Source organism: Modestobacter sp. SYSU DS0290 (assembly GCF_054050955.1).
The window spans coordinates 1-42,989 of record NZ_JBJHAI010000028.1 but is presented as its reverse complement, the minus strand read 5'-3'; the positions used below and the strand labels follow the sequence as shown (position 1 = coordinate 42,989).

Genomic DNA, 42,989 nt, shown 5'->3' with positions numbered 1-42,989 from the left:
CCTGCCGAGGGGGGTCCGGGGGTTTGGTCCTGGACCCGCTAGTTTCGCGGCCACCCCCCCGGGGGGCGCGCCGCGGGGGGGGGCCCGGCGGAGCGGCCGGGGCGTCCTGACCAGGGGCCGGACGGTGCGCGCTGCCCGCCGCCGCGGCAGGCGGTAGCCTCGGAGGAGCACCGACCATGCGGCAGACGCCGTGTGTCCGACGGCGACGTCCGGCGCCCGGGTGTCGATCCGATCGTCGACGGCGGCTCCGGTTCCTCGTCGAGGGCGGGGCGTCAGGCGCCGAGGCGCCGGTCGCCCGCCGGACCCGTCGAGCCGCGTCCCGGCCCGGAGTGGCCACTGGAGGCGTCCGCCCGGGACGTCCGTCGCCCGACCGCGGGACGGTGCGCAGCACCCTGCCGCGGGCCACCTGGTCCGCGGCATCCAGAGGAGGAGTCTGTGGGCCGATCAGGCCAGCGCTCGACGGGTCCGCGACGTGCGGCCCCGCGGAACCAGCGACGCGTCCCCGGGGACGTGGTCACGCTGCTGTCCCGCACCGTCCGCGCGGTGGAGGCCGCCGTCCAGGGCGGTCGTGTCACCTCCGCGGTGCGCACCAAGTTCCAGGTGGTCGCCCTGCTGGTGCGCGAGGAGCACGCCCGGGTGCGGGCGGACGAGAGCCTCAGCTCCGCCGCCCGGTCCGAGCAGCTCAAGCGCCTGGACGGCATCGGCACGATCCTGGCCAAGACCGCCGTGCGCGACCCCGGGCTGCTCGCCCTGCTCGCCGACGACGCCGTCGTCACCGACGCCGCCCGGTCGCTGCAGCAGGAGATGCTGCGGTCGGTGGGCATCGAGCCCGAGCCGGAACCCGAGCCGGAGCCCGAGCCGGTGCCCACGCCCGCGGCTCCCGAGCACCGGGTGGTGCCCCAGTCGGTGATCTCCCGGCAGTTGGCGAACCCGTTCCTGGCCCCCGACTTCTCGGCAGCGCCCCCGCCCGTCGCCCGGCCGCGCCGGCTGGCCGGCTGGGAGCTGCTCGGCCCGCTGCTCAACTCCTTCGAGCGCGCCGGCGGCGGGGACGCCGCCTGCATGCCGCTGCCGGCGCCGTCCACCCGGCCGTTGCCGGGCGGTGCCGAGCTGATGCCGCACCAGGCGCAGCTGGTCGCCGCCGCGGCTGCCGGCCACCGCACCTTCCTGCTGGCCGACGAGCCCGGGCTGGGCAAGACCGCCCAGGCGCTGCTCGCCGCGGACGCGGCCGACGCCTACCCGCTGCTGGTGGTCGTGCCGAACGTGGTCAAGACCAACTGGGCCCGCGAGGCCGCCCGCTGGACGCCGCACCGCCGGGCCACGGTCATCCACGGCAACGGCGAGACCGTCGACGGCTTCGCCGACGTCGTCGTCGTCAACTACGAGGTGCTCGACCGGCACGTGGGCTGGCTGGGCGACTTCGGGTTCCGCGGCATGGTGGTCGACGAGGCGCACTTCATCAAGAACAAGACCTCCCAGCGCTCCCAGCACGTGCTGGAGCTCTCCGAGCGGCTGCGGACCCGCACCGTGCGCCCGCTGCTGATGGCGCTGACCGGCACCCCGCTGATCAACGACATCGAGGACTTCCGGGCGATCTGGCAGTTCCTCGGCTGGATCGACGAGTCGAAGCCGCTGGGGGAGCTGATGAACGCGCTGGAGGAGGTCGGCCTGACGCCGGCCGACCCGGGCTTCTACCCGGCCGCCCGCCGGTGCGTGATCGACATGGGCATCGTGCGCCGCCGCAAGGTGGAGGTGGCCGCCGACATCCCGGCCCGCCGGATCGCCGACCTCCCCGTGGAGCTGGACGGCGCGGCCGGCCGGTCGATCCGGGCGGCCGAACGCGACCTCGCCCGCCGGATGCTGTCCCGGTACGAGACGGCGCTGGCGAACCGGCGGTCCGGTGCGGCGGTCGAGGGCATCGACGCCGACCTGGTCCGCACCGTCGCCCGGTGGGAGCTCAAGGACGCGACGACCTCCAGCAGCGGCGACAACGTGTTCGGCATGCTGCGCCGCATCGGCCGGGCCAAGGCCGACCTCGCCGCCGACTACGCCGCGCAGCTCGCGCGCAGCGCCGGCAAGGTGGTCTTCTTCGCCAAGCACGTCGACGTGATGGACGCCGCCGAGCAGGTGTTCACCAAGCAGGGGGTCCGGTTCGCCAGCATCCGCGGGGACCAGACGCCCGGGGTGCGGCAGCGGAACGTCGACGCCTTCGTCAACGACCCGGGCGTCGCGGTCGCCGTCTGCTCGCTGACCGCGGCCGGGGTGGGGCTGAACCTCCAGGTCGCGTCCAACGTGGTGCTGGCGGAGCTGTCCTGGACCGACGCCGAGCAGACCCAGGCGATCGACCGCAGCCACCGCATCGGGCAGACCGAGCCGGTCACCGCCTGGCGCATCATCGCCGCGCAGACCATCGACGCGCGGATCGCGGAGCTGATCGACAGCAAGGCGGGGCTGGCCGCCCGCGCGCTCGACGGGTCGGACGAGGAGGTCTCGTCCTCGGCCGACGTGCAGCTGGAGGCGCTCGTCGCGCTGCTGACCGAGGAGCTGGCGGCGCAGCCGGTGCCCGTGCCGCCGCTGACGGTGCCCGCCGCGGAGCAGCCCGCCGGGGAGGAGCCCGCCGGGGACTGACCCGGCGGGCGCGGCTCACCAGCGGAGCGGCTCCACCGACCGGGAGTGCGCCGTGCGGCAGGCCCGGCAGTTGCCCCAGGTGACCAGCTGGAAGGGCGTCGTGGGGCGGTCGCACTCCGGGCAGGGAACGACGTCGCCGGCCTGGGCGCGCGCCTCGTCGCGCTCGCGGGTGCGCTGTGCGTGGACGGCTGCGTCGCCGCGGCAGGTGCACCCGAGGTGGGCGTCGGCGCAGCGTGACCGGGCAGTGGCGATGGGGTGCCTCCTGGGTGGACGGGACGGGCTCGGTCGATCCGTCCACGGGCGCCGGGCCCGGGAACGGACGAGGCCCCGGCGTGCAACGCCGGGGCCTCGTCTCGTCACTCAGATCGGGCGGACGTTCTCCGCCTGCGGGCCCTTCTGGCCCTGCGTGACGTCGAACTCGACGCGCTGCGCCTCGTCCAGCGACTTGTAGCCGCTACCGCTGATCGCCGAGTAGTGGCAGAACACGTCGGGGCCGCCACCGTCCTGCTCGATGAAGCCGAAGCCCTTCTCGCTGTTGAACCACTTCACGGTGCCCTGGGTCATGTCGTCCTCGTCCCGGGTGGGGTTGTCCGGTGCGACAGTCGTCGGACCGGGACCGCCGTACCGACCGGCAGGACCGAGAGGGAACGTCAGGCAGAGACGACTGCGGACGTCCGGGAACGAAGCAGAGGCACAACGGCGATCACCACGGACTGTACGGCCTTTCCCGCCATCCGTGCGGGGTGGTCCTCGAAGCGCGTCAGTTCGCGTGCAGCACCGGCACGCTGAGCCGGCACCAGCCGCCTCCGCCCGGGGCGGCGGACGGCGTCATCGACCGGCTCGTGCCGAGGCCGATGGTCGGCAGCCCGGCCAGCACCCACTCCGCCGGGCGGTGCCGGGGACCGGGGCTCCGGGGAGTGGCGAGTTCGCGGCGCCCGGGAGGACGGGCACACTGCGGGGGTGATGGACCCCGGCCAGACCACGACCGAGCCCGGCACCGATCCGGGGCAGCCCGCGGTGCGCGACGACGGCCCGGCGGAGCAGGGTGCGGCACTGCTGGTCCCCGGCGAGACCTGCTGGCGGATCGAGCGGGCCACCCGCTTCGCGGTGTTCGTCGACGCGGCCGGCTACTTCGCCACCCTCAAGCGCGCGGTGCTGCGCGCCGAGCGGCGGGTGCTGTTCATCGGCTGGGACTTCGACCCGCGGATCCGGCTGGACCCGCTCGCCGGCGGCCGGCCCGAGGACGACCGGCTCGGCGCCGTCCTGGAACGGGCGGTGAAGGCCAACTCGCAGCTGGAGATCAAGGTCCTGCAGTGGGATCTCGGCATGCTGCGCGCGCTCGGCCGGGGCCTCCAGCCGCTCGTGCTGCTCGACCGGCGGGCGCCCGACCGGCTCACCCTCGCCGTCGACACCCACCACCCGGTCGGCGGGGCGCACCACCAGAAGATCGTGGTCGTCGACGACTGCCTCGCCTTCGCCGGCGGCATCGACGTCACCGCCGACCGCTGGGACACCTCCGACCACGCCGACGTCAACCCGCACCGCCGTCGTCCGGCGCCCGGCCGGGCCGGGGGCCGGCCGACCGGGCCGTGGCACGACGCGACCAGCATGATGACCGGGCCCGCCGCACGGGCGGTCGCCGAGCTCGCCCGCGAGCGGTGGGAGAGCGGGACCGGGGAGCGGCTGGAACCGCTCACCGAGGAGCGGGACCACTGGCCCGCGGACGTCGAGCCGTTGCTCACCGACGTCGACGTCGCCATCGCCCGCACCCGGCCCGAGCACGACGGCGCCGAGCTGGTCCACGAGATCGAGCTGCTGTGGCTGGCCACGATCGCGGGGGCGCGCCGGTCGGTCTACGTGGAGAGCCAGTACTTCGCCAACCCCCGGATCGCCGGTGCCATCGCCGAACGGCTGCGCGAGCCGGACGGCCCGGAGGTGGTGGTGGTCAACCCCGAGGTCGCCGACGGCTGGCTCTCGGAGAAGGCCATGGGCACCGCCCGCGCCCGGGCCCTGGAGATGCTGCGCGAGGCCGACGTGCACGACCGGTTCCGGCTCTACACGCCGGTGACCGAGCAGCGCGAGGACATCTACGTGCACGCCAAGGTGACCGTCGTCGACGACCGGCTGCTGCGGCTGGGCTCCAGCAACCTCAACAACCGGTCGATGGGCCTGGACACCGAGTGCGACCTGGCGGTCGAGGCGGTCGAGGGGCAGCCGGGGGCCGAGCGGATCGCCGCCACCATCACCGCCTTCCGGGACCGGCTGCTCGCCGAGCACCTGGGGTGCACGCCCGAGGAGGTCGCGGACGCGATCGCCGGCACCGGCTCGCTCGTGCAGGGCATCGAGCGGCTGCGCCGGCCGGTCGGCCGCTCGCTGGTGGTCTTCGAGCCGCCCGAGCTCGGTCCGGTCGACCGGTCGCTCGCCGAGTCCGAGGTCCTGGACCAGGAGAAGACACCGGACCGGTGGCGCCGGGTCGAGCGGTTCTTCGCCCGCCGCCGGAGCCCGCGCGTGCGCGCCTGACCCGGCGGCCCCTCAGACCACGCGCTCCGCGGCGGGCTCCGTCGGGAAGGACAGCAGCAGGGCGTCGAGCGGCAGCCGCTGCCGCGGTGCCTGCTCGCGCGCGGCGAGCGCCTCGGGCAGCTCGGCGGCGTGGTCGCGGCGGCCGACGGTCAGCACGACCAGCGGCGTCACGGTCTCCGGCAACTGCAGCAGCGCGGCGACCCGGTCGCGGTCGAAGCCGCCGAGCTGGTGGAGCGCGAGGCCCTCGTGCTGGGCCTGGACCGACAGGTGGGCGACGGCCTGGCCGGTGTCGTAGGCGGCCCAGGGGCGCGGGGCGCCGTCCGGCCCGGCGGTCTCGGCCGCGACGACGACGAACGCGGACGCCGTGTGCGCCCAGAGCTGGTTGCCCCGCGCCAGCGCGTCCCGCACGGCGGTGAAGCCGGCCGTGCCGCGGCGGGCGACGGCGAAGCGCCACGGCTGGCTGTTGTTCGCGCTCGGCGCCCACCGGGCGGCCTCGAGCAGCGCGGTCAGCTGGTCGTCGGTGAGCTCGTGTGCCGCGTCCAGCCCACGGGGGCTCCAGCGCTCCGCGAGCAGCGGGTGCAGGGGAACGGTGGTCACGGCGGTCTTGCTGACGGTCATGACAGCGTCAGCGCCGGGTGCGCGACCGGTCATTTCGTGCGACCGGTCACGCCCGCCGGGCCGCGGAGCGGGGCACCGGTGCGACGTAGCATCGCAACGCTCGCTCATCGGGACGTCGTCGGTCACGTGCCCCTGCCCCTCGGAGGACGTGTGACTGACCCGCTGCCGCCCGGGACACCGCTGCCGGCGGACTCCGACCCGGCGTTCGAGCGGTTCGCCCGCCTCGTCCGCTGGCAGCTGGACGTGCCCGTGGCGCTGGTGACGTTCGTGTCGGTGGAGGAGCAGGTCTTCCCCGGCGCCCTCGGGTTGCCCGAGCCGTGGCAGTCCGCCCGCCGCACGCCGCTGAGCCACTCGTTCTGCCAGCACGTGGTCCGGTCCGGCGAGCCGCTGGTAATCACCGATGCCCGCACGCACCCCCTGGTCGCCGACAACCTGGCGATCCCGGACCTGTCGGTGGTCGCCTACGCCGGCGTGCCGCTCACCGAGGCCGACGGCACCGTGGTCGGGTCGCTGTGCGCCATCGACAGCGAGCCGCGCACCTGGTCGGAGCGGGACCTCGCCGTGCTGACCGACCTCGCCGGAGCGTGCAGCTCGGAGCTGCAGCTGCGTGGCGCGCGGCAGCGCTCGTCGGAGGCGGCCGCGTTGGCCCGGAGCGCCTCCGGTCAGGCCCGGCAGCTGCTCGCCCAGCAGGAGATCGACCGTTCCCGGTGGACGCTGGCGCTCGAGGCCGGGCAGGTCGGCACGTTCGACCTGGACCTGGCCACCGGCGAGCTCGCCGTCGACGACCGGCTGCTGGAGCTGTCGGGCATGACGCGGGCCGGCTTCAGCGGCCGCCCCGACGAGGTCTACGCCCATGTCCACCCCGACGACGTCGACCACGTCGTCGCCCGGGTGCAGCGCGCAATCGAGATCAGGGGCACCTACGAGGCCGAGTACCGGATCGCCGTCCCCGGCGGCGCGCACCGGTGGGTCGCGGCGCGCGGGCAGGTGGTCGTCGGCGGCGACGACGGCGGCGCACGCCTGATCGGGGTCGTGCACGACACCACCGCGCAGCGCGGCACCCTGGAGCTGGCGGTGCAGACGCTGGAGTCGATGGCCGTGGGGTACCTGGCGATGGACGCCGACTGGCGGATCACCTACCTGAACGCCGAGGCCGAGCGGATCGCCGGCCGACGGCGCGCGGACCTGGTCGGGCGGGACTTCTGGGCGGCCTTCCCGGCCACCGTCGGGAGCGAGTTCGAGGACAGCTACCGGCGGGCTGCGGCCACCGGTCAGGCGACCGCCTTCGACGCGTACTACCCGGCGCCGCTCGACATCTGGGTCGAGGTGCGCGCCAACCCCGAGCACGGTGGGCTGGCGCTGTACTTCACCGACATCAGCGAGCGGGTGCGGGAGAAGCAGCGGAGCGAGCTGCTGGCCGAGGTCTCCCGGGAGCTGAACGGCGTGCTGGAGCCGGAGCAGGCCGTCGCCCGCCTGGCCCAGCTGGTCGTGCCGGCGCTCGCCGACTGGTGCCTGGTCACCCTCGTCGACGACGACCAGCAGACCGGCAGCCGTCGTGGCATGCGCGACGTCGCCTGGTGGCACGCCGACCCCGCGCTCCGCCCGCTCGTCGAGGGCTATGCGCGTGAGCGGATCCCCGCGCTGCGGGACACCTCGTTCCTGAGCCGGGCGCTGACCACCGGCCGGTCCGTCTCCGCCGCCAGCGGGGCGGTGGGCCGCATCGGCTCGGTGCTGGTCCCGGGACCGGCGCGCGAGTACCTGCGTGAGCTGGCCCCGGAGTCCTTCCTGATCCTGCCGCTGCGCGGGCGCGACCGGACCGTGGGGCTGCTGAGCCTGTTCAACGGCGGCGCGCGGGGGGCGCTCACCGCCGAGGACCTCCAGGCCGCGTCGGACGTCGCCGGCCGAGCCGGTCTCGCGCTGGACAACGCCCGGCTGTACCGGCAGCAGCGGCAGCTGTCCGAGGGGCTGCAGCGGTCGCTGCTGACCGCACCCGCCCAGCCGGACAACGCGCAGATCGTGGTGCGGTACACCCCCGCGGCCGAGGCCGCGCAGGTGGGCGGGGACTGGTACGACGCGTTCGGCCAGCCCGGTGGATCGACCATCGTGACCATCGGCGACGTGCTCGGGCACAACACCGAGGCCGCCGCCGCGATGGGCCAGCTCCGCTCGATGCTGCGGGCGATCGCCGTGACCACCGACGCCGGGCCGGCGGAGGTCCTCACCCGCGTCGACGCGGCGATGACGCTCCTGCGGACCCGCACCAACGCGACCGCCGTGGTCCTCCGCCTGGAGCAGACCGACGAGCAGGCCCGCCGCGGGGTCACCACCGTCCGCTGGTCGAACGCCGGCCACCCGCCGCCGGCCGTGATCGCGCCCGACGGCGGCGTGCGGTTTCTCACCGCGGACCGCGCCGACCTGCTGCTCGGGGTGGACGACGCCACCCGCCGGCGGGAGCACGAGCTGGAGCTCGACGCCGGCGCGGTCCTGGTGCTGTACACGGACGGGCTGATCGAACGGCGCGACGCCGACCTGGACACCGGCCTGGCGCGGCTGGAGAGCGCTCTGGCCGCCCTCGCCGGCGAGGACCTGGAGCTGCTCTGCGACCAGCTGCTGGACCGCATGCTGCCCGCGTCCGTCGACGACGACGTCGCGCTGATCGCCCTCCGGCTGGACCCGCAGGACCGTCCCCGCTGACACGGCGCCCGACGGGGCGTACTCGCTGGGGACGTGGTGCAGCAGTCCCGCGGCGGAGGGACCGACGGCGTCGGTGGTCGTCTGCCGCGAGCCCACCGTGACCCGGCTGCTGGCCGGGAACCACGCGGGCCTGCCGCTGGAACCGGCGGCGTGACCCGCACCGGGTGCGCGTGGGGCTGGTCAACGGCCCGCTCGCCGGGGTGTACTCCCCGGGCGGGCTCGGGCCCGCGTGCGTCGGGCGCCGGCGCACCCGGGCTACGGGCACGACAGAGGAGTCCAGCGCATGCAGCCACCCGTGCAGGTGACCGCGATCGACGCGGCCGAGCAGCACCGGTACGAGGGACGTGTCGACGGACAGCTCGCGGCGATCGCGGAGTACATCCGGACCCCGGAGCTGGTCGTCTTCACGCACACGGAGGTCCTTCCCGGGCACGAGGGCCGCGGCGTCGCGTCCGCGCTCGTGCGCCACGCGCTGGACGACGTCCGGCGGCAGGAGCTGAAGGTGCTGCCGCTGTGCCCGTTCGTCGCCGGCTGGATGCAGCGGCACAGCGACTACGCCGACCTGGAGTACCGGTCCCGCACGACCATCACCGCCGCGACCGCCTGAGCCCACCCGGTCGGCCGCCGGGGCCCCCTGCAGCCGGCTCCGGAGCGGGCCCCCGCCGGGTGACGCCGGGCCGGCGGGCGGGTCAGCGGGAGTAGGCGAAGGTGCGGAACCCGATGCTGTGCCGGGGGGGGCCGCCCCGGGTGGTCACCGGGTGCTCCTCGAGGCGCTCGGTGGCGACGCGCGCCCCGCGGGCGATGAACTGCCGCAGCAGCGTGGGCCCCGGGTCGCGGAAGGCCGGCTCCGCCCGGACGGCAGGTGACTCGCTCCAGGCCACGGCACACACCGGACGGTCGTCCCCTCGGTCACCGTTCGGCAGACGGTGACCGGGGGGAGGCGCCGGGTCTGCCGGGCGCGGGCCGGCAGTGCACCGTCCTCGGCCCGGAGCTCCACGTCGTCGAAACCCCCGCCGGGCGGGCACATCGGTGTTCCGTTCCGCACCGGTCACCCTGGAGCGGGGCGTCTGGTGTGGCAGGGTCGAGCGTGCCCGGCCCGTCCGAGAGGTGGCGCCGGACGGTCGGGTGCCCCGGGCCGGCACCGGGCGAGGGGAGCCATGAACGGGGGAGCCATGCGGGACGTCGACGCAGGACGGGCTGCGCCGGCGCCGTCACCAGCCGCACCCGAACCGGTGGCCGGCGTGCCGGTGCCCGCCGTCCCCGTCCCCGTCCCCGGTGGGACGGTCCCCCCGGAGTCGCCGCAGGCCCCGTCCGCGCTCGGCGCGATGGCGATCCTGCGGATCGGCGGCTTCCTCGTCCTCTACCTCAACGCGGCCGCGGTCTTCCTGGGCGTGATGGCGCAGGCGATCGCCCGCAGCTGGCTGGCGTTCGAGCTGACCGGCTCGAACGCCGCGCTCGGCGGGGTCCTGCTGGCCTTCGGGGTGGCGCTGCTGGTGGCCACCCCGTGGGGCGGCGTGGCCGCCGACCGGCTGCCCAAACGGCTGGTGCTGCAGGCCTCGGTGCTGCTGCTGGCGGTGTCGAGCGCCTGGATCGGGGTGGCCGTCGTCCTCGACGTCATCGCCTACTGGATGCTGCTCGGCGCCGGGGTGCTCCAGGCCGTGGGCTTCGCGCTGTTCAACCCGGCCCGGATGGCCTTCCTGAGCGAGCTGGTGCCCCGCGGGTCGGTGCCGCAGGCGGTCTCGCTGCTCCTGGTGAACGCCGAGGTGAACCGGGTGGTCGGGCCGGCGCTGGCCGGGGTGGTCATCGGCGCGGTCACCTGGGGCGTCGAGGCGGTCTTCCTGTTCAGCGCGGCCCTGGCGGCCGTCGGGGTGCTCCTGACCGCCGCCCTGCCCGCCGGGCGGCGGCAGGGCGAGGCCTCCGGCCGCTCGCCGCTCGGTGAGCTGGCCGACGGGGTGCGCTACGTCCGGCGGCACCCCGAGCTGAGCGCCCTGGTGTGGTGCGGCATCGGCGTCGCGATGATGGGGCTGCCCTACCTGGCCTTCATGCCGACCATCTCCAGTGACCTGTTCGGCCTCGGCTCGGTCGGGTACGGGGTCCTGGCGGCGACGTCTGCGGTCGGCGGGGTCGCGGCGGGACTCCTGCTGGGGCGGCGCACCTCGTGGGTCCGGGAGACCCGGGTCCTGGTGGGCTCCGGCGCGGTCTTCGGCATCGCCCTCTGCGCGCTCGCGATCGCGCCCAACGCCTACGCCGCGGTGGTCGTGCTCCTCGCCGTCGGCGCGTCGATGCTCGCCTTCCAGACCACCAACCAGTCGCAGCTCATCGCCCTCTCCGACATGGAGTACCACGGGCGGGTGCAGGGGCTGATCATGCTCAGCTTCAGCGCCTTCGGCATCGCCGCCCTCCCGCTGGGCCTGCTCGCCGATGTGATCGGGCTGCGGTGGACGCTCACCGGGATGGGCGCCGGTGTGCTCGCCTTCGTGGCCCTGTACGCCGTCGTCAGCCGGCGCCGGATGGCCGGCGCGCAGCGGCTGCGCGACCTGGGCTGAGCTCCCGGCCGCGGCGCACGGCGGTCCGGCCGGGCGACTGGGTCAGCGCCAGTCGACGCCGGGCAGGGTGGCGCTCCAGGACTCGGCGATCCGGCCGTCGGCGACGCGGTGCACCACCAGCCAGGTGACCACCGAGGTCTGCCCGGTCTCCAGGTTGAGGCCGGTGGTGGTGGCCCGGGTCCAGATCCTGTCCTCGGCCGTCACCTGGTCGTCGACGGTGGTCGCCGGGTCGTGCAGCAGCTGCCAGGAGTCGCGGACCTCCCGCTTGAACTGGGCGCGGGTCAGCGACCGGGTGCCGGCGGAGGAGTGCCGGACGTAGGGCTCGGCGATGAGCTCGTCGATCACCGTCAGGTCGCGCCGGTTCCACAGGCCGTCCCAGTAGCGCTGGACGATCGAGGTCGGTGCCTGCTGCTCCACGAGGCGGGATCCTAGGGCCGCACCGCGGTGGGAGGCGCAGTCGCGCACGAGGAGGGTCCCCGCCCGGGGGCAGCCGGCGGCCGGTCCGTGCTCGAGTGGCTCCCCGCACGGTCCGCTCACGGTGGCGTGTGGGCGGTGCGCCGGCGGGGGCCCTGCTGCAGCTGCACGTGATCCCCGCGGCGTCGGGGGGTAGGCCCCTGGGAACGTCACCAACTGGAGGGAACGACATGGGCCTCATCTCCGGACTCATCAAGGCCAACCTGCTCAAGCGACTGCTGAGCCGCTTCACCGGCGGTCGGCGCACCTGATCGCCGACCGGCGACAGCGCTCCGGGGCCACCACACCGTGTTCGAGGGGGACCTCGTGGTCCCGGTCGAGCCCGGCACGTCACCGACGGGATGACGCACCTGCTGGGGGCGTACGGGGAGAGCCAGACACGGACGTCGGCGGCGAGTGACGTACCGGGCCCGACCGGACTGATGCAGGGCGATGGCTCGCTACGGCATCGACTTCCGGAGGAACGCCGCGCCAGCAGGATGACAGCGCGTACTGAGAAGCTCCCGCCGTGCAGCTGACCTCTTCCGACGGCGCCAGCGTCGAGCTGCGCCCGACCCGGTACCAGTTCTCCGCTCCGCCCAGCGAGCCGGGCGACTGGGACGCGAACTGGCTGGAGGTCCACGGGCGGGTCCGAACGGCGACAGGGGAGTCCTGGAGGTTCGACGACCCCTGCCTCACCACGTGGGAGGCGCGGCAGCTGGGGGACTGGCTCCGGGCGGCCGCAGACGGGCGCGTTCCGGAGCTCGATGCTCCCACCGAGGACTCGGAGGAGCTGCTCACCTTCACGGAGCCCAACCTCGGGTTCAGCGTCGGCGCCCGACAGGGTGATTTCCTCGTCGTGCGTGTCCACCTGTCCCTCGAATCGGTGGCGGATCGCCCCGGGGCGGGGGAGGAGGCGCCCTACGACTTCTACGCCTCCGGCGTGCCGCTCCGGGTCGGGCGCGAGCAGTTGCTCGCCGCCGCACTGGCCTGGGACGAGGACAACGGGCCGTTCCCCGAGCGGTAGACGCTCGGCACCAGCCAGCGTCGGCCGGACCACCCATGAACGACGACAGGGCGCCCACGAGGTGGACGCCCTGTACGTTCGGCACTGGCGTGAGCCAGTGATCTTGTGTCCGAGGGGGCGTTTTGACCCCATTAGGACGGTTCTAAGTGTCCAAGCGGTGCCCGAGCACCATACGTGAGCGAGGTTGGTCAGCGGACCGGGGCCACCCGGTCTGGTGGGCGCCGAAGAAGGCGGCGCGAGCTGGTGCCCTCGCGTGCCAGCACGGTCCCCGTGTCGGACAGCCGCCAGGTCGATGCCACGACCTGGCCGTCGCGTAGCCACTCGTCACGGACGATGGGCCGGCGGAGCTGGCGGAGGAGCCACTCCGCCGCCCAGGTGGCGTGCTGCTCCGGGGTGGCGTCCACCCCGATGACGGTGAGGCACTCGGGGTCGTTGCCGTCGTGGTCGTCCAGGGGGTGCTCGTCTCCCCAGACGCCCTGCAGGACATACCCGCCGGACCGTCCCGCCCAGGGCCCACCGGTCCAGAAGCCCACCTGCAGTGGGCGAGCCGGCTTGGTCAAGCCGGGTACGTCGATGTCCGCATAGAGCGGCAGGCCGATGTAGAGGCTCGACGTGAGACGCGGGGTCACGTCCTCCTGATCCCAGCCGCTGGCCTCCCGCCGCAGGTGTGCGAGGAACGCCGCCTCGGCGTCGTCACGACCCGGCACGCCGCCGAACCACTCCGTCGTCGCATCGTCAGCAGCCACGGCGGAAGGCTAACGGCGGTCACGGCGCGAGCTGTTGCAGGACGCGAACGACGAGGACGGTCGCCTGGGCGGCTGCGTAGGCGTCCACCCGCTCGATGTCTCCGTGCGTCACCTTCTGCGCCAGGTCCCATGCCACGGGGACGAACGCCCGAAGCTCCCGGTGCGTCCGTCCGGCCGCATGGGCGGCCAGGAACAGGTCCAGCCACGCCTTCGCGTCGGCGGCCTTGGGTGCCTCCGCGCCAGTAGGCAGCAGGGCCGGGTCAGCGAGCAACTTCGCGGCGGCTATGAGGACCTCACGGCATCGGCGCCCGACGTCCTGTAGGTCGTCTCGGCTCTGCGCCCGCGCCAGCTCGGCCACGATGCCTGCGACGCGCTGGTCGAGCTCCGCCCAGGTGGGCGACCCCCCGGCACCCGGGTCCGACACCTGTGCACCGGCTTCTAGTGCCTCCAGAGCCTCACGAGCCGGGCGGGACAGCTCGGCCACCCGCTGACGTCGGCTCTGGTACGTCGACAGTTCCTGTGCCTGCCAGTAGCCCCGCCAGGCCCACAGGTCCTCGAACGGGAACGGAGTGGGCACAGCCCGGGTGCGCAGAGCCCCGTCCAGCAGGCGACGGCGGCGCTTGTACCGGGCGTTAACGTCGTCGATCCGCGACCCGCCCGTTGCGATGTCGACCAGCAGAGCGGCCTGAGCGTCCAGCAGTTCCAGCAGGCCAGCAGCTGTCGATGTGTCGGCATCCGCCTCAGGTTCGTGTCCTGGCGGGAGGAAGTCCCAGCTGCTCACCCCGGCATGGTGCCCCACCGATGGATGCAGCCCCCTGCCAGTCATGCGGTAGGCCGGACGGTCGAGGTACATGACCACACCGACCTTCAGCCCCTTCAGCTACGCCCGTGCAGTCCGGGACTCCGACCTGCCGCCGATCGCCCGCCATGTGGCGCTGACGCTGAACTCCTATGCCAACCGCAGCGGCGAGGCATGGCCCTCCCAGGAGACGCTCCAGCGAGGTACAGGGTGGTCCCGGCGGACGATCAACAACGCTCTGAACGACCTGGAGCTCGCCGGCTGGCTGACCCGACTGGTCAAGGGTCATCGGGGACGAGCCACGCTCTACCGACTGCACGTTCCCGGGGACTTCGGCGGGTCGCCCCACCCAGCACCGCCGTCCTTGACTGCTCTCCCGGCGGGGTGGCCGACGCCCTCGGAGGACCAGGACACCGACGCCACGGACCGAGAGCACGACCACCCGCTTGGCGAGACGGATCAGTGCATCTCAGGACCAAGGGACGTGCACATGGCGACAGGCACATCCGCCTCGACGTGCACGCCAACACCCCAAGGTGAACAACATCAAGAGACACCCTCAGGGAGCGTCCTGGCGCCTCCGGCGGGCATCCCCGAGGACGTCTGGTCAGCGGCCACGCCGCTCCTGACCATGATGCTCGACCAGCTGCCACCGCATCACGCCGACAGGTTGGTCGAGGGATGGCCGTTGCTGACCAAGGCACGGGACTTCTGCTGGCAGCTGACGGCACTGACAGGAACGAACCCACGAGCCCGCAGACCGGTGCATCTGTGGAGCCCTGACACGCTCGTCGAGGCGCTCACATTCGTGCCGCTCGAAGGCGTAGAGCATCCTGAGCGAGCGCTCTACCGGCGGATCGTGAACCTGGCGGAGGGGCGCGATGCCGTGCCCCCGCTCGAGGATCCCCGCCGCAGGGCCGCCGAGGTATGGGCGCCACCTCCGGGGCCCGTCGGCGACGCCATCGCTGCGCTGGCCGAGCGGCTCGCGATGCCGACGCTCGGCCACATCGCGTGAGTGGATCCGTGCGCACAGGTCCGATCCCCGGACGGTCGCAGGACATGACACCGACCCACGAACCAGACGCCGCTGCCGTGCCCGCCGATCACCAGCGCTGGACGGACCCCACGGCGCTCGCATTCCTGCGAGGCGCGTCGCAGCCCGACGACGTGGACGCAGAACTCCTCAGGCTCGCCCAGGCCGTCCGAGCGCTTCGCGAAGTCATGGGCCCGACCTTCAGCATCCAGGAGGTCAGCCACTTCGTCCGCTGGCTCGTCCGTGAGACCACGGCCTTGACGCTGGCACAACGGCACAGGGCCGCTGACCACGTCCGGCAGGGCATGGGCTTGGCCGACGCCCTCACGGTCGCCGTCCTGGTGTGCCCGGAGTCCGACCAGTGAGCCGGACCGAGTCGAGCACCGCCGCTTCGCGACGCCAGGGCCGGCTGCCCTGGACCCGACCCTTGTCCGCTGACGCGGACGCATCGGGGGCGAGCCCCCGACACCCCCGGCGGCTCCCCGCTGCGCGTGGAGGTAGTCGGCCCCTCCTCGAACTACACGAGACGGAGGGGCCGACTACCTCCACGCGGGTTGTTCTTCGGCCCTCACTGGCGCTCGGGACGGCACTGTCCGCAGTGGAGCCGCCTCGCCCACCGGCGACGGCCCACCCCCACGGCTGCCCTCCTGCTTCGCAACGGAGCCCAGCCGCCGGGGACCCCTGGCCGACCCCGGCGACCGACCAGGGGCACGCCCCTGGACCCCGGCGCCTCGCTTCCCGACCGGTCCCCCCAACCGCCAGGAGCGGGCGGCTGGGCACCCCTACCGGTCGGCTCCCGCGACGCCAGAGGAACGCCTGCGGCGTCCGGGAGGTGGCCCCGTGACCGACGTCGCCCCCGACCTGGACGCCTTGGTCGAGACGGCCCGCATCGCCCATGCTCAGCGGCGCAGCATGGACGCGGCAGCTGCTGAGGTCATCCGCCTCCTCGCCGAAGCGGACGGCGCCCTGCCGCTCGACGGGCTCCTGGCCGCAGGTGCTCCCCGGGACGTCGTCGCCCACCTCGTAGCCGAAGACCTGTCGGACAAGCGGCGGAAGCAGCGGGCACGACTCGGCTTCGTCGGGGGAGCACCCGTCGTGTGGCTCACGTCGACCGGCTGGCAGGCGACCGGCAGGGCGAGCGGCAGAGAGGTCGTCCCTTCCGCTGACAGCGTCGCGCACGCCACGGCGCCGGCTGCCATCGGACGCTGGATCCAGCAACGGACAGCGACGCTGGCGGCCCACGGCATCTCGGTGCGTGCCACCCAGGGCGCTGCCTGCAGGCGGTGGTCGACGGAGGTGACTGCTCGGGCATGGGCAGCCTTGCGGACGACCGCCGACGGAGACGGCGCCATCGGGAGCCTGACCGGGGGGCTCATCCCGGACGGCTTGGTCATGCAGTCTTTCCCGCTGGGCCAGGCCGGTGCTGCGCTCCACGCTCGCCTGTGCGGCAGTGCCCCCGTCGACGATGACGATCTCGCTGAGACGACGTACACGCTGGAGGTGGAGTCGTCCTCGAAGGGCAGCCACCCCCTTCGTTCCAAGGTGGACCGCAACCAGGCCGCCTGTGAGAGCCTTCATGCCGCTCGGGCCGTCCTGTGGGTCGTCCGCAGCCGGGCAGTCGCTGACCGGCTGCGCGACCTGGGTGTCGACGACCCGCGACGCCCTTCCCAGCTCCTCGTGCCTGCGCGGGACGTCGGACTGGAAGGAGAGGACCTCGGCCCGGTCCGCAGACCGTGGTGGCTGACCCAGGTGCCCCCGGACGAAAGCAGGCCGTGAGACGGCGGGACTACTGCACTCCCAGCCGCTCCGCCTGCTGAGGCGCAGTCTCGGGGGACCAGCTGGCCCCCTCGTCGTCGACGATGGTCAGGTCGACGTCCGCGCGTCCGAGGACCTCGGCGATGGCGAGCCGGACCTCCGGTTCGACCCGGTCAGGAGTTGGAGCCTCAGTCGAGAACGGACCTCCCGGACCCTCGATGACCGCGATCCAGCGTCCGGGTTCGATGGGGAACACCTCGACGTCGATTCTCGGCACAGGCGACATCCTCCGCCCTACGCGCTGGCGGCGAGTCCGTCGGCTGGCGACGCGTCCTGTCGACGGTTCTGCGCGGCAGCTGGGTGCGGCTCACCCCAGAGCTGTGAGAAGGCCGCGGCGACCTCCGGCAGCCCCACCTTGATGTAGGAGGCCGTCGCCCCACGCACCAGGCGATGACCAGCGAACGAAGCCGCCGTCGCATAGCCGGCGACCTGCTCGATGTTCGAGATGGCGTAGTGCCGCATCCAGTGACTCGACACCCCGAGTTCCTCCGCCCAGGGGACCTGCCGCCGCACCCGGGTCCAGACGCCGTCCATCTGTCGACGGGTGAGGCCGTACAGCGGGGAGGTCTCGGCCTGGAGCGCGACCGTCATCGCCCGGCTGACCGGTTGCTCGCGGCGGGCGCTGTTCTTCTCATCCAGCCACACGGTCTGACGAGCCGGACGGACGTCGCGACGCGCCAGGTTAAGCAGGCCCTCCCTCCGACAACCGGTCTCCACGAGGAAGCGGAGGATGACCGTGTCCTCGTCGCGCTCGCAGGAGTCGAAGAGCTCACGGATCTGCTCATGGGACAGGGCGTGTCGGCTCACGTCCGGGCGCTTCGGCTTCTCCACCTCCAGCGCGGGGTTGGACAGCGCTTCCCCTTGCTCCATGGCCCAACGGAACAGCGCTCGGGCGGCAGCGATGAGGTGCTCTTGCGCGTACAGGCCGTTCTGGTGGTTGACCCGGCGCTTGGCGGCTTGGCGGTCTCGTGCGACCTGGCTGGCCAACCGGATGTGCCCCGCGTTGATCTCGCTCAGCTCGTAGTGGCCCCACTGCTCGCCCAGGATCTGCCAGTACGGGTGGTAGAGGTCCTGAGTGGCCTTGGTCCCCGCCATCGCGTAGCAGAACGGGAGGAAGTCCCCGAGCTTCATGCCGACACCACCGTGACCCGCAGACGGACGCCGGGGGGCAGGGGCAGCGGCACGGTCAGCTGCCCTGCGTCATCGGTGGTCGCCTCGAACACCTGACCTCGCATAGGAGGCAGGGAGAGCGGCTCGAACGACGCCACGGGAGTGGGCGGCTCAGATGCCGCCGGAACAGGGGCGGAGAACCTCATGCGGTTTCCTTCGGCTCGTGTCTGCGTGTCTTTGAGACCGCTTGAACACGAACCGACTCTTCTGAGTGTCCGAGGGGGGACTTGAACCCCCACGCCCCGCAAAGGGCACTAGCACCTCAAGCTAGCGCGTCTGCCATTCCGCCACCCGGACAGGTGGGCCACCCTCTCGGGCGCCGTGGGCAAGCATAACCGAGCCCGGCGGCGACTCGGGACAGGCCCCGGTGGCACCATCGTCGGCATGTCCGAGACTCCGCCGCAGCCGCTCGCCACCGCCCAGGCCGAGGTCGCGGACCTGCTGTCCGACCTCATCCGGATCGACACCACCAACACCGGCTCCACCGCAACCAGCGCGGGGGAGCGGGCCGCCGCCGAGTGGGTGGCCGGCAAGCTCGACGAGGTCGGCATCGACAGCGTCATCCACGAGTCCGAGCCCGGCCGCGCCAGCCTGGTCGCCCGGATCGAGGGCACCAACCGCGACCGTCCCGCCCTGCTGGTGCACGGCCACCTCGACGTCGTCCCCGCCGACCCGGCCGAGTGGAGCGTCCACCCGTTCAGCGGCGAGCAGCGCGACGGCTACGTGTGGGGCCGGGGTGCGGTCGACATGAAGGACATGGACGCGATGACCCTCGCGCTGGTGCGCGACTGGGCCCGCACCGGCGTCCAGCCCGACCGCGACATCGTGCTGGCCTTCGTCGCCGACGAGGAGGCCGGCGGCCGGCACGGCGCCCACTACATGGTCGACTCCCACGCCGACCTGTTCGAGGGCTGCACCGAGGCCATCAGCGAGGTCGGCGGCTTCAGCATCACCGTCCGCGACGACCTCCGCCTCTACCTGGTCCAGACCGCCGAGAAGGGGCTGGCCTGGATGAAGCTCACCGCGCAGGGCCGCCCCGGCCACGGCTCGTTCGTGCACGACGACAACGCCGTCACCCGGCTGGCCCAGGCGGTCTCCCGGATCGGCTCCAGCCGGCTGCCCACCGTGGTGACCCCGCCGATGAAGCAGTTCCTCGCCGAGGTCGGCGACGCCTACGGCGTGGAGATCGATCCCGACAACCCCGACGAGGCGCTGGCCCGGCTGGGCAGCATCAGCCGGATGATCGGCGCGGCGCTGCGCAACACCGCCAACCCCACGATGCTCGACGCCGGCTACAAGACCAACGTCATCCCCGGGACCGCGAGCGCCACCATCGACGGCCGGTTCCTCTACGGCCAGGAGGCGGAGTTCGAGGAGCAGCTCGACGAGCTGATCGGCGAGGGCGTCACCCGGGAGTGGATCACCTACGACCAGGCGGTCGAGACCACCTTCGACGGGCCGAGTGTCGACCTGATGATCCAGGCCCTGCAGGCCGAGGACCCGGGCGCCCGCGCCGTCCCGTTCACCATGAGCGGCGGCACCGACGCCAAGAGCTTCGAGACCCTCGGCATGCGCTGCTTCGGCTTCTCCCCGCTCAAGCTCCCCGCCGACCTCGACTTCGCCGCCCTGTTCCACGGCATCGACGAGCGCATCTCCATCGACTCGATGCAGTTCGGCATCCGGGTGCTCGACCGGTTCCTGCGCGGGGCCTGACCCACGCAGGCATGATGCCGGGATGACCGCGATCACCCCGGGCAGCGTCGCCCTGATCACCGGCGGCACCGGCGGGCTCGGCCGCGCCCTGGCCGCACTGCTGCGCAGGCAGGGGGTGACCGTCGTCCTCGGCGACCTCGACGGCCTGCGAGCCCGGCAGACCGCCGCCGACCTGGGCGCGGCGTTCCTGCCGCTGGACGTCACCGACCGGGCGGCCAACGCCGCGGTGGTCGCCCAGGTGGAGGCCGACCACGGCCGGCTGGACGCCGTCTTCCTCAACGCCGGCATCGCCGGATCGGGGCAGCAGCCGCTGGACGTCGACGACCTGCTCCGGGTGGTCGACGTCGACCTGCTCGGCGTCGTCTACGGCACCGAGGCGGCGTTGCCGGCGCTCCGCCGCGCCGGCGGCGGGTCGATCGTGGTGACCGCCTCGCTCGCCGGGCTCGCGCCGCAGGCGACCGATCCCGGGTACAGCATCGCCAAGGCCGGCGCGGTCGCGTTCGTCCGCTCCCTGGCCCCCCGGCTGGTGGACGACGGGATCACGCTCTCCGCCGTCTGCCCCGGTTTCGCCGACACCGCGATCATCGCCCCCCTCCGGGAGGCCTTCGCGGACGTCGACTTCCCGGTGCTCAGCGCCGGGGAGGTGGCCGACGCGCTGCTCGGCGCCTGGACCGCCGGCCGGTCCGGAGCTGCCTACGTCGTCCAGCCCGGTGTCGGCGCCGTCCCGTTCCGCTTCCCGGGCGTGCCCAGCGCGAAGACCGCCGACGGGCAGACCGCCGCCCTGCCCCCGCGCCTGTTGCCGCCGCGCAGGTCCTGAGACCGGTCAGGCGTCCACGCGCACGGCGAGCACCGCGACGTCGTCGTCCAGCCGGCCGGACATCTCGGCCACCAGGGCGTCGCAGAGCTGCTCGAGCGGCTGGTCGGCGAGGCGGCCGAGCTCCTCGACGAGCCAGGCGGTGCCGGCGTCCAGCGGCGCGTCCCGGCGCTCGACCAGCCCGTCGGTGTACAGGACGACGGTGTCCCCGGCCGACAGCACGGCCCGGTGATCGGTGCGGGGAACGTCGATGGTCATTCCGAGCAGCAGTTCGGCCGGCCGGTCGAGCAGCTCGACCTGCCCGCCGGCGGTCACCCGCACCGGCGGGGGGTGCCCGGCGTTCGACCACCGCAGCAGCGTTCCGGTCGATCCCGGCGACGGGCAGGCCGTGGCGGTGACCGCGGTGACCAGGGTGTCCAGCGCCAGCCGGTGGAGCGCCCCGTCCAGCGCCCCGAGCACCGCTGCCGGCGACGTGCCACCGGGTCCGCCGGAGACGGTCAGCGCGACGCCCCGCAGCACGCCGCGCGCCTGGGCCATGGTCGCGGCAGCCGCGACGTCGTGGCCGGCGACGTCACCGATCACCAGCATGGTCGCGCCGTCCGGGAGGGTGAAGGCGTCGTACCAGTCCCCGCCCACCCGGGCGTTCTTCACCGCGGGCAGGTAGCGAACGGCGATCTGCAGGCCCGGCACGGCAGGTGGGTCGGTCAGCAGAGCGCGTTGCAGGGACTCGGCGAGCTCCACCGCGGCGCGGGACTCGGCCGCCTCCGCGCTGAGCCGGGTGAGCAGCGCTTCCCGGCGCAGCCGCAGCGTCACGGTGCCCACCGCGAGCACGCCCCCCGCCACGATCGCCGCCAGCCGGACGAGCATCGCCGGCAGGGTGTCCGGCTGGTACTGGTCCTCGTGCAGCCCCAGCAGCAGGGCGACGACGAGGGCGGCCACCCCGTAGCCGGCGGTGGTGCGGCGGTCCAGGATGGTGGCCGCGGTGAGCGGGGCGATGCAGACCAGCCCGAGGATGATCTGCCCCTGGTTCAGCGCCAACTGGGCCAGGGCGAACGCCACCAGGACGCCCAGGGGCAGCACGTGCCGCCGGGCCGTTCCCCGATCCACCTGCGTCCGCCTCTCGTCGTGGGGTCCGCGGCCACGGACCGTGACCTCTGGTGGACGGTGCGCAGTCTAGCCAGCCGACCCGGGTGACCCCGGTCACTGCGCGCCTGGCAGGGTCGGGCCATGCGTGCCTGGCGAGTCCATGCTCTCGGCGACCCTGCCGAGGTCCTCTCCTTCGACGACGTCGAGCCGCCCGTCGCCGGTGCTGGCCAGCTGCTGCTCCGGGTGCGCGCCGCCGGCCTGAACTTCCCCGACGTGCTCATGGCGCGGGGGGAGTACCAGGAGCGGCCCCCGCTGCCGTTCACCCCCGGGGTCGAGCTGTGCGGGGAGGTGGTCGACACCGGGCAGCGGGTCATCGGCTCACCGGCCGGCGGCCCCGGCGCCTTCGCGGAGTACGCGCTGATGGACGCCGCCGCGGCCTGGCCGGTGCCCGACGCGATGTCCGACGCGCAGGCCGCCGCCCTGCACCTGACCTACCAGACCGGTCACGTCGGCCTGCACCGCCGGGCGCACCTGCAGGCGGGGGAGTGGCTGCTGGTGCACGCCGGCGCCGGTGGGGTGGGGTCGGCGGCGATCCAGCTCGGCAAGGCCGCCGGAGCCCGGGTGATCGCCACCGCCGGCGGGACGCGGAAGACCGCGGTGTGCACGCACCTCGGCGCGGACCACGTCATCGACTACACGGCCGAGGACGTCGTCGCCCGGGTCAAGGAGATCACCGGGGGCCACGGCGCCGATGTCGTCTACGACCCGGTGGGCGGGGACGTGTTCGACGCGTCACGCAAGTCCGTGGCCTTCGAGGGACGGATCGTGGTGGTCGGGTTCACCAGCGGGCGCATCCCGCAGGTCCCGGCCAGCCACGTGCTGGTCAAGAACTACAGCGTGGTCGGCCTGCACTGGGGGCTCTACCGCCGCCACGACCCTGCGCTGATCGGGGCCGTGCACGAGGAGCTGTGCCGGCTCTTCGCCGCCGGCGCGATCGACCCGCTGATCGGCGACGTGCGCCCGCTGGCGGAGCTGCCGCAGGCGATGGCCGCGATCGCCGACCGCGGCACCGTCGGCAAGGTCGTGCTGGTGCCCTGACGGTCCAGCGGGTCCGGCGTCAGATCATCGGGCGGGGGAGGTACGACAGCCGCATCCGCCGGCGCATGATGATCTTCCGGGTGCCGTCGGCGTGCAGCTGCAGCCGGGCCAGCTCCCACCCGCCGGTGTCGGCCTGGAGGCTCATGAGCTGCGCGGCGGCCGAGCGTGAGGTGCCCGCCGGGATGCGCAGCGGTGCGTACTCGTACTCGCCGGCTGCTGACACCCGCCCGATTGTGCCCGTCGTTCGCCCGCAGGTCATGTGGTCGTCGCCACGACGCCACCGGCCCGGGTGTGAGCCGGCACGGGCCAGGGCAGGGGAGACCGCGGGCCCCGGCAACGCGCCGGGCTCCCCTGAACGGGAAGGAGACGGCCGTGACCGAGCCGAACGCGACCGAGGCCGACCGCCAGGAGCAGGAGCAGACCGTGGGTTCCGGCGGCCCGGAGCTCGCCGACGAGGTGGGCCCGCTGGGCGACGGCGTCCCGGAGGCCGACGCCATCGAGCAGCGCCTGACCGCGGTGCCGGGCGGCCGCACCACCTACCGCGGCTCGACGGTGGAGGCCGACGAGTACGACGTCCTCGAGCAGCAGGAGTCGGTGCCCGAGGACGAGGACGAGATCCGCGGCTGAGCCTGCGGGGGCGGGGCGCACCGCCCCCGTCGCCGGCGCCGACGGTCGGCGCTGACCTGCGGGAACGGGGCGGTTCGGCGATGATCATCGACCGTGACCGGAGTGATCGTCGTCGTGGTGGTCCTCGTCGGGCTGCCCCTGCTCGCCTGGTGGGTGGGCGGGCGGCGGTTCTGGAGCCGGCTGCGCCCCACTGTCGTCGACGACGGGCTGACCGCCGAGTGGCGGCTGCGCCGCGAGCTGGCTCGCCGGCACGGCCTGTCCCCGGACGAGCTGGGCACGGTGGAGAACGCGGTGACCTGGGGCAAGGAGCTGGCCGATCCCCGGCTGCGCGCGGCCACCGCCGAGTGGGCCCAGCAGCAGGTCGAGCTGCGCGCGGTCCGCCCGCGCTGGATCGACGGCCGGTGGCTGCCGGTGCTCGTCGTCGCCTGGGGCGCCGGGATCGCGGCCTACGTCGTCTTCGCCGTCGTCCAGGGCGACTGGGGCGACGTCAACTGGTTCTCCGGGCTCAGCTGGCTCGGCTGGGGCGTCCTCGGCTGGCGCATGCGCGGCGGGCCGCAGCGCGCTCTGCAGCGCAACAGCGGCCCGCCGGCGCCCGGTCAGCGGGAGTAGTACTCCACGACCAGCTGCTCCTCGCAGATCACCGGCACCTCGGAGCGCTGGGGGCGGCGGGCGACCACGCACCGCAGCTGGCTGAGCGACACCTCGAGGTACTTCGGGGCCTCCGCGTGCGCCCCGGATGCGGCCACCTGGAACGGCGCCTTCTCCCGGCTGCGCTCGGCGATCTCGACGACGTCGTAGGGCTGCACCTGGTAGCTGGGCCGGTCGACCCGCCGGCCGTTGACCGTCACGTGCTGGTGGCTGACCACCTGGCGCGCCTGGTAGATGGTCCGGGCGAAGCCGGCCCGGAGCACCGTGGCGTCCAGCCGCGACTCCAGGTCGATGATCAGCTCCTCACCGGTCTTGCCGCCGGTGCGCTTGGCCCGGTCGAAGGCGCGGCGCAGCTGCGTCTCGCTGATGTCGTACTGGGCGCGCAGCCGCTGCTTCTCCAGCAGCCGCGTCTTGTAGTCGCTGGTGTTCTTGCGCTTCCGCCCGTGCTCGCCCGGCGGATAGGGGCGCCGCTCGAAGTAGCGCACGTCCTTCGGGGTGAGCGGGATGCCCAGCGCACGGCTGCGCCGGACCTTGGGGCGAGACTGGTTCACACGGACCTCCGGGTTCGGTTAGGCTCACCTTACCCCGACGACGGATCGGGTCGAGCCCGGAGTGACCGATGACGCGATCGACCCGCCCTGCCGCCCCCGTGCCCGCCGCGGAGCCGGTCCGGCCCTCCGCCGCCGAGCGCGCCCGCACGGTCGCCGCCCGCCCAGCGGCCGCGGTCTGCGCCGCCGGCATCGACGGCAGCCGGGTGCTCGCGCACGCCGTCACCGCCGACGGCCGGGTGCTGCTCGTCGTCCCGACCGGCGGGGAGGTGTGCACCGCGGTCACGCACTGCGCCGACGGCGACCTGGCTGCGCTGCTGCTGGTCACCGACCACGCGCCGGTCCCGCTGCGCGACCCGGTGCGGGCGCAGGTCTGGCTCTCCGGCTGGCTGACGGCCCTGGCCGGCGAGGAGGCGCACGAGGCGGCGCTGGCGTTCGCGGAGGTCGTGCCGGCCGCGGCGCTGCTGGACGTCGGCGCCGGCGCCACGCTGCTCGCGCTGGAGCTGGCCGAGGTCGTGCTGGGGGAGAGCGGCGCCGTGCTGGAGATCGACCCCGAGGACTTCCTGGCCGCCGAGCCCGACCCGCTGGTCGAGGTGGAGGAGCACGCGCTGCACCACCTGGACGTGGCGCACCCCGAGGAGCTGGCGATGCTGCGGTCGCGCATCCCGGTCACGTGGCTGGGGCGTGGGGACGTCGTCCGGCCGCTGGGCCTGGACCGGTGGGGGTTCCGGCTGCGGATCGAGCGGTCGCGGGGCTGCTGCCGGGACGTGCGCATCCCGTTCGCGCAGCCGGTCAGCTCGGCCGAGGACCTCGCCGCCGCCGTGCACCGGCTCATGTGTGCCGCACGCGGCGGCTGCCCGGGGCACTGACCAGCGGTCAGCGCCCCGGGCCGGAGGTCAGTGCCGTACGGAGCGGCGGCCGCCGCTCATGCCCTCGGCGACGCCGACGAGCAGGACGGCGGCGACGATCGCGACGATCGAGCCGATGATGTTCAGCTCACCGAAGTCACCCGTGCCCAGCGCCACGGCGACGACTCCGCCGATCAGCGAGCCGACGACGCCGAGCGCCAGGGTGGCCAGGATGCTGAGGTTCTGCTTGCCGGGCTTGATCAGCCGCGCCAGGGCGCCGACGACCAGACCGAACACGAGGAAACTGATGATGCCCATGCGCGCTGGATGCCCGTGGTGATCACCGTGACAAACGCGCTGTGATCAACTCGCCATCTCGGCCAGCAGCCGCGCCAGCCGGGTGCGCCGCGGGCGGACGTCGACCTCCCGCACCGCCCGGGCCAGCGCCGCACCGCTGGCGTGCACGATCGACAGGTGCTTCTGCGCGCGGGTGAGCGCGGTGTAGACCAACGGCCGGGACAGCATCCCGCCGGCCTCCGGCGGCAGCACGACCACCACCCCCGGCCACTCCGACCCCTGCGCGCGGTGCACGGTGATCGCCCAGCCGTGCCGCAGGTCCGGCAGCGCGTTGCCGGTGACGGTGACCGGGCCCGAGCTGAAGTCGACGTTCAGCGACCCCTCACCGGTCCCGGTGACCACGCCGACCTCGCCGTTGGCGAACCCGATCGGCTCCAGGTCCAGGTGGTTGGCGGTGGCCACCACCCGGTCGCCGACGTCGAACCCCCAGACCGTGCCCTCGCCGGGGTTCAGCTGCGCCTTCAGCGCCTTGTTCAGCTCGATCGTGCCCGCCGGGCCGCGGTGCACCGGGGTGACCACCTGCACCGTCGCCGGGTCGATGCCCAGCGCCCGCGGGATGGAGTCGGTGACCAGCTGCACCACCCGCCGGGCCGCCTCCGCGCTGCCGACGGCCGGCACGACCACGACCTCCCGATCGGGGGAGTCCACCTGCGGCAGCTCCCCGGCCCGCACCCCGGTGGCCAGCCGGGCGATCGCGCCGCCGGCGGCCTGCCGGTGCAGCGTGGTCAGCTCGGTCACCGGCACGACGCCGGAGTCGATCAGGTCGCCCAGCACGTGGCCCGGGCCGATCGAGGGGAGCTGCGCCGGGTCGCCGACCAGCAGCAGGTGGGTGCCGTCGGCGCAGGCCTCCAGCAGCGAGGCGGTCAGCTCGACGTCCAGCATCGACGCCTCGTCCACCACCACGACGTCGGCGTCCAGCGGCCACTCCTCGCTGCGGGAGAACCCGCCGGTCATGCCCTGTGCCCCGAGCAGCCGGTGCACCGTGACCGCGGGGTGGTCGGTGAGCTCTTCCAGCCGCTTGGCCGCCCGGCCGGTGGGCGCCGCGAGCGCCACCTCGGTGCCCTTGCTCTGCAGCAGCTGCACCAGCGAGGCGACCGTGCGGCTCTTGCCGGTGCCCGGCCCGCCGGTCAGCAGCGAGAACCCCGCACCCAGCACCTGGGCGACCGCGGCCTGCTGGGCCGGGTCCAGGCCCTTCGCCACCGAGCGCACCGACGCCGGGTCGGCGATCCGCTCGGCGGTGGCCATCAGCCGGTGCACGTTCTCCGCGACCGCCTCCTCGGCCATCCCGAACCGGGCCAGCGACAGGGTGCGCAGTGCCGGATCCGGTTCGGGCAGCTCGGCGTCGTCGGGCAGGTCCTCGGGGATCTCCGGCTCGGGCGGCTCGTGCTCGAGCACCTCACCGGACTCCACCGCGGCGACGATGGCCGCGGCCGGGTCGCTCAGGCCCTCGGCCCGCAGCGCGGCGACCACCAGGTCGGCAGGCAGCACGGTGTGCCCGTCGCGCGTCGCGGTGCGGAGGGTGAGCCCGACGATCGCCCGTCCGCGGCGCGCATCCTGCCGGTCGGCCCCCTTGAGGACGGCGATCGCCAGCCGGTCGGCGTCGGCCAGCGACACCCCGGACAGGCCCAGCAGCGCCCACGGGTCGTCGCGCAGCCGCCGGGCGGCGTCCGGGCCCAGGGCGTCGGCCACCCCGGCGGCGAGCTTGGCCTCCAGCCCGGCGCCGACCAGCAGCTCCACCACCTCGTAGGTGGGGGCGGAGGCGAGAAAGGAGGAGAACAGCCGCTCGGCGCGCTGGCGGCCCACCCGGGGCAGCTTCAGCAGCCGGTCGGCGGAGACGTCGTCGGGCCGGGTGATGCCCGCGGCGGGCAGGTCGGCCGCGGTCCGCTTGCCGAGTCCGGGCCACAGGCCGGCCGCGCAGAACGCGGCGAAGACGGGGTCGCCGGTGGCGGGGGGAGGGGTGCTCACGTCGGTCAGTGCTCCAGCCGGCGCTCGGGATAGGAGAAGTGCGGCGAGGAGACGTCGTCCAGCGCGGTGACGATCGCCGGGGGCAGCCGGACCCCGTCGGCGTCCAGCACCTCCTGCAGCTGCTGCGCGGTGCGTGCCCCCACGACGGGGGCGACGACGCCGGGGCGGTCCCGCAGCCAGGCCAGGGCCACGCCCAGCGGGGTGGTGCCCAGCCCCTCGGCTGCGGTGATCACCGCCTGCACCACGCGGTCGGCGTGGGCCGAGCGCAGCTGGTCGATGAAGCCCTGCCACTGCGGGGAGGCACCGCGGGAGTCATCCGGCGTGGCGTGCCGGTACTTGCCGGTGAGCAGCCCGCGACCCAGCGGCGACCAGGGCAGGATGCCCAGCCCCAGCGCCTCGGCCGCCGGCGCCACCTCGCGCTCGATGCCGCGCTGCAGCAGCGAGTACTCGACCTGGGTGCTCACGATCGGGACCCGGCCGGGCCAGGCGCGCTGCCAGGTCGCGGCCTGCGCGGTCTGCCAGCCGGTGAAGTTGCTGATCCCGACGTAGCGGGCCCGGCCGGAGGCGACCGCGGCGTCGCAGGCGGCCAGCGTCTCCTCCAGCGGGGTGGCGTCGTCCCAGGCGTGCAGCTGCCACAGGTCGACGTGGTCCAGGCCCAGGCGCTCCAGCGAGGCGTCCAGGGCGGCCAGCAGGTGCCCACGGGAGCCGCCGCGGCCCATCGGTCCGGCGCCGGTGCGCCCGACGGCCTTCGTCGCGACCAGCAGGTCACCGCGGGGGACGACGTCGGCCAGCAGCCGGCCCAGGGTGCGCTCGCTCTCGCCCTGCCCGTAGACGTCGGCGGTGTCGACCAGCGTCCCGCCGGCGTCGACGAAGGCGGTCAGCTGCATCGCCGCCTCGTCCTCGTCGGTGTCCCGACCCCACGTCATGGTGCCCAGGCCCAGCCGGGAGACGACCAGCCCGCTTCGTCCGAGCGCCCGCTGTTCCACGACCGGTCAACCTACCGTTGCCCCGGGCGCCGAACCCGGATCGCCGGCCCACCGGGAGGTCGCCCGGAGCGGCACAGCCACGGCCCCTAGGGTGTGCTGCCGTGCAACCGACCGCCGAGCCCCGTTCCGTCCGCCGTCCCGGGGGGATGTGACCGTGGGCTGGATCGAGGCCGTGGTCCTGGGCCTGGTGCAGGGTCTCACCGAGTTCCTGCCCATCTCCTCCAGCGCGCACCTGCGCGTGGTGGGCGAGGCCTTCGGCTGGGACGACCCGGGGGCCGCGTTCACCGCGATCACCCAGATCGGCACCGAGGTCGCGGTGCTGCTCTACTACCGGCGCAAGATCGGCCAGATCATCGTCACCTGGGTGAAGGCCCTGTGGACCCCGGCGCTGCGCAGCGAACCGGACGCCCGGATGGGCTGGCTGATCATCGTCGGCAGCATCCCGATCGTCGTCCTCGGCCTGCTGTTCCAGGACACGATCGAGACCACGCTGCGCGACCTGCGGATCGTCGCCATCGCGCTGGTCGCCTTCTCGCTGATCCTCTTCTGGGCCGACCGGGTCGGCCGCACCGAGCGGGAGCTGCCCGACCTCACCGTCAAGCACGGCCTGCTGTACGGGCTGGCCCAGGCGATGGCGCTGATCCCCGGGGTGTCCCGGTCCGGGGGGACGATCACCATGGGGCGGTTCCTCGGCTACTCCCGGACGGCCGCCGCCGACTACTCCTTCCTGCTCGCCGTGCCGGCGGTGCTCGGCGCGGGCGTCTTCCAGACCTACGAGGCGCTGACCGGCGACATCGCCGGCGAGGTCGCCTGGGGCCCGACCGTCCTGGCCACGGTGATCGCCTTCGGCGTGGGGCTGACCGTCATCACCTGGCTGCTGCGCTACCTGAAGCGGGGCAGCTTCACCCCGTTCGTCGTCTACCGCATCGTGCTCGGCCTGCTGGTGCTCGCGCTGGTCGGTGCCGGGGTGCTCGACCCGACGTAGCCGCCCGGTCGGCGCCTAGGCTCGGCGCTGTGACGACCCTGATCCTGCTGCGCCACGGCCGCACCACGGCGAACGCCTCGGGCGTGCTGGCCGGCTGGACCCCCGGCGTGCGGCTCGACGAGTCCGGCGAGGCCCAGGTCCGCGCGGTCGCCGAGCGGCTCACCGGAGTCCCGCTGGCCGCCGTCGTCAGCAGCCCGCTGGAGCGCTGCCAGCAGACCGCCGGCGCCGTCGTCGAGGGCCGTGAGCTCGAGCTGCAGACCGACGACCGGCTCGGCGAGGCCCGCTACGGCGACTGGACCGGCCGGCCGATCAAGGAGCTGGCCAAGGACCCGCTGTGGAAGGTCGTGCAGCAGCACCCCTCCGCTGCGGTGTTCCCCGGTGCGGAGGGGGAGGGGCTGGCCCAGACGCAGGCCCGCGCCGTCGCCGCCGTCCGGGAGTGGAACGCGAAGCTGGGCCCCGATGCCGTCTGGCTGGCCTGCAGCCACGGCGACGTGATCAAGGCGGTGCTCGCCGACGCGTTCGGCATGCACCTGGACTCCTTCCAGCGCATCGTCGTCGACCCCGCGTCGATCTCGGTGGTGACCTACACCGACACCCGGCCGTTCGTCGCCCGGGTCAACGACACCGGCGGCGACGTCTCCGCGCTCATCCCGCCGAAGCGGAAGCGCGGACGCCGCAAGGCCTCCTCCGACGCGGTCGTCGGCGGCGGTGCGGGCGCGGGCCCGGCCTGATCGGGCCGCGTAACCTGATCCGCGTGCCACGTCAGGTGTTCCTCTTCGACCGTCCCACCCGGTTCGTCGCCGGCACGGTGGGCCAGCCCGGTGACCGGACCTTCTACCTGCAGGCCACCGACGACGCCGGCCGCACGGTCAGCGTGGCGCTGGAGAAGACGCAGGTCCAGGTGCTCGCCGACCGGATGAGCGAGCTGCTCGACGAGATCGCCGGCCGGGCCACCGTCGTCGTCCCGCCCGATGCCGACGTCGACGACCTGGAGCCGCTCACCGCGCCGGTCGACGAGGAGTTCCGGGTCGCCGCGATGGGCCTGGCCTGGGACGGCGAGGCCGCGGCGGTCGTCGTCGAGGCCGTCGCCGCCGGCGAGGAGCCGATCGAGGAGGACGTGATCCTGTCCGACAGCGACGAGGGCCCCGACGCGCTGCGGGTCACCATCACCCCGGCCGCCGCCCGGGCGTTCGTCGCCCGCGCCCGCCGGGTCGTCGCCGCCGGCCGGCCCTCGTGCCCGTTGTGCTCCATGCCGCTGGACCCGGCCGGGCACGTGTGCCCCCGCCAGAACGGCTACCGCCGCTGACCGGCCGGCGGCCGCCCCGATGACCGACCCCGGCGCTCGCCCCGAGCAGGAGCCCGACGACGACGTCGTCCTGGAGTGGGTCCATGCCGACGAGCTGGACGACGACGTCGACGACGAGCCCGAGGACGGCGACGTCCGCACCCTGGACCCGACCGCCTTCGACCACGGCGACCGGCGCGCCCCCGACGGGCGGGCGGAGGTCGAGGCCCTGCTGCGTGACGGCGAGCTGGACATGGAGGGCCGGCTGCTGGACGCCAGCAACGTCACCCTCGTCGGCGCGATCCGTACCGCCACCCTGGCCGCGACCTGCGTCTACAAGCCGGTGGCGGGGGAGCGGCCGCTGTGGGACTTCCCCGACGGCACGCTGGCCGGCCGGGAGATCAGCGCGCACCTGGTCAGCGAGGCGACCGGCTGGTCGATCGTGCCGCCCACCGTGCTGCGGGACGGCCCGTTCGGCACCGGCATGGTGCAGCTGTGGATGGACGGCGACCCGACGGTCGACCTGGCCGAGTTCGTCCGCCGTGACGACCCCGCGCTGCGGCGGATGGCCGTGTTCGACGCGGTGGTGAACAACGCCGACCGCAAGGGCGGGCACATCATCCCGATGCGCGACGGGCACGTCTACGGCGTCGACCACGGCATCTGCTTCTCCGTCGACCCGAAACTCCGCACCCTGCTGTGGCAGTGGGCCGGCCGGCCGATCCCGGTCGCCCACCTCGAGGTGCTGGAACGGCTGGCCGAGCAGCTGCGCGGCGACCTGGGGGAGCAGCTGCACGAGCACCTCACCCGGCGCGAGGTGCACCGCACCCAGCAGCGGGTGGCCCAGCTGCTGCGCACCGGGCTGCACCCGGAGCCCTCCGGCGACTGGCCCGCGCTGCCCTGGCCACCGTTCTGATCTGAGCCCCGGGATCAGGTCAGCTGATCGTCGTGGCTCCTGGCTCACGGTGGGCGGTGAGCCAGGAGCACGCACGGTGAGCCGGGACGGGGCCGCCGGCGTTGTCCGTCATCGCCCCGGCTGCCAGGGTGGGCGGGTGCCGCACCGCAGCCGACTCGCCGTCCTGCTCATCGACCTGCCCCCGGAGCTGCACGCCCGCGGCCAGCAGTTCTGGTCGTCGGCCACCGGCCACCCGGTCGAGCCCGACGCGATCGACGACGTCTGGTCCTCGCTGGGCTCCTTCGCCGACGGCTTCCACCTGGAGGTCCAGCGCACCGGCCCGGGCACGGCACCCCGCTGGCACGTCGACATCGAGACCGACGACGTGCCCGCCGAGGTGCGCCGGCTGGAGGCCCTCGGCGCCGTGCGGATCGCGGACATGGGCGGCTTCTGGCAGATGAAGGACCCCGCCGGGCTGCTGTTTTGCGTCGTCGGCGTGCAGACCGGCGAGGAGTTCGAGCGCCACGCCACCACCTGGCCCTGATCCGGCCGCCCCCCGTGGAGGGTGACCGGGCACCGGGCGGCCTGCGGCGGTGTCGGCGGTCGGTCTTACCCTCCTGACGTGCTCTCCTGGCCCGCCCCGCTCCTCCCCACCCTGCCCGGGTCCGGTCCCGCCCTGCGGCTGTACGACACCGCGCGCGGCGACGTCGTCGCGACCCAGCCCGGCCGGATCGCGCGGATGTACGTCTGCGGCATCACGCCCTACGACGCCACCCACCTCGGCCACGCCGCCACCTACCTCGCCTTCGACCTGGTCAACCGGGTGTGGCGGGACGCCCGGCACGGGGTCCACTACGTGCAGAACGTCACCGACGTCGACGACCCGCTGTTCGAGCGGGCCAACCGCGACGGCGAGGACTGGATCGTGCTCGGCATGCGCGAGACCGCACTGTTCCGGGAGGACATGACCGCCCTGCGCGTGCTCCCGCCGGAGGACTACGTCGGCGCGGTCGAGGCGGTCCCGCAGATCGCCGCCAAGGTCGAGGAGCTGTGGGACGCGGGGCTGGCCTACCAGCTCGACGACGGCACCGGCGACGTCTACCACGACGTCTCCCAGGCGCCCGGCTTCGGCGGGGAGTCCAACTACGACGAGGCCACCATGCTGCGGCTGTCCGCCGAGCGCGGCGGCGACCCCGAGCGCCCGGGCAAGCGCTCGCCGCTGGACCCGCTGCTGTGGCGCGGCGCCCGCGAGGGCGAGCCGTCCTGGCCCGGCCCGCGGGGGGTGGCCGGGCGGCCCGGCTGGCACGTCGAGTGCGCCGCCATCGCGCTGGACACCCTGGGCATGGGCTTCGACGTCCAGGGCGGCGGCAGCGACCTGGTCTTCCCGCACCACGAGTACTCCGCGGTGCACGCCGAGGCGCTCACCGGCACCAAGCCGTTCGCCCAGGCCTACGTGCACGCGGCGATGATCGGCCTGGACGGCGAGAAGATGAGCAAGAGCCGGGGCAACCTGGTCTTCGTCTCCCGGCTGCGCGGCGAGGGCGTCGACCCGATGGCGATCCGGCTGGCCCTGCTGTCCGGCCACTACCGCACCGACCGCACCTGGACGGCGGAGCTGCTGACCGCCGCCGAGGAGCGGCTGGACAGCTGGCGCCGGGCCGTCGCCCAGCCCACCGGCGCTCCCGCCGGGCCCGTGCTGCGGGCGGTGCGCGAGCGGCTGGCCGACGACCTGGACAGCCCCGGGGCGATCGCCGTCATCGACCGGTGGGCCGCGGCCACGCTCGACGCCGACCGCGCCGCCGGTGAGGACGGTGCCCCGGCCGTCGTCGCCGACGTCGTCGACGCGCTCCTGGGCATCGAGCTCTGACCATGGGCCAGCCGCTGCCGGACGCCGGGGGAGCACCGTTCCGGCTGGCCGACCGGGCGGCGCGGGAGCGCGCCGAGGAGCAGCTCGCCCCCGCCGCCGCCCGCGCGGTGGCGACCCGCGGCCGGGCCCGCCCCGAGCCGGAGGACACCCTGCGGACCGCCTACGAGCGGGACCGCGACCGGATCCTGCACGCCAAGGCCTTCCGCCGGCTCAAGCACAAGACGCAGGTGTTCCTGCACCCCGACGGCGACCACTTCGTCACCCGGCTGACGCACACCCTGCAGGTGACCCAGGTGGCCCGCTCGCTGGCCGCGGCGCTGTCGCTGAACGAGACGCTGGCCGAGGCGATCGCGCTGGCGCACGACGTCGGCCACTCACCGTTCGGGCACATCGGCGAGGACGCGCTGGACCCCTACGTCGCCGGCGGCTGGCACCACGCTGCGCAGGGGGTGCGCATCGTCGAGGTGCTCGAGGACCTCAACCTCACCTGGGAGGTGCGGGACGGCGTGCGGGCGCACAGCTGGAAGATCAGCCCGCCGCCGGCCACCCGCGAGGGCGAGTGCGTGCGCTACGCCGACCGGATCGGCTACCTCTCCCACGACGCGCTGGACGCCGTCCGCGCAGGGGTGCTGCGGGTGACCGACCTGCCCGCCCGCGCCCGCGCCGTCTTCGGCGACCCGGGCAGCGCCATGGTGGGCTCGATGATCGAGGCGGTGGTCGAGGGCAGCCTGTCCCCGGCGAACACCGCCGGCGCGGTGGTCATGGAGCCCGATGCGCTCGAGGCGATGCACGAGCTGCGCACCTTCATGTTCGAGCGGGTGTACGGGTCCGACACCGCGGCCGGCCAGAAGCACCTGGCGGTCGACGTCATCCGGCGGCTGGTCGACCACCACCTGGCCCACCCGGAGCTGATCCCGGCCAGCTACCGCGACACCGAGGCCGACGTGCTCACCCAGGTCGTCGACTACGTCACCGGCATGACCGACCGCTACGCGCTGGCCACCCACGACCGGCTCTTCGACGACACCGCCGCGTTGCGGATGCGCCCGCTGCTCGTCGCGCCCTGACGCCCGCCCCCTGGACGAGAACGGGCTGAGTGCTGCCATCCGCGGAGGATGACAGCGCTCAGCCAGTGGTGATCTCGGATCAGCCCGCGCCGGACGAGCCGGTCTCGGCGGCAGCCGTCAGTTCGGGGAGGAACCGCGGCGGCGCAGGTACCGCTCGAACTCGCGGGCGATCTGGTCGCCGTTGGCCTGGGACAGGTCGGTCGCGGTCTGCCGCTCCTCTAGCGAGCGCACGTACTCCACCACCTCGTCGTCCTCGCTGGCCATCTCCGAGACGGTGGTGACCCACTCCTCGGCCTGCTGCGGCAGCGTGCCCAGCGGGATGGTGAGCTCGAGGACCTCCTCGACCCGCCGCAGCAGGGCGACGGTCGCCTGCGGCGAGGGCGGCTGGGAGACGTAGTGCGGCACCGCGGCCCAGAAGCTGATCGCGGGCAGGCCGGCCTGCACGCACGCGTCCTGGAACACCCCGAGGATCCCGGTCGGGCCCTCGTAGCGGGAGGTCTCCAGGCCCCACTTCTCCGCGGACTCCGCGTCGTAGGCCGAACCGGTGACCGGGGTCGGGCGGGTGTGCGGCGTGTCGGCGAGGAGCGCGCCGAGCCCGATCACGGTGTGTGCGCCCAGCTCGTGGCAGAGCTCGATCAGCTCCTCGCAGAAGCTCCGCCAGCGCATGTTCGGCTCGATGCCGCGGATGAGCACCACGTGCCGCTCACTGCCCTCGGGCTTGGCCACGGAGATGCGCGTCGTCGGCCACTCGAGGCGGCGGCTGACGCCGTCGACGAGGGAGACGGTGGGGCGGTTGACCTGGAAGTCGTAGTACTCCTCGGGGTCCAGGGCGGCCAGCGGGTCGGCGTCCCAGATCAGCTCCAGGTGCTCCACCGCCCCGGTGGCGGCGTCCCCGGCGTCGTTCCACCCCTCGAAGGCGACGACCACCACGGGGTCGTCCAGCTCGGGCAGGTCGTCTGCGGTGGACTTCGGATCGATCACTCTGCCCAGCCTACGTCGGTCGCGGCGACCCGCCCGGTGATCGACACCGGCGGTGAACGGGCCCGGGGACACGGCACGTGGCCTCCGTCACCACCGGACGGTCCGGAGGTGCCATCATGGGCGGGCTGTTCGAGGACGACGAGGCACCGCCGCCCGTCGGAGTTGCCAGGGCCCTGGCGCCGGACGCGTTCGTGACCTGACCGAACGAGCCTCCCGAGGACCGCCGTGCCCCCGTTCCCTGCACCTGGCCCCGCCCTGTCCACCGCTGTCCTGCCCGCCGCCGCCCAGCACCGCCCCGACGCGACCGCCGAGCTGACCGCGCTGCTCCGGCGCCGCATCGTCGTCCTGGACGGCGCCATGGGGACGGCGATCCAACGCGACCGCCCCGACGAGGCCGGCTACCGCGGCGAGCGGTTCGCCGACTGGCCGACCGACGTGCAGGGGAACAACGACCTGCTGAGCATCACCGCCCCGGAGGTGATCACCGGCATCCACCGCGAGTACCTCGAGGCCGGCGCCGACCTGATCGAGACGAACACCTTCAACGCCACCGGCATCTCACTCGGCGACTACGGCATGTCCGACCTCGCCTACGAGCTGAACGTCGCCTCGGCCCGGCTGGCCCGCGCCGCCTGCGACGAGATGACCGCACGGACGCCGGACCGGCCCCGCTACGTCGTCGGCGCCATCGGCCCGACCAGCCGGACGGCGTCCATCTCGCCGGACGTGAACGACCCGGGCGCCCGCAACGTCACCTACGACGAGCTGGTCGAGGCCTACCTGGAGCAGGCCGCCGGGCTGGTCGACGGCGGCTCCGACGTGCTGCTGATCGAGACGATCTTCGACACGCTCAACGCCAAGGCCGCGATCTTCGCCCTGGAGACGCTGTTCGAGCGGCACGGCCGCCGCTGGCCGGTGATGGTCTCCGGCACGATCACCGACGCCTCCGGCCGGACGCTGTCCGGGCAGGTCACGGAGGCGTTCTGGCACTCGGTCCGGCACGTCGAGCCGCTGCTGGTGGGCCTCAACTGCGCGCTGGGCGCCAAGGAGATGCGGCCCTACATCGCCGAGGTCGCCCGGGTCGCCGACACCTTCGTCTCCTGCTACCCGAACGCCGGGCTGCCCAACGCCTTCGGCGAGTACGACGAGGCACCGGAGGAGACCGCCGCGATCCTGGAGGAGTTCGCCACCGCCGGGTTCGTGAACCTGGTGGGTGGCTGCTGCGGCACCACCCCGGCGCACATCGCGGCGATCGCCCGGGCCGTGGCGGGCAAGGCGCCGCGCACCCCGGCCGAGGTGGGCCCGGCGCTGCGGCTCTCCGGCCTGGAGCCGGTCACCGTCGACGAGGACGCGCTGTTCGTCAACGTCGGTGAGCGCACCAACATCACCGGCTCGGCCCGCTTCCGGAACCTGATCAAGGCCGGTGACTACCCGGCCGCGCTCGCCGTCGCCCGCCAGCAGGTCGAGGCCGGCGCGCAGGTCATCGACATCAACATGGACGAGGGGATGATCGACGGCGTCGCGGCGATGGACCGGTTCACCAAGCTGATCGCCTCCGAGCCGGACATCTCCCGGGTCCCGGCGATGATCGACTCCTCGAAGTGGGAGGTCATCGAGGCCGGCCTCAAGAACGTCCAGGGCAAGGCGATCGTCAACTCCATCTCGATGAAGAACGGTGAGGAGGAGTTCGTCCGCGAGGCCCGGCTGTGCCGCAAGTACGGCGCCGCGGTGGTCGTGATGGCCTTCGACGAGGACGGCCAGGCCGACACCCTGGAACGCCGCAAGCAGATCTGCCGGCGCGCCTACGACATCCTGACCGAGGACGTCGGCTTCCCGGCCGAGGACGTCATCTTCGACCCGAACGTCTTCGCCGTCGCCACCGGCATCGAGGAGCACGCCGACTACGGGCTGGCGTTCATCGAGGCGACCCGCTGGATCAAGCAGAACCTGCCCGGCGCGCTCGTCTCCGGCGGCATCTCCAACGTCTCGTTCTCCTTCCGCGGCAACAACAAGGTCCGCGAGGCGATCCACGCCGTCTTCCTCTACCACGCGATCCGGGCCGGCCTGGACATGGCGATCGTCAACGCGGGCGCGCTGGAGGTCTACGACGAGGTGCCCGAGCTGCTGCGTGAGCGGATCGAGGACGTCGTCCTCAACCGTCGCCCGGACAGCACCGAGCGGCTGCTGGAGATCGCCGGGGACTTCGCCGGCGACGGCTCGGTGCAGGAGGTCGCCTCCGAGGAGTGGCGGTCGCTGCCGGTGGCCGAGCGGATCACCCACGCGCTGGTCAAGGGGATCGACGCGTTCGTCGAGGACGACACCGAGGAGCTGCGCCGGGAGATCAGCGCCCGCGGCGGCCGGCCGATCGAGGTGATCGAGGGCCCGCTGATGGACGGGATGAACGTCGTCGGCGACCTCTTCGGCGCCGGCAAGATGTTCCTCCCGCAGGTGGTCAAGTCCGCGCGGGTGATGAAGAAGGCCGTCGCCCACCTCATCCCGTTCATCGAGGCGGAGAAGCAGCCCGGCGACGCCGAACGGAGCAACGGCACGGTCGTCATGGCCACCGTGAAGGGCGACGTCCACGACATCGGCAAGAACATCGTCGGCGTCGTCCTGCAGTGCAACAACTACGACGTCGTCGACCTCGGGGTGATGGTGCCCGGGCAGAAGGTGCTGGACGCCGCCAAGGAGCACGGCGCCGACGTCATCGGCGTCTCCGGGCTGATCACCCCGTCGCTGGACGAGATGGTCACCCTGGCTGCGGAGATGGAGCGGCAGGGCTTCGACATCCCGCTGCTCATCGGCGGCGCGACCACCTCCCGGGCGCACACCGCGGTCAAGGTCGCGCAGAAGTACTCCGGGCCGGTGATCTGGGTGAAGGACGCCTCCCGGTCGGTGCCGGTGGTGGCGGCGCTGCTGTCGGACGAGCAGCGGCCCACGCTGCTGGCCGAGACCGCGGCCGACTACCAGGCGCTGCGCGAGCGGCACGCCGCCCGCGACGACACCCGTGCGCTGCTGCCGCTGGCCGCCGCGCGGCAGGCCGCCACCCCGATCGACTGGTCGGACTACACGCCGCCGCAGCCGCGGATGCTGCAGTCGGGGAACGGCTCCGGCTCCGTGCGGCACTTCGCCGACTACCCGCTGGCCGAGCTGCGCGAGTACATCGACTGGCAGCCGTTCTTCAACGCGTGGGAGATGCGTGGCCGGTTCCCCGACATCCTGCACAACCCCACCACCGGCGACGCCGCCCGGCGGCTGTACGCCGACGCGCAGGAGATGCTCGACCGGATCGTCGACGAGCGCTGGCTGCGGGCCAGCGGGGTGTTCGGGCTGTTCCCGGCGAACCAGGTGGACGGCGAGGACATCGCGGTCTACACCGACGAGTCGCGCACCGAGGTGCGCACGACGCTGCACCAGCTCCGCCAGCAGACCGAGGGCCGCGACGGCGCCCCGCGCAGGTCGCTGGCCGACTTCGTGGCGCCGGCGGGGACCGGGCTGGCCGACCACGTCGGCGCGTTCGCCGTGACCGCCGGGCTGGGCGCCGCGGAGCGGGTCGCCGCGTTCAAGGCGGCCAACGACGACTACAGCGCGATCATGCTGGAGGCGCTGGCCGACCGGCTGGCCGAGGCGTTCGCCGAGCGGCTGCACCAGCGGGTGCGCACCGAGTTCTGGGGCTACGCGCCCGACGAGGGCCTGGACAACGAGTCGCTGATCGCCGAGCGGTACCGGGGCATCCGGCCGGCGCCGGGCTACCCGGCCTGCCCGGAGCACACCGAGAAGCAGACGATCTGGGAGCTGCTCGACGTCGAGGCGACCACCGGGCTCCAGCTCACCGAGAGCATGGCGATGTGGCCGGGCGCGGCGGTCAGCGGGCTGTACTTCTCCCACCCGCAGTCGCAGTACTTCGTGCTGGGCCGGGTGGGCCGGGACCAGGTCGAGGACTACGCCCGGCGCAAGGGCTGGACGGTCGCCGAGGCGGAGCGGTGGCTGTCACCCAACCTCGGCTACCGCACCCAGGACGAATGAGGGGCCGTCACGTCACCACGAGGACGGCGGTGAACGCCGGCGAGTGACGGCTGCTGAACGGGTACTCGCCGGGTTCCTCCGGCGCGAGGAAGGTCAGCAGCGTGTGCCCGGGCACCTCGACGTCGAACGCGCCGCCCTCGGCGGTGAGGGTCACCGGCTGGTCGCTGCCGTTGTGCACGGTCACCCGGGACCCGGCGGCGACCGGGCCGGCGACGTGGAAGCGCTCGGCGTCGACGAGGACGCCGACGGAGAGCTCGCCGTGGTCGTGCCCGGCCATCGGGTCGGCGGCGGGCGGTGCGGCGGGAGCCGGGGACACGGCAGCGGCCGGGGGAGGGGATGCGGCGAGGGCGACGGCGAGCGCCACGGTGGCCAGCATGACCAGCAGCTCGACGACGGCGAAGCGCCGGAACGCCCCCGGCCGGCCGGCCCGCAGGCGGGGGAGCGTGCGCCGCCGGTGCTGCCACCCGAAGGAGGTCAGCACGACCAGCCCGGTGGTCTTGCCGATCAGCAGCCACCCGTAGCCGGTGCCCACCGCGTCCAGCACCCCGCCGGTGCCGCCCAGCAGCAGTCCGGCGGCGAGGAGCCCCGACCCGCCGGTCACCACGGCGCACAGCAGCGCCAACCGGCTGAACCGGGCCGCGGCCCGGCCGGCGTCCGTGGGCGCCCGGCCGTGCACCAGCAGCGCGAGCAGGCCGCCGGTCCAGAGGGCCGCTGCGACGACGTGCCCGGCCAGCGTGGTGACGGCGAGCAGGTGGTCGTCGGCGGCCGACGAGTGCCCGGTGAGCAGCACCGGCAGGACCAGCGCCGTCAGCGCGCCGGCCAGCAGCAGCCGGGCCCCGGTCACCCGGGTGCAGCATCGGGCGGCCACCGCCAGCAGGCCGGTGCCGGCGGTGCCCAGCAGGACGGCCTGGCCGGCGCCGGTGTCGCCGAGGAACACCGGGACCGCCGTCCAGGGCAGCGCCGACGGCGCCACGCCCACCAGGCGGCTGAGGGTGAGCAACCCGCCGAGGGCGGTGGCCACCGCCCAGACGGTGGCCCAGACCGACGCCGCCAGCACCGCGCGCCGCGCCGCCGGGGTGAGCGCGCCCGCCCGTCCGGGCAGCAGCACGGCGGCGAACAGTGCGGTACCGACCGTGCCCACGGCCGTGACCCGGCCGACCAGGGTGAGCACCGGCTCGCCCCACCCGACCAGCCGACCGGCCACCAACAGCCCGGGGACGGCGACGCCTGCGCCGCCCACGGCGAGGGCGACGACCAGCACGGCCACTGCGGCGACCGCGGTGCCGAGCACCGCGGGCAGCAGCCACCCGGGTCGGCCGAGCCCCGGCCGCGGGCCGACCTCCACCGGGGCCACCGGCGCGGCGCGGGTCATGCCCGCCTGCGCAGCCGGCCGACGACGAGGATGCCCAGGGCGCCGAGCACCAGCGCCCCCGCGGTCCACCACACGACCGACGAACCGGTGCTGGACGGGGCGGCGACCGGCTGCGTCGGCGCGGGTGCGGCCCGGGCCGCGTTCGCGGCGACGGTGAACCCGTAGCTGCCCTCGACCGGGTGCCCGTCGGACGACGTGCTGCGCCACTGGACGGTGTAGTCCCCGGCCGGCACCTCCGCTGCGAGGGCCTGCACCACGGTGGTGCCCCGGATCTCCGGCTCGCCCGCGGACACCGGCCCGTCGGGCCCGGTCACCAGCACCCGGGTGCCCAACGGCAGCGGCGCGCCGCTGAACTCCAGCTGAACCGTGGACGGGGCGGCGGGCAGTGCGGCCGCGGCCGCCGGCGTGCTGCCGACCAGGCCGTCGTGCGCCCGCGCCGGTGCGGCGCCGGACCCGAGCAGCAGCACGGTGAGCAGGCCCAGCAGCGCGAGCTGGACCCGCGCTCCACCGGTGCGGCGGCGTCGGGACGGCGGGCCTGGGAGCGGAGTCATGACCGGTGTTCGTCCGCAGCCCGCCCGCCGGTTGTGCGGCCCGGCTGGGCAGGGATCTGCGATGCGGATGAACCGATCCGGCGACCCACCCCGAACCCCAGATGGCCAGGACGGCAGCGGGGGACTCCTCCCGCTGGGGGACCGCCACCGGCCGGGTCACCCAGACCTGTTCGACGGCGGGCGCACCGACGCACCCGCCGGCACACCGGGCGACCGGCTCACCAGCCGCCGTCCTGCAGTCACTCCGACGGCGGGGTGACTGCACCCGACAACGAGGAGCACACCATGCGCAAGGCACTCGCAGTCCCGGCCGTCGCCATCGCCGCCGCAGCGTTCCCGCTGCTGTCCATCTCCGCCGCCTCGGCGCACGAGGGCCCGCACAGCTACCAGGCCGACCTCGGCGCCGTGAACCAGTCGGGCGTCACCGGTACCGGGATGGTCACGCTGGACGGCAACACCGCCACGGTGATGATCGAGGCCTCCGGGCTCCTCGCCGGCTCGCCGCACGCCCAGCACTTCCACATCGGCGCCCAGGGCACCTGCCCCACGAACGACCTGGCCGACGACGCGGACGGCGACGGCTTCGTCAGCGTGACCGAGGCCGCGAAGTACTACGGGGCCATCGGCACGTCGCTGACCACCACGGGCGACACCAGCCCGGACAGCGGCCTGGCGATCGACCGGTTCCCGACCGCCGAGGGCGGCTCGATCAGCTACGAGCGGACGTTCGAGGTCTCCGACGACGTCCACGCGGCGTTCGAGGCCGGCACCGCCGTCCTGGTCGTGCACGGCATCGACAAGGACGGGTCGGGTGCCTACGACGGTGACGTCATGAGCGACCTCGACCCGTCGCTGCCGATGGAGGCCACCGCCCCGGCCGCCTGTGGCTCGCTGGAGACCGCGCAGATGGGTGCCGCTCCCGCCGGTGGCGCCGAGACCGGTGCCGGCAGCACCGCAGGCACCGAGAACACGGCCGCCATCGGCGTCGGCGCCCTGGCCGCGGCCGGCGCCGTCGGTGCCGGTGCCGTCGCCTACCGCCGTCGTCAGGCCACCCAGGCCTGATCCGGCTCCGGGGGGGGGGGGGGGGGGGGGGGGGGGGGGGGGGGGGGGGGGGGGGGCGCCGGGGGGGGGGGGGGGGGGGGGGGGGGGGGGGGGGGGGGGGGGGGGGGGGGGGGGGGGGGGGGGGGGGCGGGGGCGGCCCGGGGGGGGGGGGGGGGGGGGGGG

Annotated in this window: 41 protein-coding genes and 1 tRNA gene; 24 read left to right on the top strand and 18 right to left on the bottom strand. The window is 74.1% G+C overall.

Features of this window, described 5'->3' with window-relative positions; all coding sequences use genetic code 11:
• Window positions 1-510 precede the first annotated feature (510 nt).
• Window positions 511-2,625, top strand: a complete 2,115-nt coding sequence (locus ACI795_RS18045; RefSeq protein ID WP_457076957.1) for a DEAD/DEAH box helicase — start codon at window positions 511-513, stop codon at window positions 2,623-2,625.
• A gap of 360 nt (window positions 2,626-2,985) precedes the next feature.
• On the opposite strand, the gene ACI795_RS18040 is transcribed toward ACI795_RS18045, so the two are convergent.
• Window positions 2,986-3,189 (bottom strand): cold-shock protein, encoded by a 204-nt coding sequence (locus ACI795_RS18040; RefSeq protein WP_457076956.1) that lies wholly within the window; start codon window positions 3,187-3,189, stop codon window positions 2,986-2,988.
• A 399-nt stretch (window positions 3,190-3,588) separates the two neighbouring features.
• On the opposite strand from ACI795_RS18040, the gene ACI795_RS18035 reads away from it, so the two are divergent.
• On the top strand, window positions 3,589-5,145 hold the full coding sequence (locus tag ACI795_RS18035) for a phospholipase D-like domain-containing protein (RefSeq protein ID WP_457076958.1): 1,557 nt from the start codon (window positions 3,589-3,591) through the stop codon (window positions 5,143-5,145).
• Window positions 5,146-5,157: 12 nt separating this feature from the next.
• Here the strand turns inward: ACI795_RS18035 and ACI795_RS18030 are convergent, their stop codons facing one another.
• Window positions 5,158-5,763 (bottom strand): nitroreductase family protein, encoded by a 606-nt coding sequence (locus ACI795_RS18030; protein ID WP_457076955.1) that lies wholly within the window; start codon window positions 5,761-5,763, stop codon window positions 5,158-5,160.
• 150 nt (window positions 5,764-5,913) lie between these two features.
• Between ACI795_RS18030 and ACI795_RS18025 the strand changes: the two genes are divergently transcribed.
• Both ACI795_RS18025 and ACI795_RS18020 read left to right on the top strand, forming a co-directional pair.
• On the top strand, window positions 5,914-8,457 hold the full coding sequence (locus tag ACI795_RS18025) for a SpoIIE family protein phosphatase (protein WP_457076954.1): 2,544 nt from the start codon (window positions 5,914-5,916) through the stop codon (window positions 8,455-8,457).
• 283 nt (window positions 8,458-8,740) lie between these two features.
• On the top strand, window positions 8,741-9,064 hold the full coding sequence (locus ACI795_RS18020; RefSeq protein WP_457076953.1) for a GNAT family N-acetyltransferase: 324 nt from the start codon (window positions 8,741-8,743) through the stop codon (window positions 9,062-9,064).
• An 82-nt stretch (window positions 9,065-9,146) separates the two neighbouring features.
• Here ACI795_RS18020 and ACI795_RS18015 read toward each other — a convergent pair whose 3' ends face one another.
• A complete protein-coding gene (locus tag ACI795_RS18015) occupies window positions 9,147-9,338 on the bottom strand; it encodes a hypothetical protein (protein WP_457076952.1) in 192 nt (63 codons plus the stop codon).
• 360 nt (window positions 9,339-9,698) lie between these two features.
• Between ACI795_RS18015 and ACI795_RS18010 the strand changes: the two genes are divergently transcribed.
• Complete coding sequence (locus ACI795_RS18010; protein ID WP_457076951.1) at window positions 9,699-11,003, top strand: MFS transporter; 1,305 nt, start codon at window positions 9,699-9,701, stop codon at window positions 11,001-11,003.
• Between the two features lie 42 nt (window positions 11,004-11,045).
• Here the strand turns inward: ACI795_RS18010 and ACI795_RS18005 are convergent, their stop codons facing one another.
• Window positions 11,046-11,420, bottom strand: coding sequence for an ester cyclase (locus ACI795_RS18005; protein WP_457076950.1), 375 nt, complete (start codon window positions 11,418-11,420; stop codon window positions 11,046-11,048).
• Between the two features lie 565 nt (window positions 11,421-11,985).
• Between ACI795_RS18005 and ACI795_RS18000 the strand changes: the two genes are divergently transcribed.
• A complete protein-coding gene (locus ACI795_RS18000; protein ID WP_457076949.1) occupies window positions 11,986-12,483 on the top strand; it encodes a WapI family immunity protein in 498 nt (165 codons plus the stop codon).
• A 188-nt stretch (window positions 12,484-12,671) separates the two neighbouring features.
• Here ACI795_RS18000 and ACI795_RS17995 read toward each other — a convergent pair whose 3' ends face one another.
• Window positions 12,672-13,229, bottom strand: coding sequence for a hypothetical protein (locus ACI795_RS17995; protein ID WP_457076948.1), 558 nt, complete (start codon window positions 13,227-13,229; stop codon window positions 12,672-12,674).
• A 19-nt stretch (window positions 13,230-13,248) separates the two neighbouring features.
• A complete protein-coding gene (locus ACI795_RS17990) occupies window positions 13,249-14,010 on the bottom strand; it encodes a hypothetical protein (protein ID WP_457076947.1) in 762 nt (253 codons plus the stop codon).
• 70 nt (window positions 14,011-14,080) lie between these two features.
• Here ACI795_RS17990 and ACI795_RS17985 point away from each other — a divergent pair, with 70 nt between their 5' ends.
• From ACI795_RS17985 to ACI795_RS17975, 3 genes are all read left to right on the top strand, one after another.
• Entirely contained in the window at window positions 14,081-15,043 is a 963-nt protein-coding gene (locus tag ACI795_RS17985) for a helix-turn-helix domain-containing protein (RefSeq protein WP_457076946.1), read from the top strand.
• Between the two features lie 44 nt (window positions 15,044-15,087).
• Window positions 15,088-15,426 (top strand): hypothetical protein, encoded by a 339-nt coding sequence (locus ACI795_RS17980; RefSeq protein ID WP_457076945.1) that lies wholly within the window; start codon window positions 15,088-15,090, stop codon window positions 15,424-15,426.
• A gap of 475 nt (window positions 15,427-15,901) precedes the next feature.
• Window positions 15,902-16,837, top strand: coding sequence for a hypothetical protein (locus tag ACI795_RS17975; protein WP_457076944.1), 936 nt, complete (start codon window positions 15,902-15,904; stop codon window positions 16,835-16,837).
• 10 nt (window positions 16,838-16,847) lie between these two features.
• On the opposite strand, the gene ACI795_RS17970 is transcribed toward ACI795_RS17975, so the two are convergent.
• The 3 genes from ACI795_RS17970 to ACI795_RS17960 form a co-directional block, all read right to left on the bottom strand.
• A complete protein-coding gene (locus ACI795_RS17970) occupies window positions 16,848-17,093 on the bottom strand; it encodes a hypothetical protein (protein WP_457076943.1) in 246 nt (81 codons plus the stop codon).
• A 17-nt stretch (window positions 17,094-17,110) separates the two neighbouring features.
• Window positions 17,111-18,007, bottom strand: coding sequence for a tyrosine-type recombinase/integrase (locus ACI795_RS17965; protein WP_457076942.1), 897 nt, complete (start codon window positions 18,005-18,007; stop codon window positions 17,111-17,113).
• A 251-nt stretch (window positions 18,008-18,258) separates the two neighbouring features.
• Window positions 18,259-18,343, bottom strand: a tRNA-Leu gene (locus tag ACI795_RS17960).
• A gap of 87 nt (window positions 18,344-18,430) precedes the next feature.
• Here ACI795_RS17960 and ACI795_RS17955 point away from each other — a divergent pair.
• Window positions 18,431-19,759, top strand: coding sequence for a M20/M25/M40 family metallo-hydrolase (locus tag ACI795_RS17955; protein ID WP_457076941.1), 1,329 nt, complete (start codon window positions 18,431-18,433; stop codon window positions 19,757-19,759).
• A gap of 22 nt (window positions 19,760-19,781) precedes the next feature.
• The gene (locus tag ACI795_RS17950; RefSeq protein ID WP_457076940.1) at window positions 19,782-20,576 is read left to right on the top strand and encodes an SDR family NAD(P)-dependent oxidoreductase; all 795 of its coding nucleotides are present in this window, start codon (window positions 19,782-19,784) and stop codon (window positions 20,574-20,576) included.
• Between the two features lie 6 nt (window positions 20,577-20,582).
• Here ACI795_RS17950 and ACI795_RS17945 read toward each other — a convergent pair whose 3' ends face one another.
• Window positions 20,583-21,680, bottom strand: coding sequence for a PP2C family protein-serine/threonine phosphatase (locus ACI795_RS17945; RefSeq protein WP_457076939.1), 1,098 nt, complete (start codon window positions 21,678-21,680; stop codon window positions 20,583-20,585).
• 120 nt (window positions 21,681-21,800) lie between these two features.
• On the opposite strand from ACI795_RS17945, the gene ACI795_RS17940 reads away from it, so the two are divergent.
• Window positions 21,801-22,757 (top strand): NADPH:quinone oxidoreductase family protein, encoded by a 957-nt coding sequence (locus ACI795_RS17940; RefSeq protein ID WP_457076938.1) that lies wholly within the window; start codon window positions 21,801-21,803, stop codon window positions 22,755-22,757.
• A 19-nt stretch (window positions 22,758-22,776) separates the two neighbouring features.
• On the opposite strand, the gene ACI795_RS17935 is transcribed toward ACI795_RS17940, so the two are convergent.
• A complete protein-coding gene (locus tag ACI795_RS17935; protein ID WP_457076937.1) occupies window positions 22,777-22,980 on the bottom strand; it encodes a DUF5703 family protein in 204 nt (67 codons plus the stop codon).
• Between the two features lie 149 nt (window positions 22,981-23,129).
• Between ACI795_RS17935 and ACI795_RS17930 the strand changes: the two genes are divergently transcribed.
• Window positions 23,130-23,384, top strand: coding sequence for a hypothetical protein (locus tag ACI795_RS17930; protein WP_457076936.1), 255 nt, complete (start codon window positions 23,130-23,132; stop codon window positions 23,382-23,384).
• Window positions 23,385-23,477: 93 nt separating this feature from the next.
• Window positions 23,478-23,993, top strand: a complete 516-nt coding sequence (locus ACI795_RS17925) for a hypothetical protein (protein ID WP_457076935.1) — start codon at window positions 23,478-23,480, stop codon at window positions 23,991-23,993.
• Here the strand turns inward: ACI795_RS17925 and rpsD are convergent.
• Window positions 23,981-24,583 (bottom strand): 30S ribosomal protein S4, encoded by a 603-nt coding sequence (gene rpsD, locus ACI795_RS17920; RefSeq protein WP_457076934.1) that lies wholly within the window; start codon window positions 24,581-24,583, stop codon window positions 23,981-23,983. The two genes, ACI795_RS17925 and rpsD, sit on opposite strands and share 13 nt — an antisense overlap.
• 68 nt (window positions 24,584-24,651) lie before the next feature.
• Between rpsD and ACI795_RS17915 the strand changes: the two genes are divergently transcribed.
• The gene (locus ACI795_RS17915; RefSeq protein ID WP_457076933.1) at window positions 24,652-25,449 is read left to right on the top strand and encodes a DUF2470 domain-containing protein; all 798 of its coding nucleotides are present in this window, start codon (window positions 24,652-24,654) and stop codon (window positions 25,447-25,449) included.
• Between the two features lie 27 nt (window positions 25,450-25,476).
• Here ACI795_RS17915 and ACI795_RS17910 read toward each other — a convergent pair whose 3' ends face one another.
• From ACI795_RS17910 to ACI795_RS17900, 3 genes are read right to left on the bottom strand one after another with little or no spacing between them, the layout of a single operon-like run.
• Window positions 25,477-25,746 (bottom strand): GlsB/YeaQ/YmgE family stress response membrane protein, encoded by a 270-nt coding sequence (locus tag ACI795_RS17910; protein ID WP_457076932.1) that lies wholly within the window; start codon window positions 25,744-25,746, stop codon window positions 25,477-25,479.
• Window positions 25,747-25,791: 45 nt separating this feature from the next.
• On the bottom strand, window positions 25,792-27,750 hold the full coding sequence (locus ACI795_RS17905) for an AAA family ATPase (protein ID WP_457076931.1): 1,959 nt from the start codon (window positions 27,748-27,750) through the stop codon (window positions 25,792-25,794).
• A gap of 5 nt (window positions 27,751-27,755) precedes the next feature.
• Window positions 27,756-28,736 (bottom strand): aldo/keto reductase, encoded by a 981-nt coding sequence (locus ACI795_RS17900; protein ID WP_457076930.1) that lies wholly within the window; start codon window positions 28,734-28,736, stop codon window positions 27,756-27,758.
• A gap of 154 nt (window positions 28,737-28,890) precedes the next feature.
• On the opposite strand from ACI795_RS17900, the gene ACI795_RS17895 reads away from it, so the two are divergent.
• From ACI795_RS17895 to ACI795_RS17865, 7 genes are all read left to right on the top strand, one after another.
• Complete coding sequence (locus tag ACI795_RS17895; RefSeq protein WP_457076929.1) at window positions 28,891-29,721, top strand: undecaprenyl-diphosphate phosphatase; 831 nt, start codon at window positions 28,891-28,893, stop codon at window positions 29,719-29,721.
• A gap of 29 nt (window positions 29,722-29,750) precedes the next feature.
• On the top strand, window positions 29,751-30,452 hold the full coding sequence (locus ACI795_RS17890; RefSeq protein WP_457076928.1) for a histidine phosphatase family protein: 702 nt from the start codon (window positions 29,751-29,753) through the stop codon (window positions 30,450-30,452).
• 23 nt (window positions 30,453-30,475) lie between these two features.
• Entirely contained in the window at window positions 30,476-31,027 is a 552-nt protein-coding gene (locus tag ACI795_RS17885) for a DUF3090 family protein (protein WP_457076927.1), read from the top strand.
• A gap of 19 nt (window positions 31,028-31,046) precedes the next feature.
• Window positions 31,047-31,922 (top strand): SCO1664 family protein, encoded by an 876-nt coding sequence (locus tag ACI795_RS17880; RefSeq protein ID WP_457076926.1) that lies wholly within the window; start codon window positions 31,047-31,049, stop codon window positions 31,920-31,922.
• Window positions 31,923-32,058: 136 nt separating this feature from the next.
• Window positions 32,059-32,445, top strand: coding sequence for a VOC family protein (locus tag ACI795_RS17875; RefSeq protein ID WP_457076925.1), 387 nt, complete (start codon window positions 32,059-32,061; stop codon window positions 32,443-32,445).
• 78 nt (window positions 32,446-32,523) lie between these two features.
• Window positions 32,524-33,768 carry a cysteine--1-D-myo-inosityl 2-amino-2-deoxy-alpha-D-glucopyranoside ligase gene (gene mshC, locus ACI795_RS17870; RefSeq protein WP_457076924.1) on the top strand — a complete coding sequence of 415 codons (1,245 nt, stop codon included), beginning with the start codon at window positions 32,524-32,526 and terminating at the stop codon, window positions 33,766-33,768.
• Window positions 33,769-33,770: 2 nt separating this feature from the next.
• The gene (locus ACI795_RS17865; RefSeq protein WP_457076923.1) at window positions 33,771-34,835 is read left to right on the top strand and encodes an HD domain-containing protein; all 1,065 of its coding nucleotides are present in this window, start codon (window positions 33,771-33,773) and stop codon (window positions 34,833-34,835) included.
• A 117-nt stretch (window positions 34,836-34,952) separates the two neighbouring features.
• Here the strand turns inward: ACI795_RS17865 and ACI795_RS17860 are convergent, their stop codons facing one another.
• Window positions 34,953-35,816 carry a PAC2 family protein gene (locus ACI795_RS17860; RefSeq protein WP_457076922.1) on the bottom strand — a complete coding sequence of 288 codons (864 nt, stop codon included), beginning with the start codon at window positions 35,814-35,816 and terminating at the stop codon, window positions 34,953-34,955.
• 225 nt (window positions 35,817-36,041) lie between these two features.
• Here ACI795_RS17860 and metH point away from each other — a divergent pair, with 225 nt between their 5' ends.
• A complete protein-coding gene (metH, locus tag ACI795_RS17855; RefSeq protein WP_457076920.1) occupies window positions 36,042-39,842 on the top strand; it encodes a methionine synthase in 3,801 nt (1,266 codons plus the stop codon).
• Between the two features lie 7 nt (window positions 39,843-39,849).
• On the opposite strand, the gene ACI795_RS17850 is transcribed toward metH, so the two are convergent.
• Both ACI795_RS17850 and ACI795_RS17845 read right to left on the bottom strand, forming a co-directional pair.
• A complete protein-coding gene (locus tag ACI795_RS17850) occupies window positions 39,850-41,214 on the bottom strand; it encodes a copper resistance D family protein (protein ID WP_457076919.1) in 1,365 nt (454 codons plus the stop codon).
• On the bottom strand, window positions 41,211-41,765 hold the full coding sequence (locus ACI795_RS17845) for a copper resistance CopC family protein (protein WP_457076918.1): 555 nt from the start codon (window positions 41,763-41,765) through the stop codon (window positions 41,211-41,213). Before ACI795_RS17845 ends, ACI795_RS17850 begins: the two co-directional genes overlap by 4 nt.
• 285 nt (window positions 41,766-42,050) lie before the next feature.
• On the opposite strand from ACI795_RS17845, the gene ACI795_RS17840 reads away from it, so the two are divergent.
• On the top strand, window positions 42,051-42,827 hold the full coding sequence (locus ACI795_RS17840) for a hypothetical protein (protein ID WP_457076917.1): 777 nt from the start codon (window positions 42,051-42,053) through the stop codon (window positions 42,825-42,827).
• Window positions 42,828-42,989 lie beyond the last annotated feature (162 nt).

Coding starts and splice junctions, on each gene's coding strand:
- ACI795_RS18020 (WP_457076953.1), top strand. CDS start 8,741: ATGCAGCCACCCGTGCAGGTGACCGCGATCGACGCGGCCGAGCAGCAC.
- ACI795_RS17865 (WP_457076923.1), top strand. CDS start 33,771: ATGGGCCAGCCGCTGCCGGACGCCGGGGGAGCACCGTTCCGGCTGGCC.
- ACI795_RS17880 (WP_457076926.1), top strand. CDS start 31,047: ATGACCGACCCCGGCGCTCGCCCCGAGCAGGAGCCCGACGACGACGTC.
- ACI795_RS17845 (WP_457076918.1), bottom strand. CDS start 41,765: ATGACTCCGCTCCCAGGCCCGCCGTCCCGACGCCGCCGCACCGGTGGA.
- ACI795_RS17940 (WP_457076938.1), top strand. CDS start 21,801: ATGCGTGCCTGGCGAGTCCATGCTCTCGGCGACCCTGCCGAGGTCCTC.
- ACI795_RS17915 (WP_457076933.1), top strand. CDS start 24,652: ATGACGCGATCGACCCGCCCTGCCGCCCCCGTGCCCGCCGCGGAGCCG.
- ACI795_RS18035 (WP_457076958.1), top strand. CDS start 3,589: ATGGACCCCGGCCAGACCACGACCGAGCCCGGCACCGATCCGGGGCAG.
- ACI795_RS18040 (WP_457076956.1), bottom strand. CDS start 3,189: ATGACCCAGGGCACCGTGAAGTGGTTCAACAGCGAGAAGGGCTTCGGC.
- ACI795_RS17950 (WP_457076940.1), top strand. CDS start 19,782: ATGACCGCGATCACCCCGGGCAGCGTCGCCCTGATCACCGGCGGCACC.
- ACI795_RS17965 (WP_457076942.1), bottom strand. CDS start 18,007: ATGAAGCTCGGGGACTTCCTCCCGTTCTGCTACGCGATGGCGGGGACC.
- ACI795_RS17850 (WP_457076919.1), bottom strand. CDS start 41,214: ATGACCCGCGCCGCGCCGGTGGCCCCGGTGGAGGTCGGCCCGCGGCCG.
- ACI795_RS17955 (WP_457076941.1), top strand. CDS start 18,431: ATGTCCGAGACTCCGCCGCAGCCGCTCGCCACCGCCCAGGCCGAGGTC.
- ACI795_RS17980 (WP_457076945.1), top strand. CDS start 15,088: ATGACACCGACCCACGAACCAGACGCCGCTGCCGTGCCCGCCGATCAC.
- ACI795_RS17985 (WP_457076946.1), top strand. CDS start 14,081: ATGACCACACCGACCTTCAGCCCCTTCAGCTACGCCCGTGCAGTCCGG.
- ACI795_RS17910 (WP_457076932.1), bottom strand. CDS start 25,746: ATGGGCATCATCAGTTTCCTCGTGTTCGGTCTGGTCGTCGGCGCCCTG.
- ACI795_RS18030 (WP_457076955.1), bottom strand. CDS start 5,763: ATGACCGTCAGCAAGACCGCCGTGACCACCGTTCCCCTGCACCCGCTG.
- ACI795_RS17840 (WP_457076917.1), top strand. CDS start 42,051: ATGCGCAAGGCACTCGCAGTCCCGGCCGTCGCCATCGCCGCCGCAGCG.